49 protein-coding genes, 2 tRNA genes and 1 riboswitch (2 of these 52 only partly in view) are annotated in these 57671 nt (G+C 43.1%); of the genes, 38 read left to right on the top strand and 13 right to left on the bottom strand.

The window, feature by feature from the left end; translation table 11 throughout:
* A protein-coding gene (gene pilB, locus CIK80_RS06980) for a type IV-A pilus assembly ATPase PilB (RefSeq protein ID WP_095569366.1) crosses the window boundary here: on the bottom strand, positions 1 to 349 show its start. Its footprint begins 1358 nt before the window's first position; the window shows 349 of its 1707 coding nt (coding positions 1–349); the start codon lies at positions 347 to 349; the stop codon falls past the left edge of the window.
* A gap of 435 nt (positions 350 to 784) precedes the next feature.
* Between pilB and tpiA the strand changes: the two genes are divergently transcribed.
* The 14 genes from tpiA to pnp all read left to right on the top strand — a co-directional run bounded on the left by tpiA (position 785) and on the right by pnp (position 14712).
* On the top strand, positions 785 to 1591 hold the full coding sequence (tpiA, locus tag CIK80_RS06975; RefSeq protein ID WP_095569365.1) for a triose-phosphate isomerase: 807 nt from the start codon (positions 785 to 787) through the stop codon (positions 1589 to 1591).
* Positions 1592 to 1806: 215 nt separating this feature from the next.
* The gene (secG, locus tag CIK80_RS06970; RefSeq protein ID WP_095569364.1) at positions 1807 to 2115 is read left to right on the top strand and encodes a preprotein translocase subunit SecG; all 309 of its coding nucleotides are present in this window, start codon (positions 1807 to 1809) and stop codon (positions 2113 to 2115) included.
* Between the two features lie 145 nt (positions 2116 to 2260).
* Positions 2261 to 2345, top strand: a tRNA-Leu gene (locus tag CIK80_RS06965).
* A gap of 125 nt (positions 2346 to 2470) precedes the next feature.
* Positions 2471 to 2547: transfer RNA gene (locus CIK80_RS06960), tRNA-Met, on the top strand.
* Positions 2548 to 2970: 423 nt separating this feature from the next.
* Positions 2971 to 3471 (top strand): ribosome maturation factor RimP, encoded by a 501-nt coding sequence (gene rimP, locus CIK80_RS06955; protein WP_062843521.1) that lies wholly within the window; start codon positions 2971 to 2973, stop codon positions 3469 to 3471.
* Positions 3472 to 3658: 187 nt separating this feature from the next.
* A complete protein-coding gene (gene nusA / locus CIK80_RS06950) occupies positions 3659 to 5143 on the top strand; it encodes a transcription termination factor NusA (protein ID WP_062843522.1) in 1485 nt (494 codons plus the stop codon).
* Between the two features lie 146 nt (positions 5144 to 5289).
* On the top strand, positions 5290 to 8016 hold the full coding sequence (gene infB / locus CIK80_RS06945; protein WP_095569363.1) for a translation initiation factor IF-2: 2727 nt from the start codon (positions 5290 to 5292) through the stop codon (positions 8014 to 8016).
* A gap of 221 nt (positions 8017 to 8237) precedes the next feature.
* Entirely contained in the window at positions 8238 to 8627 is a 390-nt protein-coding gene (locus tag CIK80_RS06940; protein WP_062843524.1) for a ribosome-binding factor A, read from the top strand.
* Positions 8628 to 8636: 9 nt separating this feature from the next.
* Entirely contained in the window at positions 8637 to 9659 is a 1023-nt protein-coding gene (gene truB / locus CIK80_RS06935) for a tRNA pseudouridine(55) synthase TruB (protein ID WP_095569362.1), read from the top strand.
* Positions 9660 to 10092: 433 nt separating this feature from the next.
* Positions 10093 to 10617 (top strand): type 1 glutamine amidotransferase domain-containing protein, encoded by a 525-nt coding sequence (locus CIK80_RS06930; RefSeq protein ID WP_062843526.1) that lies wholly within the window; start codon positions 10093 to 10095, stop codon positions 10615 to 10617.
* A gap of 66 nt (positions 10618 to 10683) precedes the next feature.
* Complete coding sequence (locus CIK80_RS15325; protein WP_179288333.1) at positions 10684 to 10845, top strand: hypothetical protein; 162 nt, start codon at positions 10684 to 10686, stop codon at positions 10843 to 10845.
* 230 nt (positions 10846 to 11075) lie between these two features.
* Entirely contained in the window at positions 11076 to 11249 is a 174-nt protein-coding gene (locus tag CIK80_RS15320; RefSeq protein ID WP_179288332.1) for a hypothetical protein, read from the top strand.
* Positions 11250 to 11611: 362 nt separating this feature from the next.
* On the top strand, positions 11612 to 11878 hold the full coding sequence (rpsO, locus tag CIK80_RS06925; RefSeq protein WP_095569361.1) for a 30S ribosomal protein S15: 267 nt from the start codon (positions 11612 to 11614) through the stop codon (positions 11876 to 11878).
* Between the two features lie 731 nt (positions 11879 to 12609).
* The gene (gene pnp, locus CIK80_RS06920) at positions 12610 to 14712 is read left to right on the top strand and encodes a polyribonucleotide nucleotidyltransferase (RefSeq protein WP_095569360.1); all 2103 of its coding nucleotides are present in this window, start codon (positions 12610 to 12612) and stop codon (positions 14710 to 14712) included.
* A gap of 257 nt (positions 14713 to 14969) precedes the next feature.
* Here the strand turns inward: pnp and CIK80_RS06915 are convergent, their stop codons facing one another.
* The 4 genes from CIK80_RS06915 to CIK80_RS06900 all read right to left on the bottom strand — a co-directional run bounded on the left by CIK80_RS06915 (position 14970) and on the right by CIK80_RS06900 (position 18705).
* Positions 14970 to 15533: a hypothetical protein gene (locus CIK80_RS06915; RefSeq protein ID WP_095569359.1), complete on the bottom strand. Its 564-nt coding sequence runs from the start codon at positions 15531 to 15533 to the stop codon at positions 14970 to 14972.
* 35 nt (positions 15534 to 15568) lie between these two features.
* Positions 15569 to 16081, bottom strand: coding sequence for a hypothetical protein (locus CIK80_RS06910; RefSeq protein WP_095569358.1), 513 nt, complete (start codon positions 16079 to 16081; stop codon positions 15569 to 15571).
* A gap of 143 nt (positions 16082 to 16224) precedes the next feature.
* Positions 16225 to 16482 (bottom strand): YheV family putative metal-binding protein, encoded by a 258-nt coding sequence (locus CIK80_RS06905; protein WP_062843530.1) that lies wholly within the window; start codon positions 16480 to 16482, stop codon positions 16225 to 16227.
* Positions 16483 to 18705 (bottom strand): M3 family metallopeptidase, encoded by a 2223-nt coding sequence (locus CIK80_RS06900; RefSeq protein WP_095569357.1) that lies wholly within the window; start codon positions 18703 to 18705, stop codon positions 16483 to 16485.
* 477 nt (positions 18706 to 19182) lie between these two features.
* Between CIK80_RS06900 and CIK80_RS06895 the strand changes: the two genes are divergently transcribed.
* The 3 genes from CIK80_RS06895 (at position 19183) to CIK80_RS06885 (ending at position 22740) form a co-directional block, all read left to right on the top strand.
* Positions 19183 to 20295, top strand: coding sequence for a hypothetical protein (locus CIK80_RS06895; protein ID WP_095569356.1), 1113 nt, complete (start codon positions 19183 to 19185; stop codon positions 20293 to 20295).
* Positions 20296 to 20914: 619 nt separating this feature from the next.
* On the top strand, positions 20915 to 21670 hold the full coding sequence (locus tag CIK80_RS06890; protein ID WP_095569559.1) for an endonuclease/exonuclease/phosphatase family protein: 756 nt from the start codon (positions 20915 to 20917) through the stop codon (positions 21668 to 21670).
* A 74-nt stretch (positions 21671 to 21744) separates the two neighbouring features.
* Complete coding sequence (locus CIK80_RS06885) at positions 21745 to 22740, top strand: NADP-dependent oxidoreductase (RefSeq protein ID WP_095569355.1); 996 nt, start codon at positions 21745 to 21747, stop codon at positions 22738 to 22740.
* Here the strand turns inward: CIK80_RS06885 and CIK80_RS06880 are convergent.
* Positions 22737 to 23354 (bottom strand): alpha-ketoglutarate-dependent dioxygenase AlkB, encoded by a 618-nt coding sequence (locus tag CIK80_RS06880; RefSeq protein WP_095569354.1) that lies wholly within the window; start codon positions 23352 to 23354, stop codon positions 22737 to 22739. The two genes, CIK80_RS06885 and CIK80_RS06880, sit on opposite strands and share 4 nt — an antisense overlap.
* Before the next feature lie 225 nt (positions 23355 to 23579).
* Positions 23580 to 25484: an ABC transporter ATP-binding protein gene (locus CIK80_RS06875; RefSeq protein ID WP_095569353.1), complete on the bottom strand. Its 1905-nt coding sequence runs from the start codon at positions 25482 to 25484 to the stop codon at positions 23580 to 23582.
* A 378-nt stretch (positions 25485 to 25862) separates the two neighbouring features.
* Here CIK80_RS06875 and CIK80_RS06870 point away from each other — a divergent pair, with 378 nt between their 5' ends.
* From CIK80_RS06870 to CIK80_RS06860, 3 genes are all read left to right on the top strand, one after another.
* Entirely contained in the window at positions 25863 to 26711 is an 849-nt protein-coding gene (locus CIK80_RS06870; RefSeq protein WP_095569352.1) for a DMT family transporter, read from the top strand.
* 160 nt (positions 26712 to 26871) lie between these two features.
* On the top strand, positions 26872 to 27762 hold the full coding sequence (locus tag CIK80_RS06865; RefSeq protein WP_095569351.1) for a fructose bisphosphate aldolase: 891 nt from the start codon (positions 26872 to 26874) through the stop codon (positions 27760 to 27762).
* A gap of 192 nt (positions 27763 to 27954) precedes the next feature.
* Positions 27955 to 28986, top strand: a complete 1032-nt coding sequence (locus CIK80_RS06860; protein ID WP_143516786.1) for a hypothetical protein — start codon at positions 27955 to 27957, stop codon at positions 28984 to 28986.
* Between the two features lie 36 nt (positions 28987 to 29022).
* Here CIK80_RS06860 and thiC read toward each other — a convergent pair whose 3' ends face one another.
* On the bottom strand, positions 29023 to 31161 hold the full coding sequence (gene thiC, locus CIK80_RS06855) for a phosphomethylpyrimidine synthase ThiC (protein WP_257011698.1): 2139 nt from the start codon (positions 31159 to 31161) through the stop codon (positions 29023 to 29025).
* Between the two features lie 235 nt (positions 31162 to 31396).
* Positions 31397 to 31541: riboswitch (TPP riboswitch) on the bottom strand.
* A 254-nt stretch (positions 31542 to 31795) separates the two neighbouring features.
* Here thiC and pstS point away from each other — a divergent pair.
* The 5 genes from pstS to phoU all read left to right on the top strand — a co-directional run bounded on the left by pstS (position 31796) and on the right by phoU (position 37043).
* Complete coding sequence (gene pstS, locus CIK80_RS06850; RefSeq protein ID WP_095569349.1) at positions 31796 to 32974, top strand: phosphate ABC transporter substrate-binding protein PstS; 1179 nt, start codon at positions 31796 to 31798, stop codon at positions 32972 to 32974.
* Positions 32975 to 33191: 217 nt separating this feature from the next.
* Positions 33192 to 34145, top strand: a complete 954-nt coding sequence (gene pstC / locus CIK80_RS06845) for a phosphate ABC transporter permease subunit PstC (protein ID WP_095569348.1) — start codon at positions 33192 to 33194, stop codon at positions 34143 to 34145.
* A 73-nt stretch (positions 34146 to 34218) separates the two neighbouring features.
* On the top strand, positions 34219 to 35124 hold the full coding sequence (gene pstA / locus CIK80_RS06840; RefSeq protein WP_095569557.1) for a phosphate ABC transporter permease PstA: 906 nt from the start codon (positions 34219 to 34221) through the stop codon (positions 35122 to 35124).
* A gap of 261 nt (positions 35125 to 35385) precedes the next feature.
* Positions 35386 to 36144 (top strand): phosphate ABC transporter ATP-binding protein PstB, encoded by a 759-nt coding sequence (gene pstB, locus CIK80_RS06835; protein WP_218778329.1) that lies wholly within the window; start codon positions 35386 to 35388, stop codon positions 36142 to 36144.
* Positions 36145 to 36251: 107 nt separating this feature from the next.
* Positions 36252 to 37043 carry a phosphate signaling complex protein PhoU gene (gene phoU / locus CIK80_RS06830; RefSeq protein WP_095569346.1) on the top strand — a complete coding sequence of 264 codons (792 nt, stop codon included), beginning with the start codon at positions 36252 to 36254 and terminating at the stop codon, positions 37041 to 37043.
* Positions 37044 to 37166: 123 nt separating this feature from the next.
* Here the strand turns inward: phoU and CIK80_RS06825 are convergent, their stop codons facing one another.
* Positions 37167 to 37457 (bottom strand): oxidative damage protection protein, encoded by a 291-nt coding sequence (locus tag CIK80_RS06825; RefSeq protein WP_062843543.1) that lies wholly within the window; start codon positions 37455 to 37457, stop codon positions 37167 to 37169.
* Between the two features lie 330 nt (positions 37458 to 37787).
* Positions 37788 to 39161: an argininosuccinate lyase gene (gene argH / locus CIK80_RS06820; RefSeq protein ID WP_095569556.1), complete on the bottom strand. Its 1374-nt coding sequence runs from the start codon at positions 39159 to 39161 to the stop codon at positions 37788 to 37790.
* A 113-nt stretch (positions 39162 to 39274) separates the two neighbouring features.
* Here argH and CIK80_RS06815 point away from each other — a divergent pair, with 113 nt between their 5' ends.
* The 6 genes from CIK80_RS06815 (at position 39275) to CIK80_RS06790 (ending at position 45296) form a co-directional block, all read left to right on the top strand.
* Complete coding sequence (locus CIK80_RS06815; protein ID WP_095569345.1) at positions 39275 to 40426, top strand: sensor histidine kinase; 1152 nt, start codon at positions 39275 to 39277, stop codon at positions 40424 to 40426.
* 224 nt (positions 40427 to 40650) lie between these two features.
* Entirely contained in the window at positions 40651 to 41388 is a 738-nt protein-coding gene (locus CIK80_RS06810; RefSeq protein WP_095569344.1) for a LytTR family DNA-binding domain-containing protein, read from the top strand.
* Positions 41389 to 41610: 222 nt separating this feature from the next.
* Complete coding sequence (gene hemC, locus CIK80_RS06805) at positions 41611 to 42645, top strand: hydroxymethylbilane synthase (RefSeq protein WP_095569343.1); 1035 nt, start codon at positions 41611 to 41613, stop codon at positions 42643 to 42645.
* An 84-nt stretch (positions 42646 to 42729) separates the two neighbouring features.
* Positions 42730 to 43689, top strand: a complete 960-nt coding sequence (locus tag CIK80_RS06800) for a uroporphyrinogen-III synthase (RefSeq protein ID WP_095569342.1) — start codon at positions 42730 to 42732, stop codon at positions 43687 to 43689.
* Between the two features lie 64 nt (positions 43690 to 43753).
* On the top strand, positions 43754 to 44755 hold the full coding sequence (locus tag CIK80_RS06795) for a hypothetical protein (RefSeq protein ID WP_095569341.1): 1002 nt from the start codon (positions 43754 to 43756) through the stop codon (positions 44753 to 44755).
* 49 nt (positions 44756 to 44804) lie between these two features.
* Positions 44805 to 45296 (top strand): acyl-CoA thioesterase, encoded by a 492-nt coding sequence (locus CIK80_RS06790; RefSeq protein ID WP_095569340.1) that lies wholly within the window; start codon positions 44805 to 44807, stop codon positions 45294 to 45296.
* A gap of 127 nt (positions 45297 to 45423) precedes the next feature.
* On the opposite strand, the gene ribBA is transcribed toward CIK80_RS06790, so the two are convergent.
* A complete protein-coding gene (gene ribBA, locus CIK80_RS06785) occupies positions 45424 to 46536 on the bottom strand; it encodes a bifunctional 3,4-dihydroxy-2-butanone-4-phosphate synthase/GTP cyclohydrolase II (protein ID WP_062843551.1) in 1113 nt (370 codons plus the stop codon).
* Between the two features lie 356 nt (positions 46537 to 46892).
* Entirely contained in the window at positions 46893 to 48143 is a 1251-nt protein-coding gene (locus CIK80_RS06780; RefSeq protein ID WP_179288353.1) for a replication-associated recombination protein A, read from the bottom strand.
* Positions 48144 to 48619: 476 nt separating this feature from the next.
* On the opposite strand from CIK80_RS06780, the gene CIK80_RS06775 reads away from it, so the two are divergent.
* Both CIK80_RS06775 and CIK80_RS06770 read left to right on the top strand, forming a co-directional pair.
* Positions 48620 to 49132 carry a type IV secretion protein Rhs gene (locus CIK80_RS06775; protein ID WP_257011697.1) on the top strand — a complete coding sequence of 171 codons (513 nt, stop codon included), beginning with the start codon at positions 48620 to 48622 and terminating at the stop codon, positions 49130 to 49132.
* Positions 49133 to 49198: 66 nt separating this feature from the next.
* The gene (locus tag CIK80_RS06770; RefSeq protein ID WP_095569554.1) at positions 49199 to 50158 is read left to right on the top strand and encodes a hypothetical protein; all 960 of its coding nucleotides are present in this window, start codon (positions 49199 to 49201) and stop codon (positions 50156 to 50158) included.
* 121 nt (positions 50159 to 50279) lie between these two features.
* Here the strand turns inward: CIK80_RS06770 and gltA are convergent, their stop codons facing one another.
* Positions 50280 to 51566 carry a citrate synthase gene (gene gltA, locus CIK80_RS06765; RefSeq protein WP_095569338.1) on the bottom strand — a complete coding sequence of 429 codons (1287 nt, stop codon included), beginning with the start codon at positions 51564 to 51566 and terminating at the stop codon, positions 50280 to 50282.
* 1024 nt (positions 51567 to 52590) lie between these two features.
* On the opposite strand from gltA, the gene sdhC reads away from it, so the two are divergent.
* The 5 genes from sdhC to CIK80_RS06740 all read left to right on the top strand — a co-directional run.
* Positions 52591 to 52977 carry a succinate dehydrogenase, cytochrome b556 subunit gene (gene sdhC / locus CIK80_RS06760; protein WP_084387208.1) on the top strand — a complete coding sequence of 129 codons (387 nt, stop codon included), beginning with the start codon at positions 52591 to 52593 and terminating at the stop codon, positions 52975 to 52977.
* Positions 52978 to 52979: 2 nt separating this feature from the next.
* A complete protein-coding gene (gene sdhD, locus CIK80_RS06755) occupies positions 52980 to 53384 on the top strand; it encodes a succinate dehydrogenase, hydrophobic membrane anchor protein (protein ID WP_095569553.1) in 405 nt (134 codons plus the stop codon).
* A 358-nt stretch (positions 53385 to 53742) separates the two neighbouring features.
* A complete protein-coding gene (gene sdhA / locus CIK80_RS06750) occupies positions 53743 to 55593 on the top strand; it encodes a succinate dehydrogenase flavoprotein subunit (protein WP_062843555.1) in 1851 nt (616 codons plus the stop codon).
* 210 nt (positions 55594 to 55803) lie between these two features.
* Entirely contained in the window at positions 55804 to 56514 is a 711-nt protein-coding gene (locus CIK80_RS06745) for a succinate dehydrogenase iron-sulfur subunit (RefSeq protein ID WP_062843556.1), read from the top strand.
* A gap of 930 nt (positions 56515 to 57444) precedes the next feature.
* Positions 57445 to 57671, top strand: partial view of a 2-oxoglutarate dehydrogenase E1 component gene (locus tag CIK80_RS06740; RefSeq protein ID WP_095569337.1) — the 5' portion only. The gene runs 2659 nt beyond the window's last position; only the first 227 of its 2886 coding nucleotides appear in the window; its start codon is at positions 57445 to 57447; its stop codon lies off the right edge, out of view.

The following is a 57671-nucleotide window of genomic DNA, read 5'->3' as shown; positions in this document are numbered from 1 at the left end:
CAATCGCATCGACACGGGTTGGGTCACTTAATGCAATAAATAAACGTTGTCCTCGCTTAAAGAGTGGCAAGGCATTAAATTTACGGACGATTTTTTCGTCCACTAAATTTCTTGGAATGACATCAAGATTGAGCGCATCTAAATCGAATAAAGGATCGCCAAAGGCCTGTGACAGCATCTGAGCAAGGTGGGACGCGTCGGCCAGTTTGTTGTCTACCAGATACGGCACTAATCCTATTTGCTGCTGCTGAGATTCGGTTTGTGCCGTTTTCATATTCGCTTCGCTAACGACACCTTCACTGATTAGCTGCTGCGCCAACCCGCCATATTTATTCGTTGTGACAGACATTACGACTTCTCCTTGATACCAAGTACTCAGCATACTTATCCAAAATTCACAGACTATTTATAGTGGCTTTAGGTATCTTTTATGAGTCAGCAAAACATTACTTTCGCAAAAGATCTCGCTATCCTTACCTTTTATTAATAGTCTATATTTTTGGTCGTGCACGCTATAAGCATTTCAATGAATTAAGTTTTTGATAATATTGCGTTATTTATGAATGTTATACTATTAAAGATTTGCTTCAATTTAAAGGCTTTATATACACTATATAACCTGTCGCACGCAAAAAATCCTTACGGGTATCAGGTTGGTTGAATCGGTACTTCAAGTGTCTTCCCATTTCTGGCGATGGCATACTATAGCACTTGTTAATTATTTGTTATACTGGCGCGCATATTAGCCGAATTGGCATGAATACATGAGACAAGGTAGATGAGTATGCAAGCTTGGGTAATTGGCAACTGGAAACAAAATCCAGCAACGAACCACGATGTGAATGCACTGTTGAACGACTTACTGGCTGTGACCGATGCACAAGCTGATACGACGCCAGTGACAAGTCGTTGCCAATTGATGGTGGCACCAAGCTGTATTCATTTGGCGGCCGTTAGTGCGCGTTTGAAAGGCAGTACCATACAATGTGCTGCGCAAGATATTAGCCAACATAGTGCGAGTACAGGCGCATACACAGGCGATTGTTCAGCGCAACAAGTGGCAGATGCTGGGGCAACTTGGACAATACTGGGTCACTCTGAGCGCCGTCAATACCATAAAGAATCTCACGATACCTTAATCAAAAAGCTGACTCATGCCTTTGCAAAAAACCTAGGCGTGGTTTTCTGTATTGGTGAGACTCAAACTCAGTATGATGATCAGCAAACCTTAAACGTCATCAATGATCAGTTGTCAGTGCTCAAAGATTTACTTACCCAGCAGCCAGAACTCCTCTTATCGTTGTCTGAGCGCTTAATTGTCGCTTATGAGCCAGTATGGGCAATTGGTACTGGAAAAGTGCCAACGGTAGAAGAAGTCAGCAAAACGCATCAGTATATAAAACAAACGATTGCCAGTTTTGCCAAAACAGTAGACAACATGACCGTGTTGTATGGCGGTAGCGTAAATGCCAGCAACGCTGATAGCTTCGCTGCTGATGCTATGATTGATGGCGCATTGGTTGGTGGTGCTTCTTTAAAAGCTGAGAGTTTTTTAGCCATTGCTAATGCTTTTAGCCATACCCACACATAATACTCTGAACAAAGCTTGGCGCAGGCATTGCTAACTTGCCCAAAAAGTATCTTTTTCAGTTGAAAAAAGTAGGTTTAACAGTGCCCTTGCAATCGTGTACAATGCGCCTTATTTATAAAAATGATTTGGCATCAACATATATTGATCGCTATCCCTATTAAAGTTAAGATTTATTTTCCGTTATTAGTCGTCATCACACGGCAAAAGAGGACACCATGTTTACGTTTATATTAGCCCTGCACATCATCGTGGCCATTGCCATGATCGGCTTGATTTTGATACAGCATGGTAAAGGGGCAGATGCTGGAGCTTCTTTTGGTGCTGGCTCATCGGGTACCGTATTTGGTGCAGCGGGAACGGCCAACTTTTTGACTCGTGCAACCGCCGTGCTTACCATCATCTTTTTCATCACCAGTATGACCTTAGCTGTCCATGCTCGTAAACAGGCGGAAGATCAGTTTCGTTTAGATGCACCAGTTTCAGCGCCACAAACACCGCGCCCGTTGACACAAAATCCGCAATAAAAGGATTTTAAACAAGCAGCCCTTGCTATTTTGCTACGTTAGATTTACAATGCTTTTCTGTTTTTACAGGTCCTTTTCTATCAACGCCTACCTTAAGCGTTATTGATGATAGGTTTGAGACTAAAAACAGAGTAATGAGAAAGATGCGATTGTGGTGGAATTGGTAGACACGCCATCTTGAGGGGGTGGTGGCGCAAGCTGTGGGGGTTCAAGTCCCCCCAATCGCACCAAGTTTTTATTACGCAGCACAGCGTAAGGTTGTTTTTATAAATAGTCATTTGGTTCATTTAAATTTATTTTAAAATAAACATTGACACTTCTATAAAACCTCCCTATAATGTGCGTTCTAGATTGATGCGGGGTGGAGCAGTCTGGTAGCTCGTCGGGCTCATAACCCGAAGGTCGTTGGTTCAAATCCAGCCCCCGCTACCACTTTTTATACTGATGTTTTGTACACTAAATTTGTCAGTAACGATTAGCCCACCATTATGTTTGTGGGTTTTTTTGTATCTGATGGTCAGTGTTATCGCGGTATCTATCCTACTTGTGCTAAGCTCTAGGTCTATAGAGTAAAATACTCTTCGTCACTTACCGCTACTAACGCGATTTTTCTTAAGCGACACTATCTACTATTCCTTACTCTTTTATCGATAGTATTGCTTTATGAATCATAAAAGCATTGTCTGACTGAGCTTGATGTTTTCTGTGCTCGTCCCTATATAAATGCATAGCATACGAAGATTATGGTTTAAAATGCAGTATCAATTATGGTGCTGACGAGTAAGAAATACATTAAAATTTTGAGACGGTTTATCAAGTACGATAGATGAGTGAATAGGAAAATACAAAGAGATTATGAAGCTTTCGACCAAAGTTGCAGAACTGACCAATATTATTGCTCCAGCAGTAGCCGCTTGTGATGTGGCACTATGGGGTATAGAATTCGCGCCACAAGGCCGTCGTTCTTTGTTGCGTATTTATATTGAGGCATTGCCCGAAGAGCAAGCTCAAGATAAGCATGTCACGATTGAAGATTGTGCTGCGGTAAACCACCAAGTGAGCGGTATTCTTGAGGTTCATGATCCTATTGCTGGTGAATACATTTTAGAAGTATCATCGCCAGGATTTGACCGTGCGTTTTTCTCCGACGAACAAATGCATGCGTATGTTGGTCAAAAAGTAAGCCTACGTCTGATTCAGGCTATTGGTGAAGGCGATCAAAAACGCCGTAAAGCAACAGGTACTTTAGATAGTATCGATGCAAACGTTTTGACACTCACATCAAATGATGGTGAGCAGTTTGAAATTGCCCTAAGTAACATTGATAAAGCCAATTTGATCTATGAAGATGCATAATCTATTGAGAGGTTTCATTTAGTAGCATTCTTAAATGAATACAATAGGCTATATAGTTTACGAGAAATAAGAAGGTTATTCTCCAAACACATATCTTTAAGTAAATAATAGCTTGCGGTAAAACCATACTATTGATACACAAATTATAAAATTTAAGTCAATTAAAAAATGATAGGACAGGTATAGCATGAGTCGTGAAATCTTAACGGTAGTAGAAACTGTCAGTAATGAAAAGGGCTTAAATCCTGAAGATATCTTCGAAGCCATAGAAGACGCTTTGGTGGTATCGACTAAAAAGAAAGTCTACACCGAACAGCCAGAAGTGGCTGTACGCGTTGCTATTGACCGTGCAACAGGTGACTATGATACGTATCGTTACTGGACAGTGGTTGCAGATGAAGACCATGAAATGCCTGCCTGCCAGTTAGCTATCAGCGACCTTGATGAAAATGAATGGTCAATCGGTGATGTTAAAGAAGAGCAGATTGAATCCATTGAATTTGGTCGTATTGCTGCGACTCAAGCCAAACAGGTCATCATCCAAAAAATTCGTGAAGCTGAGCGTGCGTTAGTAGCCGATGCCTTTGAACCACGTGTGGGTGAAATGATGTATGGCGAGGTCAAAAAACAGACACGCGATGGTTACATCATTGATTTGGGTGACAATGCAGAAGGCTATTTGTCACGTGATCAGATGTTGCCACGCGAACAGCTACGTGCAAAATCTCGTATCAATGCGATTTTGTACCATGTAAACCGCGAAAATCGCGGTGCACAGCTATTGCTTTCTCGTACACATCCAGAAATGCTTTCAGCATTGATGCAAAAAGAAGTACCTGAGATTGCAGAACAAATTATCGAAATTCGTCATGTTGCGCGCTTGCCAGGTACACGTGCCAAGATCGCAGTTAAAACAAACGATCATCGTATTGATCCAGTTGGCGCTTGTATTGGTATGCGTGGTACGCGTATCCAAGCAGTACAACAAGAACTTGACGGTGAGCGTATTGATGTGGTCGTTTGGTCAGATGATCCTGCTCAATTTATCATCAGCGCTTTAGAGCCAGCTGACGTTAGCAGTATTATCCTGGATGAAGACACTCAAACAGCTGACATTATCTTTAGCACCAATGATCAGTTGGCGCGTGCGATTGGCTCACAAGGTCAGAATGTACGTTTGGCTTCTGAGTTGACAGGCTATAAGCTAAATATGATGCTAGAAGAAGAGTATCAGCAGCGTCAAGAAAATGAATCAAAAGCCTTTATCGAATTGTTCTATGAGCGTTTAGAAGTCGATAAAGACTTGGCACAAGCGCTTGTGGATATTGGTTTTACCAGTATCGAAGAAGTGGCTTACGTACCTGTTGAGACTTTCTATGATATAGAAGGCCTAGACGATGAAGCGATTGAGATGATTCAAGAGCGTGCGAAAGAAGTGGTCATCGCTGATGAGCTGGTCAAACAACAAAACATGAAAGAGCCAAGTCAAGAACTTCAAGATCTTGAAGGTATGACTGTCAGCTTAGCCTATAAAATGGCACAAAAAGACATTCTTACCGTTGATGACTTGGCAGAACAAGCCGTCTTCGATCTAGAAGATATCGAAGGTTTAGATTCTGAAACCGCAGGAAAACTCATTATGAAGGCTCGGGAATCTTGGTTCAATGAATAAGCGGTAACTGCATATCGCTGTCTTTTAGTGATATGCTATCGAAATAAAGCGTTGGTATGTAATATAAATACTGGCCTTACCCCAATCATTTGTAGCCAACAACTGAATTGAACATATAGCAAATAATAGACAGTAGGTGATAATAAATGGCAGATAAGACCGTCAAAGAACTGGCAGATATGGTAGGCAAAACGCCAAGCGCTGTAAAACAGCAATTGGTAGATGCTGGACTGCCTGCTCGTGCAGAAAGTGACCTAGTCACTGAGCTTGAGCAAGAGAAGTTGGTGACGTATTTAAAGCAAAGTCATGGTCAGCAAGAAAAGCGTCGTATCAGTCTGAAGTCTAAGACGACTAGCACTGCGCGTGTGACCGGCTCTTCAGGAAAATCTAAGAGCGTCAATGTTGAAGTGCGTAAAAAGAAAGTTTTCGAAAAGCCTGATCCAGAAAAAATGGCTGAAGAATTGGCTGCGCGTGAGCAAGCGATGATTGAGTCGCAAGAACGTGCCGCTAAAGAAGCTGAAGAACGTGCGGCTACTAAGAAAAAAGCTGAAGAACGTCAAGCAGCAACCTTAGCAGCAATGCGTGCAAGTTTGGGCTCTAGCAAAAAGTCAGATGATAAGAATGACGATATCTCGACGTCAGTGGTCGTGAAAAAAGGCGGTAAGGCTACGGTAGAAGTTAAGCCAAAAGACCAACCGAAGAAAAAAGTTGCTGCCACAAAACCTAAAGTTGAAACAGCCACTGAGCGTAAAGCGCGCGAAGCACGTGAGAAAGAGGAAGCTCGTCTGCGTGAAATCGAGACTGAAACACGCCGCGTTCAAGCCGAAGAAGCACAAAAACGTACGCTTGAGCAGATGCGTAAAATGGCTGGCAAATATACAGATCAACCAGCTTCTGAAGTTCGTAAAGACGAACCATTAGCAGAAGGTTTGGTAGGCGATGCTTTAGAAGAATCGTTTGAAAAAGAACGCCGCGAAATCAAGCGTGGCACCAGTAGTACTAGTGCACGTGGTCGTGGTCGTCGTAAGAATCAAGACGAGCGCGAGATCAAAAACCGCAAAAATGGTTTGCGTTCAACACAAGCATCACAGCATAAGTTTGAAAAACCAGTCGAAAAAATTGTCTATGATGTTGAGATTAGCGAGCACATTACCGTTGCCGATCTTGCTCAACGTATGGCAGTGAAAGCTCGTGAAGTAACCAAATTGCTTATGAAAATGGGTGAAATGGCTCGTGAATCAGATATGATTGACCAGGCCACAGCAAGTTTGCTTGTTGAAGAAATGGGTCACAATCCAGTACCTGTCAGTGATACGAAGGTGGAAGACGATCTGCAAGACGCAGTTGATGAGCGTAGCAGTAACGTACAAACACGTCCGCCAGTCGTGACTATTATGGGTCACGTTGATCATGGTAAAACATCATTACTAGACAAAATCCGCGAAACGAAAGTGGCAACGGGCGAAGCAGGTGGTATTACCCAGCATATTGGTGCTTACCATGTAAAAACTGATCGTGGCGTTATTACTTTCCTTGATACGCCAGGTCACGCAGCTTTTAGTGCGATGCGTTCACGTGGTGCTCAAGCGACTGATATCGTTGTATTGGTCGTTGCAGCTGACGATGGCATGATGCCGCAAACCGCAGAAGCCATTGATCATGCACGTGCTGCTGGTACACCAATCATTGTCGCTATTAACAAAATGGATAAGCCAAGTGCCGATCCTGACCGTGTTCTTAATGAGTTGACCACAAAAGAAGTGGTTTCAGAGGAATGGGGCGGTGACACACCAATGGCTCGTATCTCTGCCAAAACTGGTGAAGGTATTGATGAGTTGCTAGAATTCATTAGCTTGCAAGCTGAGCTTATGGAGCTAGAAGCCCCACTAGATGGTGCTGCTCAAGGTGTTGTTATTGAGTCAAGACTTGAGAAAGGTCGTGGTCCAGTGGTTAGTGTCCTTGTTAAGAAAGGCACACTGAAGCAAGGCGATTTGGTGCTAGCGGGTGAGCATTATGGTAAAGTCCGTGCAATGACGGATGAGAATGGTCAACGTATCAAATCTGCGGGTCCTTCTATTCCTGTTGAGATCTTAGGTTTGCCTGAAACGCCAGCTGCTGGTAGCGAATTCCTAGTAGTGACAGATGAGAAAAAAGCACGTGAAGTGGCTGACTTTAGAACCAATCGTGAGCGTGAGCGTCAACTTGAACGTCAGAATGCGATGCGTTTAGAAAGTATGTTTGACCAGATGGGTCAAGGCGATGTGTCTTTCTTAAATATCGTATTGAAAACAGATGTACGTGGCTCACTCGAAGCATTACTGTCAGCATTGAACGAGCTGTCAACTGATGAGGTCAAGGTCAGAGTCATCAGTTCAGGGGTCGGTCCTATTTCTGAGTCTGATGTTACATTGGCAGAGTCTAGTGAAGCGGTTCTATTGGGCTTCAACGTTCGTGCAGACGCAACCGCACGCCGTAAAGCAGATTCGGCTAACATGGATATTCGCTACTATAGTGTTATCTATGGCTTGATTGATGATGTCAAAGCCGCGATGAGTGGTATGCTTGCTCCTGAACATCGTGAGAAGATTCTTGGCGTTGCAGACGTTCGTGAAGTCTTCCGTTCTAGTAAGTTTGGTGCGGCTGCTGGTTGTATGGTGGTTGAAGGTACAATCTATCGCAACAAACCAATTCGTGTATTGCGCGATGACCAAGTTATCTTTACGGGTCAATTGCAATCATTACGTCGCTATAAAGAAGACGTTAATGAAGTACGTACCGGTATGGAATGTGGTCTGGCTGTTCGTGGTTATGACGTCGAAGCGGGTGATAAGATCGAAGTATTTGAAATCCAAGAGTTCGCTCGTACGATATAAAGCGATGGATTGATAGTAGGATATCTAGCCATACGATACGCCATATCGGCTAAGTATGTAGATATCCTCTTAACCTCTAGCTGTACTTAGGCCTAACAGGTACACCCTGCTAGGCCTTTTTTAGCAATATAGTTATTATCAAACGATTAATCAGCATCACACTATCAATCAGTAAATGTACTCACAAATAAAATGAGCCATATTAGAGACAAGGTAAAAACATGAACCAACGTTTACAACGCTTAGCCGATCAAATTCAGCGTGAGCTTGCTGTACTTATCCGTGACGAAGTCAATGACCCTCGTCTAACGGGTTTTGTCACTATTTCTAGCGTTAAAGTTAGCCCAGATTTAGGCTACGCTGATATCTACGTCACCATCATGGAGCCTGAGCTTAACGATGCCATGACGAAGACCAATCATGAAGAGAGTATCAAAGTATTAAATAAAGCAGCAGGATTTTTGCGTACTGAGCTAAGCCATAGCCTAAAAACACGCACCACACCGCGCTTACGTTTTCATTATGATGAAGTCACTGCCCGTGGTAATTACATGATGGATCTAATCAACAAAGCCGTCACTAAGACAGAACAAAATGAGAATGACGAGTAAATAACCATTATGTCCATACCGATCAAGCAAGCCGATAAAATAAGAGTCTCTGGAGTTGTCTTAGTAGATAAACCTCAAGGGATGACTTCTCAGCAAGTCGTGTCAAAGGTGAAGTATCTGTTTAAGTCGCCAAGCCATGACAGTAAAAAAGCGGGACATACGGGCACGCTTGATCCAATGGCAACCGGTCTATTGCCTATTTGTATGGGCGAGGCTACTAAGTTTAGTCATTATCAATTGGATGCTGACAAGTCTTATCAAGCCACCATCTTACTTGGTCGTCAGACTGGCACTGGTGACGCCGATGGTCAAATCATTGAACAATCACCTGTACCAACATTTGATGATGTGTTATTGAATAAAGTTGCTCAGCAGTTTTTGGGCGCTCAGCAGCAGATACCACCGATGTATTCTGCTTTGAAAAAAGATGGCAAAAAGCTATACGAGTATGCTCGCGCGGGCATTGAGGTAGAGCGACCGCCAAGAGACATCATTATCAAAGCCATTGAGATAAAAAAGATTGATAATGAGCAGATTCAACTGACGGTAACCTGTACCAAAGGTACTTATGTACGTGTATTGGGCGAGGATATTGCCAAAGCAATGGGGACGTTAGGTCATCTGACGACGCTTCGGCGTACGCAGGTTGGAAAGTTTACCATTGATGATGCGATTACGTTATCAGCGTTAGAAGCCATGACACTGGCTAATCGAGAAGAGCGATTGATGCCAGTTGATGCTTGCATCGATATCGATGCCACTTTGCTACTAACATCTGAGCAATGTACGCGTATACATATGGGTCAACGATTAAACGTGTTTGAACAGCTTACAGATGATCTTAAAGGATACATATCAGAGACAGTCAATAAGCAGCTTTTGAGAGATAAAGATGAGGCTCACAAAGAGCAGCAGATTGAGCACGAAATACCCATCGATGTCCGTTTGATCAATGAGGAAGGCGAGTTTCTTGGGTTGGGATCGATCAGTCTAAATGGTCGGTTACAACCCAAAAAGCTGATTCAACGTTGATGGTAGCTTTTGACAGCGCCTTGAGATTAAACCGATTTACTAACAGTTTACACTAATCACATATCGTCACATTTCATTGCAGGTTTCGCCTATAGCGAAACCTGTTTTTTTTGTACATTAGTTACACCAGCTAGGGAGAGCGGATAAAGACAAAAAAATAATAATGAAAAATTATAACGACAATAAATGGAATAATAAGAAACATCAGACGTCACTAAGCAATGAAAAATAACTAAAACGATTGTCGACTATGAAGATGACCAAAGTAGAGAAAAACGAAAATATAAAATAAAAAATATGGATACCTACACACAGGACGTTTTTTATAAAAAGAAGAAGTAAAGCTTCCTATATATAATAACTAGAAATAATAAAATAGCCAGACAGACAACTTGTTGACTAACCATTCACTAATAGAAAAAGAAGAGATATTATGAAAACGATTGCCTTTTTACTCCATAGTAACTTTGAACAAGCAGAGTATGAAGACGTCAATAACCAGTTGAAAGACAAAGGTTATAAGACAGTTCTTATTACTACTAATAAAGAAAAAGAAGTTCAAGCAATGAACCAAGATGTCGATAAAGGCGATACCTTTACTGCCGATATCTTTGCAAGTGAAGCAAATGTAGATGATTATGATGCCTTGGTTCTACCAGGTGGTACAGTAAACGCTGACACCATTCGTGGTAACGAAGAAGCTCACAAAATTATCAATGCGATTAATGATGCTGGTAAAACACTGGCTGCTATTTGCCATGCACCTTGGGCACTTATTAATACAGGCATTGCTAAAGGTAAGACGCTTACCGCTTACCAATCGCTCCAAACAGATTTAGAGAACGCTGGTGCTAACTTTGTAGACAAAACAGTACAAGTAGATGGCAACCTGATTACTTCACGTAATCCAGATGATATCGACAATTTTGTCGAAGCGATTGACAAAGCGCTTTCTTAATTCGATATTTTATAATGCATGACATAACGTAAAAAACCAATCATAACTAAAACTAAGGATATCCTCATGTCAAACCCTAATCCAAATGATACTGCTTTTGAACAAGAACGTTCTGAATCTGCAATTGCCGCTCTTAAGAGCCAGACTGAAGACAATCACACAGAAGATTCTGAAGGTGCAGCAGATCGCATCGCTGAAAATTTAAACAGTGCGAAAGAAGACAAATAATTGACTTATTGCCCTATAACTCCAACGGTTGTAGGGCATTTATTATTGAACTGATAGAAGTAAATTATTGAGCTTATAGAAGTAAATAGTCAAAAAAAGGGATAGCCTTTCCTCTTTGACAACTAGTACCTGAAAAAGTAACCACTGAATACATGACATCTATACGAATATACGAACCATAGTTAAAAATGTAAAAGGGATATTTTACTAATAATAATTTAGGAGCCAAAATGAGTAACGCATCCAACGAATTAGATGAACAAGAGCAAGAGATTCAAAAACTTGCAACAGACATTAACCCTAGTGAAGAAACCACGCCTGATAGTCTAGCAGAAGCGACTACTGCGCCTCTTGCAGACGATGATCTGGGCGATAACGCGACCAATGATAAGGCTAAAAAATAAGTAGATGCATCTAAGATAAGAGACTGCATACTTATTATGTTAGTAAAACTATTATGAAAAACTGCTGCTAGTTCAGCAGTTTTTTGTTATAATTGCCCGCACATTTAAATTGAGTTTTAGATAACGCGTTGTTCTTAATCTTGCTGCTTTAAATAGTGAGCTAAGTTTTATATTATTTCGTGTTGATTTACTTCTATTTTAAATGATGGTTACAATAATTGAGCTTATCGTACACTAGGTCAACTCTAGTAATGCAGGGTTGTCCTGAATGGCGTATGAGTTACTTTATTTATTATTTTACTGTTTTTATGAAGACTCAATTTGAGTCTGTCTGAGAACTTTTAGCATTGCCGGAGATATTTATGCTAACTAATACCGATCGTGAACAAATCATTGCACAATACCAGCGCGGCGAAAACGACACTGGTTCACCAGAAGTTCAAGTAGCTCTATTGAGTGCTCGTATCAACGATTTGCAGAACCATTTCAAATCACACAAAGCTGACCATCACAGCCGTCGCGGTCTTATCCGTATGGTTAACACCCGTCGTAAACTGCTTGATTACCTAAAAGGTAAAGATCTTGGTCGCTATACCACCCTTATTAGCCAGTTAGGTCTACGTCGTTAATTTAGCGACAAAAGTGCAAGTGGTTGCTGAAATAAAAAGCACCATCAGATGGTATCTTTTTAAGATTTTTGCTAAACCGCTTAGAACTTACTTGCTGATATTGCTACAATAGATTTTTCTAAAAACGGTGTGGAATAGTTTCACGCCGTTTTTTTATGCGTATTGGAATGGGTTTTGATGTATAGACTATTTACGCTACTATAACGGTCTGATATCAGTTTGCGAAGATAGTAAAAAACCCAGATTCACCGTAGCATGAGCAGACTAAGATTACAGTGATCAGAGCTATCAAAAATGAGTAGATGCTCAGTTTTGCAATTCATTGGTCAATGCCTATAAATCACTGTAAAATAATGTATTGTGAGTTTTACCCATGACCGTTGTTCATACAGCAAGTAGTGATAGTTGATGGTCAATTAAAGAAAGTGATGAACGATAAAGTAGAAATGATACTTGCAAGGGCTTATCGAAACTAAAGAATATCTTGTGGGTTTCATTTTTACCATTTGACAGTATTTATAATAATATCGATATCAAATGATGAGAGACATATGATAGTGCCATGACTATCGTAGATATACAGATAATTAAATCACAGTATGAATCCTAGTTTATATGGCTTTTCATGAAAAGCATATCGATTAGCGGTTATATACAACGCATTTTAATGACAGATATCAGCTTGTTAATATGCTGATATTATTTTTGTCAGTCAACATTAGGAATATTATATGACAATGTTTAATACCATTAAGCGTGAATTCCAGTATGGCAACCAGCAGGTTGTTATCGAAACTGGTCGAGTTGCACGTCAGGCCAATTCTATTTTGGTACACATGGGCGGTGTGACGGTACTAGTCGCAGCGGTTGTAAAATCAGAAGCCAAAGAAGGACAAAACTTCTTTCCACTTACCGTAAACTATCAAGAAAAAATGTATGCGGCAGGTAAAATCCCAGGTGCTTATGGCAAACGTGAAGGCCGTGCTAGCGAATTTGAAACGCTAACCTCACGCTTGATTGATCGTCCGATTCGTCCACTATTTCCAGAAGGTTATGTAAACGAAATCCAGATTACAGCTACCGTTGTATCATCAGATAAGACTCAGTCTGCAGATATCGCTGCATTGATTGGTGCTTCAGCGGCATTGGCTATTTCTGATGCGCCATTCAACGGCCCTGTTGCTGCTGCGCGTGTTGGTTTCATCAATGGTGAATACGTTCTTAACCCAACCCTTGAACAGCTTAAAGAAAGTGATCTTGACTTGGTTGTCGCTGGTACCAAATCTGCGGTATTGATGGTTGAATCTGAAGCGGCAGAGCTGTCTGAAGATCAGATGTTAGGCGCTGTATTGTACGGTCATGAGCAGCAGCAAATCGTTATTGACAATATTGCCTCAATGGCAGAAGAAGTGGGTACGGCTAAGCAGCAGTATTCTGCGCCTGAGCGTGATAAAGCCTTAGAAACCAGCATGAAAGAGCAGTTTGGCGAGCAAGTAGCTGACGCTTACACCATTACTGATAAGCAAGAGCGCTATACCAAACTTGACGACATTAAGCAGTCAGTTATTGATGCGCTTGCTGGTGATGCTGAATCAGAAAACTATGCTGAGACCGTATCTGAACTAAAAGAAATCTATAACGACCTTAAATATCGTACGGTTCGTGACAATATCTTGTCAGGTAAGCCACGTATCGATGGCCGTGATCTTGAAACCGTTCGTGCGCTTGATGTACAAGTTGGTGTACTCCCTTATACGCATGGTTCAGCACTATTTACTCGCGGTGAGACGCAAGCATTGGTTACGACCACGCTTGGTAACAGCCGTGACGTTAACATGATTGATTCACTAGGTGGTACGATTCGTGATCATTTCATGTTGCATTATAACTTCCCACATTTCTCTGTTGGTGAGACAGGTCGTGAAGGTATTCCAAAACGTCGTGAAATCGGTCATGGTCGTCTAGCGCGCCGCGGTGTAGAAGCGATGCTACCAGATAGCGAACGCTTCCCATATGTTATTCGTGTGGTGTCAGAGATTACTGAATCAAACGGTTCATCTTCTATGGCGTCTGTTTGTGGCGCAAGTTTGGCGTTGATGGATGCAGGTGTACCATTAAAAGCCCCTGTTGCTGGTATCGCAATGGGTCTGGTTAAAGAAGGCGAGCGTTTTGCTGTCTTATCAGATATCTTAGGTGATGAAGATCATCTGGGCGATATGGATTTTAAAGTGGCAGGTTCTAAAAATGGTATCACTGCGCTACAGATGGATATCAAGATTGAAGGCATCACGCCTGATATCATGGAACAGGCGCTTAAACAAGCCCATGCTGGTCGTATCCATATCTTGGACGCCATGAACAAAGTATTGCCAGAAAGCCGTACTGAAATCAATGCCCATGCGCCTAACTATGCTGTTATCGAAATCAACCCAGATAAGATTCGTGACGTCATCGGTAAAGGCGGCGCAATGATTCGTCAGCTAACTGAAGAGACTGGTGCGGTTATCGACATCGATGATGGTGGCACGATTCGTATCTTTGGTGAAAACAAAGCAGCAACCAAAGCGGCTATCGGTAGAATCGAAGCATTGACGGCAGAAGTTGAAGTTGGTAAAACGTATGAAGGTACGGTTGCTCGTATCGTCGACTTTGGTGCGTTTGTCAATGTTCTACCAAATACAGATGGTTTGGTTCATATCTCACAAATCGCAGAAGAGCGCGTAGAAAATGTATCAGACTACCTAAAAGAAGGTCAGGTTGTTAAAGTCTTTGTACAAGACGTTGATAATCGTGGTCGTATCAAGTTAACGATGAAAGGTATCGAGCAAAACTAATTTTTAACCATTAGTTTGGTCTAGATATTTAAAAACCGTTTTGAAAGACTTTTTATGAGTCCTCAAGGCGGTTTTTTTTATGTGTTAGAGGTATGGTCAATCCAAAGTAAAAGTGGTAAATACGGTCATCATGTTCTACTGATATAAATTTCACTCACTGGCTGTTCGCAAGCGTGACAGATGCTTCGTAAAATTTACTCCAGTAGAACCGTACTCTTTTTAAGACGGGTCGACTATAGTCAAAGGTTGTGATGGATTTATATGGTAATGTTTTTAGGAAGATGAATATCAATGCGAAGTTTGGGCAGGTCTTGTAGCTGCTGAGTCAATAACGGCAACGTATCGTGGTGCCAATCTAAAGGCAGTATATTAACTGAGCCGGACGAATCAGTCTTATGGTCTCGCGGGTTATCATACACCAGTGGGCGGGCAAGTAGAGCTACTCTACGGATGCCTTGGTAACGAATCAGCGATAAAAGCTGCTGTTGTAAATCGAGTAAAGCCGCATCAAGCCAACTTGTGCGTGCTGGATGATAAGGATGATCAGATACGACAAGGTTGGCAATATAGCTGGGCTGATTACCACTACTGCTGGCACCTAGACCTGTTTTCTCAAGTGCGCGCTTAATCAACAAGCAGCTACCAACATTTAGATTACCATCACGACACGCTTGGTAGTAAGACTGATAATTATCAGAAAATAAGGTTTTGGTTCGTGCCAGCACAGGATCTAAAAGAATGCCTGCTGTGTTCACTGGCAAGATAAGTAGCTGTGCACTGCTATTTAAAATAGGGGCATGCGTTAATTGTATGTTCGCCATTTTTTGCCTTTAGCCCCTTGATAAATACAGTGATTCTATTCTACAGCTGTCTCATTCGCTTCAAGCTCAGCAATTTGTTGTTCTAGTAACGCGATTTGTTCTGCTTTCATTTCAGTCAGTTTTTTGTTCATGGCCAATTGCTCAGCTGCCAGCTTTTCCTGCTCAGCCATGCGTTGACGCTCATCTTCTAAGCGATCAATCTCTTCTTTGGCAAGACTGTTTGTTTTTGGTAGGGGTGCATCTAATATAAGTTTGGGATCAATAGGTTGATTGGTTGAGTTATTATCAAAGTCTGAGTCCTCACTTACTATTTCATTATTTAACGGCGTACGTTCATTTAGCTCTGGATCATTTGGTTGCCCAGTTACTGAGCTAGAAGCGATTGGTTTGGCATCAGTTTGTTCTACTGTTGAGGGTGCAGTCGCGTCAACAGGCGCAGTATCCGATGAAACACTTCTCCAAACCAAATAACCAATCAATAGTGCTACCAATACAACTAGTAGCCACCATTTTTGAGGGAACTTAGTAGAGGTTTTTTTACGGTTCATACGATGGTCAAATTTAAGTTAAAAATATAGGTAGGTATAATATAACAAACTCAAAATAAAAAGCCTATCTATCAATAGATAGGCTTAAGTCAGTATTAAATAGTGGGTTGTTTAGGCGGTAGTCTAGAAACAATACTGGATAACTAGGGTTTGAACTTGACTGTACCACTGGTTCCCGTAACCATTGCATCGCGAGCAAGCTGATCCTCAAGATTGTTTTTGGCACTAATGGCATCAGGGTCAGGGCGATGCTCAGTATGACCACACTGGGTGCATTCGATGTACTCATCGGGCGTCGGCGTGACGATATTCACTTGTACGACAGCATCCATCGTCTGGCACTTGGGACAGCGCACCCCTGCCAAAAATTGACGCTTTGGACGTGATGACTGATAACGCATTTAAATCACCTCGCGCGTCGTTTGAGTATTATCAGCATTAGCGGCAGCGGCAGCGTTGGCGTTGGCGTTGGCAAAGCCACTATGACGCAACAAGGCGTCGATACTGGCACTACGCCCACGGAAGTTCTCAAAATTGGTCTTGGCTGGGAAACTGCCACCAACTGACAAAATCGTATCGCGGAACGCTTTGCCGGTGTTTGGATTAAAAATACCGTCTTCTTCAAACTTACTGAACGCATCTGCCGAGAGCAGCTCAGCCCATTTATAAGAATAATAACCTGCGGCGTAGCCTCCAGCAAAAATATGACTAAAACCATTGGCAAAACGATTATAGTCAGGTGTTTGCATGATAGCGATATCGCTTCGAACAGCGTTCAAATTGGCGAGAATACCCTCATAATCGAGTGCTGGCGTGTGGGCATGAATCAATAAATCAAACAGCGCAAATTCGATTTGACGCAATGTTTGTAATCCACTTTGAAAATTCTTGACCGCCAGTAACGCGTCTAACTTATCTTTAGGTAAGGCGTCGCCTGTCTCGACATGGCTACTAATCAGCGCAATGCCTTCAGCATCCCATGCCCAGTTTTCCATAAACTGGCTGGGTAGCTCGACTGCGTCCCATTCCACGCCATTGACCCCAGCGACATCGCCTACAGTCACTTGCGTCAGTAAATGATGCAAACCATGACCGAATTCATGGAATAAGGTCAGTACTTCATCATGCGTCAATAAGCTTGGTTTGCCATCCAGTGCAGGCGTAAAGTTACCAACCATAAAGCAAACAGGCAGCTGTTGATGCCCTTGTTCTTCGTAACTATAACGCGCTTGGAAACCATTCATCCATGCGCCGCTACGTTTGCCACTACGAGCAAACAAATCGAAGTAAAACCCACCGATCAGCTGATTATCTGCATCGAATAATTGATAAAAACGTACGTCACCATGCCAGCGAGAGACTGATTGGTCAGTCGTATTTTCTATACTTTCAATAGGCTGTTCTTTGACTGTGATGCCGTATAAACGTTCCACAATAGCAAACAGGCCACTAATAACTTTTGGTAATGGGAAGTAAGGACGGATTTCTTCTTGTGACAAGCTAAACTCGGTTTGTTTTACTTTTTCAGCAATGTACGCGCTGTCCCAAGGTTGCAGCTCGTCAATGCCATAGTCATGGGCATACTGTTGCAATTGAGCCAAATCTTGCTTGGCGGCTGGCGTTGCTTGTGCTGCCAAATCTCTTAAAAACGTCTCAACTTCTGCCACGCTATCGGCCATTTTGGTCGATAGCGACACATCTGCATAATGCTCAAAACCCAGTAATTTGGCTTTTTGTTCTCGCAATTGCAAAATTTCACTCATGATAGCTGCATTATTGAGGGAGTCACTTTTTGCATCGGTATGCTCGTCAAACTCAGAGGCGCGGGTGACATAGGCTCGATATAGCGTTTCACGCAGACCACGGTCATCTGCATGAGTCATGACAGCCAGATAAACAGGGATGTTTAGGCTGGCAACATAATAAGGCGTTGGTAATGCCGCCACTTCTTCTTGAGTCAGTGTACCGCTGGCAAGCAGCTTTGCTTTGTGCTGCTCGCCTGCATCAGCCAGTAGCGCCAGACCGCTTTCTGTCAATCCAGCCAATTGCTCATCATTGAGCACCAAAGCATACGCTTGAGTTGCATCCAAAACATGATCAGAAAAAGTTGCTGATAGCGTTGAGAGCTTGCTTTGAATAGCGGCGAACTGCTCTTGTTTGTCTGTTGGCAAAGCGACCCCCGATAGCTTGAAGCTCTGTAGCGCAAGCTCAATAGCGCGCGCACGGGCAGGTTCAAGTGTCGCAAAAAACGCCGTATCGTTCACGATCGTTTGATAGCGACTGAATAAAGGCTGATGCTGTCCCACGCGCGTACCGTAAGCGGATAGGGTAGGCAGTAGCTCATGATGGACATGACGAACGTCATCAGTACTTGTCACGCTATTTAGGTGCGACAAAACACCCCAGCTGCGATCCAATGCCAGATTAATATGGTCAAATGCCATGACATCCATCAATGCTTGTTCGGCGCTGATATCGGCATCATGGTCAGTCTCTGACGCCGCTGTCATATCGTCCAAAAAGGTATTGGCCTTATCAATAGCGCTAATGACTTCGTCGTGTAATGTATTTGGTGCGACATTAGCAAAATCAATGAGATGCAAGTCGGTAAAAGTAGCGTTCATAAAGGTATCCGATATCAATGAGTGAAGTATAAAAGGATCAAATGCATGTTATAAATAGTCGTATGCTGCCGCCATCATGGACGGTATAGAATCGTTCTAATTTTTTATACAGGTTATATAAAAGATGGGTTCATTTACCAAAAATGCAACCTAGCCACCTATATAGTTGATTGACTTTGAAAACGGGCAAAAGAAAACCATTCAAAATAGATAGAAGGTGTTTTTAACAATACTGATTGTTCTACTTACAAAGCATCATCATTTGCTTGCAAATTCATCCTATAGTGGTTGATATCCAACTGTTAGCATCAGGGTGATGGAATAAAAAATAACTATTAAAACAAACCAGAAGCGTTCAACAGTCTAAATCCTAATATTAAGAAAAGTGATCGTATTAGGGTTAGATAATAAGTAAAAAATGCTTAATAAATGAAAATAACCGTCGAACATAAATGATAATAAAACAAGGAGTCATACATGAAAGCCACCCTTAAAAGCTTACGTCAGACCAAAGCCAACCCTGCGGTCAGTATCTTTGTAAAAACGCATCGCGCGCATCCTGCCAACGATCAAGACCCGATTGCCTTAAAAAATCAATTAAAAGTAGTCGAAGATCGCTTGACCAACGAGTATGACAAGCGCACGGCTACCACTATTTTAGAAAATATCCATGCTAAGACGGATGAGCTGAACCACAATTATAATCTCGATACCTTAGCGATATTTGCCAGCACAGACGATGTACAAATCATCCGTATGCCAATTGATACCCAAGAGCGCGTGGTTATCTCCAACCGCTTTGCCACTCGTGACTTGGTACGCGATATGGCAAGTGCGGTTCATTATTACACGGTCGTGCTGACGCGTGACCATGCACGTCTGATCGAAGCGTCCAATGATCGCGTCGTTAAAGAATTCGATAAAGATGATAATGCGCAAAACAATATGGAAAATATCCGATTCCCTGTTGAAAACAATGGCCTATATACTACAGGCGATGCTGGTTCGGATCGCTCAGCAAACAATGAAAGCAGTTATTTAAAAGAGTTCTTTAACCAAGTGGATAAAAGTGTACAAGAGCTGTGGGGCGAGCATAAGATGCCATTGGTTGTTGTTGGTGATGCGAAAAACATCGCCTACTATAAAGAGGTCTGTGATCGTCCGGACAATATTATCGCCACAGTCTCGAACGCGACTCACCTAGATGACGGTAGCGCTCAGCATATTGTCGATAGTGTACAAGAAGCGGTAGAAGAATATCGTGCTTCGCTGCATCAAGCGGCCTTAGGTGAAATTGATAAAGCACGTGGCGCCAATATGTTGCAAACAGACTTGCAAGAAGTGTATCGCAGTGCTTTCCAAGGCGCAGGCGAAACCCTTTATGTGCGTCGTGGTTATATCCAATCAGCTAAAATTGACGAGAAAGCGCAAACGTTGAGCGTGACAAATGATCCTGCTGCAGAAGGCGTCACCGATGATGCCATTGGTGAAGTGATTGAGCATGTGATTCATAATGGTGGTAAAGCCGTGTTTATGCCACAAGATATTATGAGCGAAGATCAACCGATTGCTTTGGTGACCCGTTACTAGTTTGGCAAAACTGATTTTATAAAACTGTCGATTGATATTATTGGCAAATTTAGAATCTAGTGGTACAAGCGCGCTATCTTTTAAAAGCATTGGCTTAACATAAGCCAATGCTTTTTTTATGGACGGTCTCATATCTGTTCTATCCCAAAAACGGTGTCATTTATTATATGTGTCAGCAGCACTGATGCATATAAGGTCAGTGCTTTTTTGTGGTTAATGCTTATTTTGCCACATATATTTGGGTTTTATCCGTTGACGAGGTGGTGCAGAATATGGCGCTATTCATCACTGTGGTGCACGATATACTACGATAGTGCGCTCGGCAATTTATTGGTATTGCCCTAAATAAATATCTGTACTGTGGTCAAGTGGCATGACGATAGGAGTTTTTGGCTGGCATAGGGATTGCACCATTGTTATAAATCACACAAGGCAACGGTTGTGTATCGCCGCGATGGTTTATAAAAAGTGAGTCATAATAAATATGCGTTATAGGTCAGACTCGCTTAGCAATACTACAACGCGTTATCTCTGATTAACTACTGTTGATGAATCAGACTGCTGTTATACTCAATAGCGTATTCATCTGCTTATCGACCTTTTTATGACGACTGAATTTATGACTACTCCCTCTTTTGTTTTGACCAGCTACAATATTCACAAAGGCATGTCACCACTAAATCGCCAAGTAAAATTACAAGGCATTGCCAAAGCGCTTGAGATCATTGGCTCTGACGTGCTGTGCCTACAAGAAGTGCAAGGCCAAAACCTAAAGCGCAATATGCAATATAATGAATACCCCGACCAATCGCAGCACGAATGGTTTGGTGAGTATTTGCAGCTGCAAAATAGTTATGGTAAAAATTCTGAATATGACAATGGTCACCATGGTAATGCGGTGCTTAGCCGCTTCCCTTTAGACCCAAAACATAATGTCAATATCACGGTCAACAAGCTTGAACAACGCGGTGTACTTCATTGCGAAGTACAACCAGCTGGGTGGGAGACGCCTGTAGTGGTACTGTGTGCTCATTTAAATCTGCTTGAGCGAGATCGTATCAAACAGTATCAAGCAATTAGCGATTATGTGCGCAATGAGATCGCCCATGACCAACCGCTGATCTTGGCAGGCGACTTCAATGATTGGAAAAAAATGTCTTGTGACAAGCTAGCTACCAGCTTAGGAATGACTGAGGCCTTTAAGCATTGCCATGGCAAACTGTCATCGACCTTCCCAGCCAAACTGCCCGTGCTCAGCTTGGATCGAATCTACACCCGTAATCTGGGCGTCAAAGATGCGTGGGTACATACTGGCAAACCGTGGTCGACATTGTCAGACCATCTGCCAATCAGTGCAGAGCTGGTATTATTGTGATAGGGTGCTAAAGCAGGCAAAACTGAGATGTAGTGCAAAAATAAAATAATAGCAACTTATAAGGATATAAAACGATGTCTAACAATCAATTACCAACCACCCAACACGCCGTGCTCATCCGTGAGTTTGGCGAACCAGAAGTCATGAAATATCAAGACGGCGTTGCCATTCCTGAATTGGCAGACAATCAAGTATTGGTCAAAATCGCTTATGCGGGCATCAATCCAGTTGATTACAAAACCCGCCAAGGCAAGGGCTGGGGCGCCGATAATATTCGTAAAGAAAAATTTGATAATGATCAGCCTGCTATTTTAGGCTTTGATATGGCAGGGGAAGTAGTTAAAAGCAATAGCGATCAGTTTAGTGAAGGTGAGCAAGTCGCTGCACTGTCATTCAATGGCGGCTGTTATGCTGAGTATGTGGCCATCGATGCCAAGCTGTTGGCCAAAGTACCAACCTCTGTCACGCTAGAGCAGGCAGGCGCGTTACCTTGTATCGGGCAAACGGCACTACAATTTGTAGAGTTTGCCGATATAAAAGCAGGCGAGCATGTGGTCATTAATGCACCCGCAGGCGGCGTTGGTCACTTGTTGATTCAGCTATTAGTAGAAAAAATTGCCAAAGAGAATATCAAAGTCACTGTCATTTGCTCACCAGAAAAATATGCCAAACTTGAACAATTAATAGATACCAGCAAGCTGACAGGCTGGATCGATTATACCAAGGATGAAGCGTTTCCTGATCTACAAGCCGATATGCTATTGGACTTGGTTGGCGGTGAAGCAGGGGTTCGCGCACTGAGTGTGCTCAGATCTGGCGCACGAGTGAACGTATTACCCACCATTTGGGTTGATAAGCTCAAAGAAGCGGGTCAGCAGAAAAACTTAGATGTGGCGGGTTATAAAGCACAGCGTAGTGGAGAAGACATGGCGCGCGTTTTACAACTGGTCGCGGATGGCAAGTTGACCTTAATCATTCAGCAAGTGTATCCATTGTCAGAAGTTGTTACGGCCCATCATGCGCTTCAAAAAGGCGATGCGTTTGGTAAAATAGTTTTGAAAGTTGACTAGACATTATGCATTCGTCGAAACGTTAAACTAATACGCCCCGCTGAAACCTTTTTGGTCTTGGTAATGGTGTGTTTCCAAAATGTTTGGGTGTCACCGTGCATGACGATGAGCTGACCGGACTCAAGACCAAGCGTCACTTTGTCTTGAGTTTTTTTATGCTTAAAAACAAATTTGCGCGTGGCTCCTAACGACAGTGAGGCAATGATTGGCTGATCACCCAATTCTTTTTCGTCGTCAGCATGATAGCCCATACCGTCAGTACCCGACGGATAATAATTGAGTAGGCACGAGTTAAAATCTGCCGTAATGCCTATGTTACTTAATAGTTGTTCAATATGCTGTTTCACGTGGAACACTGAATCTGACCATGGAATGGCTCGCCGTGCATGCCCTGAATAATGATACATCACATCTTCTGCACCTATCCAAACAATCTGACGAGTCGTCACATGGGTTTTTCCAAACAGCGTTACAATATCAGACTGCCAAGGCAGCTCTGCTAATAAGGTGTCATACAGCGTACCAGCATCGTCAATGACAATACCCAAGTCATTTACTTGGCCGTCATAGGGCAATAGATTTTCTGTGGGCGCAGGCGCGAAGAGGTCGGTCATGGTTATGCCTATTCATCGTGGGGATAATGATTAATGAGAAATTGAGAAGCTGGAAAGTAATGACAGGCAGTAAGAGGTGCTTGGTTTTTAAATAAATGCTACGTTTTTGGGCGATGACTAAACTAAGTGACTACTAAGTTGAGTGCATATTAAATAGCGAGTCTAAAATAAGAATCGACACGTCCTTGTGTCAGATTTTTAGTGACAGTTTTTAAATTATAGCGATTAGCTGTCTTCGCCCAAGAAGCCGCCGCTTTGACGATGCCACAAGCGCGCATACACACCTTGCAACGCCAATAGCTCATCATGACTACCTTGCTCAATGATCTGACCTTTGTCCATCACCACTAGTCGATCTAATGCTGCAATGGTTGAGAGACGATGCGCGATCGCAATCACTGTCTTGCCAGTCATGATGTCGTTTAGACTCTCAGTAATGGCAAACTCAATCTCAGAATCAAGCGCACTTGTTGCTTCATCTAACAATAAAATGGGCGCATTTTTGAGCATGACTCGTGAGATAGCGATACGCTGACGCTGACCGCCAGAGAGTTTGACACCGCGCTCGCCCACTTGCGTATTCAGCCCCGTGTTGCCTTTATCATCATATAAGTCTTTGATAAAGTCCCATGCTTGCGCTTGCTTCGCAGCTGTTATGATCTCTTCGTCAGTTGCATCAGGACGACCGTAAGCGATGTTTTCTCGTACCGTACGATGCAGCAGTGAAGTATCTTGCGTGACCATGCCGATCTGTTGACGCAATGACTCTTGAGTGACGTCATCGATAGCCTGTCCATCGATTAAGATTTTGCCTTTATCCACATCAAAGAAGCGCAGTAACAGATTAACCAACGTAGACTTACCAGCACCTGAACGTCCAACCAAGCCAATCTTTTCGCCCGGTTTGATATCTAGATAAAAGTTATCAAGAAGTTTGGTCGTCTTGGTCGCTGAGGCATTGACTTCGTCTATATGCTCACCTTCTATATCAGTGTTATCATCATGCTCATAACTGAAATCAACATGATCGAATACGATACGACCATCGGTGACTTTGACCGTCGGCGCATTTGGTTTATCGACGATGGTTTGCGGCGCAGATAATGTGCGCATGCCATCTTGTACCGTACCAATGCTCTCAAATAGGCTGGCAGTTTGCCACATAATCCAGCGTGTCAAACCGTTTAGGCGTAGTGCCATTGCTGTCGCGGCTGCAATAGCCCCCACACCGACGGCACCTTGTTGCCATAAATAAATACCAATACCCGCTGTACCACTGACCAAAATCACACTGATCATATGTGTGGACACTTCTAAATAGCTGACCCAGCGCATTTGTGCGTGTACAGTACCCAAAAACTGACCCATGGCGTTTTTGGCATAGCTCAACTCACGGCGCGAATGACTAAACAGCTTAACGGTCATGATATTGGCATAAGCATCCGTGATACGCCCTGTCATCAGCGCACGGGCATCGGCTTGTACAATGGCGGTAAGCTTTAACTTAGGAATAAAATACCAGATGCACAAAGCGACCAAGACAAACCAGACGATAAAAGGAATCAGCAGTAGGCTGTCTAGATTAAAGAGAATGACACCTGAGGTGATAAAGTAGACGGCAACATACATGAACATGTCGGTGACCGTCATAACGGTATCACGTACAGCCAAAGCCGTTTGCATCACCTTGGCTGACACGCGTCCTGAAAATTCATCTTGATAAAACTGCATCGATTGCCCGAGCATGCGTTGATGAAAGCGCCAGCGCATCTGCATGGGGAACACTCCTTGCAAGGTCTGGAAATGCACCAACGATGACAAGGTAATCCAGATGGGGCTCACTATCATGACGGCAAGCATCAAGAGTAGCATATCACCTTTTTCGGCCCACAGGTTTTGCGGGGTATAGACACCCAGCCAATCAACGATGTTACCAATCCAAGCAAACAGCATGGCCTCATAGATACCGATACCTGCTGACAAGACCATAAATAGCAAAAGCCAGCCGCGTAGACCATTGGTACACGCCCACAAAAATTTAAGCATGCCATCACGAGGTGAGGGCAGTGGCATGGGCGTTTCAGGAAAGGCAGGTAGGCGGTTTTCAAAAAATCGAAATAGAGCATTCATAGGCAGTCATAAAGCATCAATAGCAGTACGCCAAAATCAACGATATCACTCGTTATTTTGAATCGTTACTGTTGTTATTAGGGATATGGGCTATTTTAACAAATTTCATAATTAGACCTGCAGGCGAATTGTAATTTGCACCCTTTATACTGTCTTTACCATTCATCAATTCATGTATAAATGCATTGCTGTAATAGAAATACTTTGTTACCTTCCATAGGTTTAAAAAACCTGAGAATCTTTATTCTAGGCTCATAAAATTTATACCAGCAGCATATGGCTGTCGATGTATCGATCTCATTTCTAAATCACGATATAAATGACTCAATATATAAATAGTCATCATACAAAAATGGCGGCTTGAAAAGGTAGAAGTAAATGATGTATTTAACGATGGCGGTACTCTGTAGTGTCGCTGTGTCAGTGTTGCTAAAAATATTACGGCAAAAACAGATAGACATTCGTCAAACCATTGTTGCTGGTTATCCAGTAGCCTTTTTGCTGACTTGGGTTTTATTAAAACCAGATCTTAGCGCAATGAGTACACTTGGTAATGCATGGGTCGTCATTATTGCACTTGGTGTCATATTGCCGACTGTGTTCATCTTACTTGGACGTGTTATTGAAGCCGTCGGCATGGTGGCAACCGATGCTGCGCAGCGTTTATCTTTGATCATTCCGATTGTGGCCGCTTTTTTATTATTTGGTGAAGTATTGACGGGTACACATGTTTTCGGATTGGCCTTGGGGTTCTTAGCACTCGGCGCTTTGGTATATCGCCCGCAGTCTGGCAGTATCAATAAAGTAGCCAAAAATACGCCACTCTGGCTGTTGGGCGTATGGCTCGGCTATGGGATCGTCGATATTTTATTCAAGCAAGTTGCCAAGCATGGAACGGCTTTTCCACTCACGCTGTTTGTCAGTTTTGGTTTGGCAGGACTACTATTGTTTATTTATCTACTGTTCACTCGCGTACGCTGGCAGGGAGAGGCACTTGCGGCAGGGCTGCTATTAGGCGTACTTAACATGGGAAATATTTATGCCTATGTTCGCGCCCATCAAGTATTGTCCGAATCACCAAGTATTGTCTTTACAGGTATGAACGTTGGTGTCATTGCGGTCGCTACCCTGATTGGTGTTGGTGTATTTAAAGAGACGCTCAATCGCGTTAACATCGTCGGTCTATTGCTTGCGGTTTGTTGTGTGGGTGTTTTGTTTTTGGCCTAAAAATAGAATTCAGTTTTATAAAAGCGTTAACGTATCGTATATAGGCATGCAGAGTGTCCTATGCTAAGGTTAGCTAAAAATAGTGAGGCTTATAGCACTAATAATAAGCCAATCATTTGTGACCTTTGACTTTAATAGATAAAAATAGGATGCACTCTCAATGGAATACGAAAAACAATTACAACGTATCAAAAACGGTTCAGGTTTTATTGCAGCACTCGATCAAAGTGGCGGTAGCACCCCAAAGGCACTAGAAAACTATGGTGTCAATGGCGATGATTATGATAGTGACGAAGCGATGTTTGATTTGGTACATGAGATGCGCGCGCGTATCATAACCTGTGATGCTTTTGACAATGAGCGTGTGCTTGGTGCGATTTTATTTGAAGACACGATGGAGCGCGAGGTCAACGGCAAATCGACTGCCAACTATCTTTGGGAAGACAAAAATATCGTCCCATTTTTGAAGGTAGATAAAGGGTTGGCTGAGCAAATGAATGGGGTGCAAGTCATGCGTCCCATGCCAGAGTTAGATCAATTGTTGGACAAGGCCAAAAATTATCCAGTATTTGGCACCAAAATGCGTTCTGTTATTTATGAGCCAAGCGTTGATGGTATCGAGCTGGTCGTACAGCAACAATTCGATGTAGCAAAGCAAATACTCTCAAAAGGCTTGATGCCGATTGTTGAGCCAGAAGTGGACATTAATAGTGACAAAAAACATGAGAGTGAGCTGATACTTAAAACCAGTATTTTGCATAATCTAGAGCGTTTGAATGACGATCATCAAGTGATGCTCAAACTGACGTTACCGGAAGAAGCAGGATTTTATCAAGAGTTGATTGATCATCCAAAAGTACTCAAAGTGGTCGCATTATCTGGTGGTTATAGTCGTAGCGAGGCGTGCGCCAAGCTCAAGCAAAACCCCGGTATGATTGCCAGCTTCTCACGTGCTTTCACTGAAGGATTGAGCAAACAGCAAAGTGATGAAGCCTTTGCTAATACGATTGATACTTCAATCCAAGAGATTTATGAGGCATCGAAGGTTTAATCAATAGCCATTCAATAAGAATTAAGATCCCAGTTAACTTTGAGTTTGCTGGGATTTTTTATGGTGATCGTAGTATTTTCTAACTTACTATATTAAACTTATGTTCGTAATATAATATTGAGATTTATTGTGCTACGTTATTTAATTCTAGGGTTATTATCACTCAGTATCAGCATTTTTAGCTATGCCAATATGGCGTCACCTATTGACGAAGGTACTACTGTCAGTACGGCATATTCAAGCAAAGATATTGATATACTCTCTGAAACCATAGATATCAATATTGATAAAGGTTTTAATCAGGCTGACTATAATGTCACCTACGAGATTTATAGCGCTAAAGAAGGCTATCGAATACCCTTAGTTTTTGAAGTGTTTGATCTTATAGGTAATGATGCAGACAAAAGCTTTCTAGTCGAAGTTGATGGGCAAGCGGTACCAGTACTTATAAATTATGACTATAAAAGTCAGTCAAAATCATTGCCCGCTTATTATGATCCGGAAACGGATACCGCTGTACAGTTCTATAGTAGTGCTAAATATTTCGAGGTAAACCTAAGCGAAGGCAAACATGTCATTACTGTTCAATATTCTGCCTATCCAACAATAGATCGTAGTTATTGGACCAATCAGTATATTTATCAATATTCATTAAAGCCTGCCAAAAGTTGGAAAAGTTTTGGTGACCTAACTATTAATTTAAAGATTAACGATGAACTAAAATATTTAGAGACCAATCTTGGTAAGCCTGTAGGCGGGAAGATAACAACAGATTCCAAGTGGTATTTTGATCGCATCCCTAATGATGTATTAGAAATATCTTATCACCCATTACCAAGCTTTTGGATACAAGGGTTAATTAATGTAGATGGTAGAGTAGTATTCCTAGGGTTGATCGTATTATTTGGCTTCATTCACTACAGGTTGTTGCGCAGTAGTCGTGAAAAGCGGTCTAAAAAAGCGAACGTAATTCTTTGGTTAGGCATAGTCATTGTGCCTTTCTTAGCCTTGATGATAACTATGTTTAGGATAGAGTTTATAGACTGGTTGTTAGGAGAGCATGCAAGTAAATATCATGGTTATATTGTATTTATTGTTATTTTTGGCTATCCGCTGGCGCTACCTGTCTACTTAGTTATTATTATATTGTGCAACAGTCACATCAAGCGTTTATTTCCTAATGGTTCGATAGTCGATGCAAAAAAGCTCGAACCTAACAACTAGGTTCGAGCTTTTTTAATATTTTTATACTAGCGTCTGTTAAACCTCTTTATACAACTGACGACCTTCGTTATTATATTTTCCCATCATCTCCGCCATACCTTGGCGGACTTCCTCAGCACTGGCTTCACCCACTTGTCCCACAAGTTCAGTATTTACCTCTTTAATCATATGATCTGCATCGGCTAAGTTGCCTGATTGCGGCGTGACTTTTTCGTTAGCTACTTTTTTGTCAGTGGCCTTTGTATTTAATCCTGCTGCATACTCACGCACATTTTGCGTGATTTTCATCGAGCAAAATTTTGGTCCACACATGGAGCAAAAGTGTGCGGATTTATGAGCGTCTTTTGGCAAGGTTTCGTCATGAAATTCACGAGCCGTATCAGGATCAAGCGCCAGATTGAATTGATCGTCCCAGCGAAATTCAAAACGCGCTTTGGATAAGGCATTATCTCGCGCCTGCGCACCGGGGTGGCCTTTTGCAAGGTCGGCTGCGTGAGCTGCAATTTTGTAAGTGATGATACCGTCTTTGACATCTTTTTTATTGGGCAGACCCAAGTGCTCTTTTGGCGTGACATAACAAAGCATTGCTGTGCCAAACCAGCCAATCATCGCCGCGCCAATGGCACTGGTAATATGGTCATAACCAGGTGCAATATCGGTCGTTAAAGGCCCCAAGGTATAAAACGGCGCATCCGCACACAGCTCAAGCTGTAAGTCCATATTTTCTTTAATACGGTTCATCGCTACGTGCCCAGGCCCTTCGATCATCACCTGTACATCATGCTTCCATGCCACTTGCGTCAACTCGCCAAGGGTCTGTAGCTCACCAAACTGTGCCTCATCGTTGGCATCTTGCAAGCAGCCAGGACGTAGGCCATCGCCCAAACTAAACGCCACATCATACTGCTTCATAATCTCGCAAATGTCTTCAAAATGCGTGTATAAGAAGCTCTCTTTATGATGAGCCAAGCACCACTGTGCCATGATAGAACCGCCACGTGACACAATACCCGTCAAGCGCTTGGCGGTCAGTGGGACGTAGCGAAGCAGGACGCCTGCGTGAATGGTAAAGTAATCTACCCCTTGCTCAGCTTGTTCGATCAAGGTGTCGCGAAAAATCTCCCAGGTCAAATCTTCTGCCACGCCATCGACTTTTTCTAAGGCTTGATAGATGGGTACCGTCCCAATGGGCACAGGCGAGTTACGAATCAGCCATTCGCGCGTTTCATGAATATGATTGCCCGTTGATAAATCCATGATGGTATCTGCGCCCCAGCGCGTCGCCCATGTCATCTTTGATACTTCTTCGTCGATTGAGGAGCCAAGCGCTGAGTTGCCAATATTGGCATTGATTTTTACCAAAAAATTGCGCCCGATAATCATCGGCTCGGACTCAGGGTGATTGATGTTGTTTGGGATAATAGCGCGTCCTGCTGCCACTTCACTGCGCACAAATTCAGGTGTGATGATTTTGGGTGTATTGGCCCCAAAATTTTCCCCTTCATGTTGGCGTGTATCCGTCAGCTCGTGTTGCTTCTGCGTTTCGCGAATGGCGATGTATTCCATCTCAGGGGTGATGATGCCGCGGCGCGCGTAATACATTTGCGTGACATTGCCTGACAAGCCGTTGCCTGTTTTGGCACGGCGCGGCTTATCAATATGAGCAAATCTTAAGTTGGCGGTACTAATATCACGTGCGCGCGCTTGTCCGTATGAGCTGGATAAACTGTTGAGCTGTTCGGTATCGCCGCGCTCTGCAATCCAGTGTTCGCGCAGTTTTGGTAAGCCACGTGTGAGGTCAATATCGACATTGGGGTCGGTATAAACGCCGGAGGTGTCATAGACATAAAATGGTGGGTTTTTTTCCCAATTCGCCTCATCCGTGCCTTGAATAGGGGTTGGATCAAGAGAAATTTCGCGCATCGGTACTTGAATATCAGGACGCGAGCCTTCGATATAGACTTTACGAGAGGCGGGGAGAATGCGATGAAGGTCACGGGCGTCTTCTTCAAAACGCGCATCACTTGCCGTACGGTGAGCAGGGGTTTTTAGCGCCTCAGATTTTTTATCGGATTTGCTGCTGGTCTCATCTATAGTTGTCGGCTTAACAAGCGCGTCACTATTTGGAGTATGGATTTGAGGGTTTGTCGTTGTCTGAATATTTGAAGGTTTCATATGCTGTCCTAGCGTGTTGGTTTTTGAATAAAATCAACACCGCCAGTAGCTGCGGGGTAAAGCCATGTGATACGAACAAATACAATCAAAAAGCAAACGTACACCCGGAACGAGACGTAGTGAGTCACTAAAAGGTTGATGGACACAAATTATTAGCGCCATACATCGGCAAAAAACCGCTGTTAAACATTGGCAATAATAAAAAGGCATTTCTGCGCGCCCTTTGTACATATAGAACATAGGCTTAAGACTTCCCTGCGTCGGTACTAACCGCATCAGGTTCGGCGGGTGATCTCTCAGCGAATGTATAAAGGCAATTGTTTTAGTAAAGCAAGTTTAATAAAACAGGCCAATATGACACCGCACCCCGAGTCTGTCAGTGTTGTAAATCAACTTCATACTAGCAAAATTCTGTTCTAACGGCTAATGGTATTTGGAGAAAACCTTGGGCTCGAAAAACCATTGCCTTATGTACTGAGCTTATAAAGGCAGATAGAAGGGAACAATGCGCTGTTATGGCCCAAACTAAAAGATTAAAGTCATTGTCATTAAACTGTCATAAAAACTTGTCACTATAGCTCGCATGTCACAAACAATGTTTTTTTGTATCGTTGTCAAACTTTAGGAGTCTTACATGCGTTATTCGTTATTAGCAGTGGCCGTCAGCTGTACCTTAGTACTTACGGCGTGTAACAAATCGACCGATACGACAGAGCCGGCTGCTGATACTAGCAGTAGCGCTGCCGCAACGACTGAAACAACTGGCAATGCAACCACTAGCACAGCATCTGCTGCTACTTCAGGGTTCAAGTCTGCTGAAAACATTGCCATGAACATCACTGGCGCAGGTGCTTCTTTCCCGCAGCCTATCTATGCCAAATGGTCTGCTGACTACAATGCTGATACTGGTGGTCAGGTCAACTACCAATCAATCGGTTCTTCTGGTGGTATCAAACAAATTCAGTCAAAAACAGTCGATTTTGGTGCCTCTGATGCGCCAATGACGCCTGAAGAGCTTGAAGAGTCTGGTCTTATCCAGTTCCCAACCGTTATTGGCGGCGTTGTACCAATTGTCAACATCGATGGTGTTGAGCCAGGCGCGCTAAAATTGGATGGTCAGACATTGGCTGATATTTATCTAGGCAAAATCAGCAAATGGAATGACCCAGCTATTGTAGCCATGAACCCAGATTTGACCCTACCTGATGCGGCCATTACTACTGTTTTCCGTTCAGACGGGTCAGGTACGACTTTTAACTTCACAGATTATCTCGCCAAAGTGTCACCGGATTGGAACGATACCGTTGGTGTTGATAAAACGGTTAAATGGCCAACCTCTGCGACAGGTGCTGGTGGTAAAGGTAACGAAGGCGTTTCAAGTTACGTTAACCGTATGAAAAACTCTATCGGCTACGTTGAGTATGCTTACGCTAAGCAAAACAACATGTCACATACAGCTCTTAAAAATGCTGCCGGTAACTTTGTACAGCCTTCTGCAGAAACGTTTGCAGCGGCAGGTGACATCGATTGGTCAAAGCAAGAAGGCTTTTATAAAGTCATCACCAATTCTGAGACCGCTCAAGCATGGCCAATCGCTGCCGCTACCTTCATCTTGGTACACAAGCAACCAGAGAATCCTCAGCAAGTGGCTGGTGTGTTGAACTTCTTTGATTGGGCATATACCCAAGGCGATGATGATGCCATGGCGTTAGATTACGTTCCTTTCTCTGATACTGCTGTCGCACTATTCAAAGAAAAATGGAATGAAGTGAAAGGTAGTGATGGACAGCCTGTTTATAAGCCTGCTCAGTAATTGACCTACTTTAGAGACTGTTTCATCAATCTCTAAACGCCCTCTCAAACCACTATTCTCCGGTAGCGGTTTGAGAGGTTTTATCACAGTGAGTTTAAGAACGATGTTGGTGGGTTTTCTTTATAGACAGTCCTCACCTATGTTTAAGTTTACTGTGATAAAACCTGCGTAACCTTTCTAACATTTTGACTTGATCCTATTTAACGCTGAGACACTTATGAATGACTTAAGGTCCCAATTGGCCAAACAAAAACGTTACGATACGCTGTTTGTCAATGCAACCAAGGCTTTTGCCATACTGGTACTCCTCTCTTTAGGCGGCATTTTGGTCTCCTTAATTGTCGGCGCATGGCCGAGCATTCAAGAGTTTGGACTTGGTTTTTATACCAGCAATAATTGGGACACGGTTGCCAATGAGTATGGGGCATTAGCACCCATTTACGGCACCTTAGTGACGTCATTTGTGGCGATTATGATTGCCGTACCAGTCAGTTTTGGTATTGCGATATTTTTGACTGAAATGTGTCCAAAGTTCTTAAAAAAGCCTTTGGGTATCGCGATTGAGCTTTTGGCCGGTATTCCTTCTATCATTTATGGTATGTGGGGATTGTTTGTGTTTGCACCGTTTTTTGGCGATCACATCCAGCCATGGTTTATTGAGCATGTGGGTCCACTACCCATCATCGGTAAGCTGTTTACGGGAGCGCCAATGGGACTTGGGTTGTTTACCGCGTCCTTGGTGCTTGCCATCATGATTATTCCTTTTATCGCGGCTACCATGCGTGATGTTTTTTCGGTAGTGCCAGACTTACTCAAAGAGTCGGCTTATGGTATGGGTGCCACGACGTGGGAAGTCATGTTTAAAATTATTTTGCCTTACACCAAAGCAGGCGTGGTTGGCGGCGTTATTTTGGGATTGGGCCGTGCCTTGGGCGAAACCATGGCAGTGACTTTCTTAATTGGCAATGCCTTTAATATCAGTCCAAGCCTATTTACCTCTGGCGTCACGATCACTTCTGCCTTGGCCAATGAATTCGCTGAAGCGTCAAGTGAGCTGCATTTGGCTTCGTTACTCCATTTAGGCTTAATCCTCTTTGTCATTACTTTCATCGTCTTGTCCCTTGCAAAGCTGATGCTGATGCGTATGGACAGCAAAGCGGGCAATCGGTAGATATATAGGTATTTGCTTGTCTTAAGAAGTTTTGATGACTATTGGTATGGATAAAAAACGGGACACAAAATATATGCTTTCTAATAACACAGTCGATGCGCCACTACCCGTAAATACAGGCTTTGCAGGTCGCTATGACCGAAGCTTGTATAACAAGCGCCGCTGGGCCAATAAGCTGGGTTTGGGCTTTGCTATGTCGGCCATGGTGTTTGGTTTGTTTTGGTTATTTTGGATTTTGTTCACGCTTTTTATCGAAGGTTTTCAAGGCATTGTGCAACTGCCTGTATTTACCGCTGACACACCGCCGCCCATGAGTCCTGGTGGTTTACGTAATGCCATTGTCGGTTCGGTCATGTTGGCATTTTCTGGATTGTTAATCGGCGCTCCAATTGGCCTGATGACGGGTATTTATTTATCTGAATTCTCTCAAGGCAGTATGCTTGGCAAAGTGACACGTTTTTTGAATGATATTTTATTGTCTGCCCCCTCTATCGTGATTGGTCTGTTTATTTATGCGCTCATGGTAAAAGGTCAAAATTTCTCTGGTTGGGCAGGTGCGTTGGCATTGGCGCTGATTGTCATTCCTGTGGTTGTACGTACCACCGAAAATATGCTCAATCTGGTGCCCAATAGTATTCGTGAAGCCGCTTATGCACTTGGAACACCCAAGTGGAAAATGGTGACGCAAGTAACCATCAAAGCCGCCAAAGCGGGTCTTACTACAGGGGTGTTACTAGCCTTTGCGAGAATCACAGGTGAAACGGCTCCTTTGCTATTTACCGCGCTGAACAATCAATATTTCAGTACCGATATGAGCCAACCACTGGCTAACTTACCCAACACCATTTATCAGTTTGCGATGAGTCCCTATGAGAACTGGCATACGTTGGCATGGGCAGCGGCACTTCTCATCACCGCTTCGGTCTTGGTATTGAACGTGACAGCCAGATTCATCGGCGCTAGAGGTCAGGTAAAATAAAACCTGACCACAGCTTACTGACAATAGATAGTAAGCATTACTTGAACTTATATGAATTTTAATTGAGCTAGGTTGGATAAGACTATGAATGACGTCATAAGCAAAGTTCGCAAAAATAAGACGGCTGATCGCTTCAATGAGGCAACAGACACTAAGACAACCGGCAACCTATTGAATAGAACCAAGTCTACTAGCGGACAAAAAGAGCAACCAGATGTCGCCAGTCTGACCAAGCAAACGCTTCATGACATTCCTAAGAATATGCCACCTGCCAAACTGCAGATTCGTGACTTAAATTTTTATTATGGTGATTTTAAAGCCCTAAAAAATATCAATATCGACATCCCAGATAAAAAAGTGACGGCCTTTATCGGTCCTTCAGGGTGTGGCAAATCGACGCTATTACGTACCTTTAACCGCATGTATGATCTGTACCCAGGGATGCGTGCAGAAGGCAATATCAATCTCGATGGCAAAAATATCTTAGACAAAGACATCGATGTGAACTTGCTGCGCGCTCAAGTTGGCATGGTGTTTCAAAAACCAACGCCATTCCCGATGTCGATCTATGACAATGTTGCGTTTGGCGTGCGCTTGTATGAAAAATTGAGCAAAGCGGAGCTGGATAATCGTGTGGAGTGGGCACTCAGAAAATCGGCATTGTGGCCGGAAGTAAAAGACAAGCTAAAGGCATCTGGATTGTCGCTATCAGGTGGTCAGCAGCAGCGTCTATGTATCGCCCGCAGTGTCGCCACCAAACCTGAAGTATTGTTACTTGATGAGCCTACATCAGCGCTAGATCCTATCTCGACGGGCGCTATTGAGGATTTGATCGAAGACTTAAAAAACGACTATACCATTGCTATCGTGACCCATAACATGCAACAGGCCGCACGGGTATCGGATTATACGGTTTACATGTATTTGGGCGATATGATTGAGATGGGTGAGACTGATCAGATATTTACCAAACCCAATCAAAAAGCGACGGAAGACTATATTACGGGTCGTTATGGTTAAGGACAAGGTTTGAGCAGGCAGGGGTGTTCGGCACGCTTTATGAACTGATGGGTTCGGCTCAAAAGCACCTTCGCTATTAAAAGTATAGATTTTAGGGAATTCTTCTGATGCAAAGTGAAAAGCATATCTCAAAAAGTTTCGACCAAGATCTCGATGAAGCCATCCGTCTGTTTTTATACATGGGTGATAGCGCGGCCAACCAAGTTGCCAAAGCCATCCACGCGCTGATTGATAAAGATGAGACACTGGCACAAGAAGTCATTGATATGGACTTCGACATCAATCGTATGGAAGTGGATTTGGATGAGCATATTTTGCTATTGGTTGCCAAACGCCAGCCTGCTGCCAGTGATTTACGTTTAGTGATGTCTATCAGTAAAGGGGTGGTTGATTTAGAGCGCATCGGGGATGAAGCTGTCAAAATTGCTCAAATGGCCAAAAAAATCGCCGCACAAGGTAAATCCTCTTATGGTTATGCTGAGGTTCAGCACCTGAGCAACCAAGTTCGTCTTATGCTGCACAATGCGTTAGAAGCTTTTGGTCAGTCAAATGCTGAGCAAGCGTTTGAAGTCATGCGCAATGATGACGTGGTCAATGATGAGTATCAATCAGCCATTCGTGCCTTGATGACGTATATCATGGAAGATTCGCGTCATGTATCAAAAGTGATTAATATCATGTGGGTCTTGCGTGCGCTTGAACGAATCGGCGATCATGCACAAAACGTGGCTGAGCTCGTCATCAACTATATCAGCGGTCAAGATGTGCGTCATTCCGACTACACCAAAGTCGAAAAAGCTGTCCAAGCTGCCAATGATCGAATGGCAGCGCGTCAAGTAGGCACTGTGTCAGCCATGTCGTTGACGGATATTGATACATCAGACCGTGACGAGGAATAAAAGTTCGCTTGCCAATGTTTTTGGTAGCATTATTTTTCGCAGCGTTATATTTAGCTCATAAAAAAACGCGCTATCAATGAGTGTATAGCGCGTTTTTTATGAAATGTAATCAACGAGTACCCATTAGCTTTCTGGCGTCCAGCCTTGGGCGCGCTCATAGTCTTCGTTATCTAAAAACTTATCACGTTGTTCTGTTAAGAATTTTTTGGCTTCAGGATCCATCATGCTCAAGTGATTTTCGTTAATCAGCATGGTCTGATGCTCAAGCCATTCTTTCCACGCCTTGTCAGATACCGTCTCTTGTAGCTCCTGACCTTTTTTATTAGGGAAAGGCGGATGCGGCATTTTTGGTAATTCTTGCTTATATTTACGGCAAAACACGGTATTGGCTTGCGGATTAAATGTCTCAGTCATAAGGCGTTCCTTATTTATTATAGTAAATGGTCAAATCAGATAAATTCATTGGTCTATGATAACGGTCTTGGCAGATTTAGCAAAGGGTATCTGGTGTATACAGCCAATCTTAAACAAAATAAATAAACCCATGACAACGTACTTTTGGAATAATTCTTACTTGCCGCACGTACGCAAGTAGAGGCTGCGAGAACTTATTCCAATATTAGCAACACGGTGTTTTTATGATGAATTGACTATAGTTTGCAGGCGGTATGACACATAAAAAACACCCGCTATTGAGACGGGTGTTTTTTATATTAAGATACAGCAGACTGTGTTATCGATATATTAAGCAAACGCTTTTAAACGCGCACGGCCATTGACTACGGCTTGCTTTACTTGGTTAGGCGCGGTGCCGCCCAAATGATCACGAGCTGCCAATGAGCCTTCTAACGTTAGGTAATCAAAAACATCATCACCAATGGCATCGCTGAACTGTTTGAGCTGTGCCAAAGACAAGTCGCTCAAATCGACGCCCTCGGCGATACCTAAAGCGACGGCATTACCAACCACTTCGTGTGCATCACGGAACGCCACACCATTACGTACCAGATAATCTGCTAGATCAGTGGCAGTTGCATAACCTTTCATAGTAGCAGCACGCATATTTTCCTTATTCGGTGTGATATTCGGCAGCATATCAGCAAAGGCAAGTAGCGAACCCGTTAACGTATCTACGCAATCAAAAAGAGGTTCTTTGTCTTCTTGGTTGTCTTTATTATAAGCAAGTGGCTGGCTTTTCATTAGGCTCAGTAAGGTCATGAGTTGACCGAACACACGCGCGGCTTTACCACGTACTAACTCAGGTACATCCGGGTTTTTCTTTTGCGGCATGATAGAGGAGCCAGTGCAGAAGCGATCTGGTATTTGTACAAAGTTAAATTGCGCTGACATCCAAAGAATGATTTCTTCGCTCATGCGCGACATATGCATCATGAGAATAGAAGCCGCTGAGGTAAACTCAATGGCAAAATCACGATCTGAGACGGCATCAAGCGAATTTTGGCAAATGCCTTCAAAGCCTAATAACTCAGCCGTAATGGTACGATCGATAGGGAAGGTCGTACCAGCAAGGGCAGCGCTGCCAAGTGGCATCTGGTTGATACGGCGACGTGCATCGACGAGGCGTTCGGTATCGCGATATAGCATCTCAAACCATGCCATGACATGATGACCGAAGCTAACAGGCTGCGCGGTTTGTAGATGGGTGAAGCCTGGCATGATGGTGTTGGTGTGTTGTTCCGCCAGATCAAGCAGCCCGCTTTGCAGACGTACCAATAGTGCAATGATGTTGTCTGTCTCTTCACGTAACCAAAGACGGATATCAGTGGCGACTTGATCATTACGGCTACGTCCAGTGTGTAGCTTTTTGCCGACTGAACCGATAATGTCTGTTAAGCGTGATTCAACGTTCATGTGTACGTCTTCGAGCGCGATTGACCAGTTGAAGTCGCCCGCTTCAATCTCACGCAACACTTGCTGGAGACCCTCGATAATGGTCGCCACTTCCTCAGCAGTTAAAATGTCACACTCTTTAAGCATGGTCGCGTGAGCAATTGAGCCTTGGATATCGTGACGTGCAAAGCGTTGATCAAAACCAACAGAGGCGGTAAAAGCGGCCACAAAACTGTCAGTTGCTTCACTAAATCGGCCACCCCACATCTGCTGGCCCTGACTGCCTGCAGTGGTGCTTTGCGAAGCAGTATTGGTTATAGAAGCTTCTGTGCTAGAATCAGGAGCAGAAACGTTTACATTTGATTCAGGATTACTATGGTTTGAAGAATTGGCATTCATATCGGTACAGGACAAGTCAAGAGAATAAGAACTCAAGTATAGCAAAGGATGAGGTTGCCTTACTAGCGGAGCGCTTAGAGTTTTTTATTCCCAAGCTTATGGAAATCATGAGACCTTGGCAGTGGCTACTGTACATCTTTTTTTGGTCATTGTTCGTGACCGTGATGGAACGCCATGGCTTAGCCACTTGGTCAGATTTTCTGATCAAATTTTTTTGTAGGTTTGTTCAAAATGTTTTAATCGTCATGCCTTCACTCTATCTGGTTGACTACCTTCGACCCATTTTTAAAAACGCCAGTATTTCAAGCGTGACTATACGTGTCGTTTTACTAATGATGCTGGCTTCTGTCATATCCATGACTTTAGTGATGCTGGTTATGGTAAATATGGGCTGGGAAAAATACGATTTACAAGCGTTTGTCTTCAGTGTGCTGTTTGATACGTTGTTCACAGGCGGCTTCACCTTAGTGTTTTTACTCTACTTTTTGCGTATTCATCGTGAGCTTAATGCGCTCAAGTCATCGTTCGAGTATAAGTTGGCCACACAAAACGACATAATAAAAGCCCGTATCGCCCCCCATTTTTTCTTTAATACGCTCAACACCCTCACTTCGCTCATAGAATCTCACCCAGCAAGAGCTTCTCTATTATTACAACACGTTTCTGCGCTGTTCCGAGCCAGTTTTACAGGCGCACATGAAGTCAGTTTTGAAGAAGAAATCGCCCTTTGTGAGCATTACTTAGCCATTGAATCCAGTCGTTTGGCAGATAAGCTTGAAGTAAGCTGGCAACTGCCTGACGAGGACATCATGTATGATATGGTTATCACGGCGCTCACGTTACAAAGTGTGCTAGAGAAAATGCTGATTAATGTGGTCGAAATGACCACTGAGACCATATACATAGATATCAAAGTGACATGGGAGCAGCATCGAGTTGTCACGATTATCAGTGTTGATCTACCCAAAAAGACATTGATTGTGAATCATAATTTGCGTCAACATATGGATTTTCATATTCAAACGGAGCGCTTACGTGCCTATTTTGGTCACAGCTCAGATATTAAAAGTATTATTACCAGTACCCAAATCATCACTGTCATGGACTATCCTTTACATGACGTCAGTTTATGACCCTTTTACATCATAAAGTTCCTTCTTTGTTTGCGCCAAAAACGCGCATGGCACACTTATTGCATTCCTTATAATAAACTTACTAGTAATAGAAACATATTGACTATACCAAGGATGAGTACATTCGGGCCCTCCGTATTCAAGGATTGAGCTTTTGCCTCAGATAATAGTTAGTAATTGCTAGTAGAGACACATATTAAGTCTGCCCGAAGATAGGAGTTTACATGCGTATCGTAGTTTGTGATGATGAGCCGCTAGCGCGTGAGCGTTTGGTCAGAATTGTCCAAGAATCAGGCCATGAGGTCGTTGCTCAGGCAACAACAGGAGCAGAAGCCATTATTGCTGTCAAAAGCAAGCAGCCAGATATTATCTTATTAGACATTCGTATGCCTGAAATGGACGGTGTACACTGTGCGCAAGAGCTTGCGAAACTTGAACATCCGCCAGCGATTATATTTGTTACCGCTTATGACCATTATGCGATAGCAGCGCTCAAGGCCAGTGCGATTGGTTATTTATTAAAGCCTGCCAATAAAGATGAGTTATTAGAAGCGTTGAATAAAGCCAAAAATCTAAACGCTGCTCAGTTAAATGAGATCCGTAAGCTTGAAAACCCAGCGGCCCGACCAGTACGTGAACACATTGCTGCTCGTACTCATCGAGGGGTTGAGCTGATTAAATTTAAAGACATCTATTATTTTACGGCCGATCAAAAGTATGTCAAAGTACGTCACAAGGGTGGGGGGGTACTGATCGACGAAACATTAAAAGAGCTAGAGCAAGAGTTTGGTGATCGACTTTTCCGCGTGCATCGTAATGCGATTATCAATCTCAGTTTTTTAGATTTTTTAGAGACGCTGGATGCAGGGCAGTATCAGATACGCTTTAAAGGAATCGCTGAGACATTGGCAGTTAGCCGTCGTCACCTGCCTGCGCTGCGCGATAAAATCCAAAGCATGTAACCTTTGATACCCATATCGACATCATCATCCCATATCATCAAACCCTTATTTATGCTTAAATAGGGGTATTTTTTTGTGTCAGTATTTACAGTGAGTGACGGATATTGCCCATGAACTGTGGCAATTATCCATATTTCTAAGTATTGAAATTTTTAAGTGCTGATATTTAAATATTGGTATCTACGTACTGACATTATAGTATCAAATTTATCGAGGTCCTTTATGAGCAACCCGCAGCAATCTGCTTTGACTACCTTAACGATTGCCACCCGTCAGAGTCCATTGGCATTATGGCAAGCTGAGCATATTCGTGCTCGTCTGCTCGAGATGTACCCTGAATTGACAATTCAATTACTAAAAATTGTCACTAAGGGTGACAAGATTTTGGACACACCTTTGGCCAAAATTGGCGGAAAAGGTTTATTTGTCAAAGAGCTTGAACAAGCTTTGTATGATAAACAGGCAGACATTGCCGTGCATTCATTAAAAGATGTGCCGATGCAGTTACCAAAAGGCCTAACATTGGGTGTCTACTGTAAGCGTGCGTCACCCACCGATGCTTTTGTCTCAAATACTTATGAGAGTATTAATGAGTTGCCACAAGGTGCCGTTGTTGGAACATCAAGCTTGCGCCGCCAGTGTCAAATCAAAGCCTATCGTCCGGATTTACAGATAAAAACGTTGCGCGGTAATGTGGGTACTCGTTTGGGCAAATTAGATGCAGGCGAGTATGATGCCATTATTTTAGCGACCAGCGGGTTACAGCGTATTGAGTTGGATGAGCGTATACGTGGTGAGCTTGATATCGATGCTTGCTTACCTGCCGTTGGGCAAGGTGCCTTGGCGATTGAATGCCGTGAAGGCGATGATGAGGTATTAAAGCTATTAGCACCGTTAAATGATGATAAAGCTCGCATTCGACTCATTGCAGAGCGTGCACTAAACCGTCATTTAGACGGCGGTTGTCAGGTTCCCATTGCCGCCTATGCGGTGCTCCAAATGGCTGATGAAACCGATGCCAACAATGATCACAATGGTGACAACGGTAATAATGACGGTGGTAATGTGCTATGGCTACGTGGCCGAGTGGGAGCAGCAGACGGTAGTCAGCTGTTAAAAGCAGAGAAGAGGGTGACATTGGTTGGCACACAGGCTGATTTAGAAGTACAGGCCAATCAGTTGGGTATCGACGTTGCCAAGAAGCTACTTGCTGATGGTGCAGGTGATATTTTATCAGCGATTTATCACCCTGAATAAGATGCGAGCCATCTGGTCATAAACCGTTATACATATCGGCCTGTGAGTGAACCGATTTTATCAGTCTTTTATCATGGTACTCGTATGTTATCGTCCACCGATCTTAAATCCATAGACGCCTGCCAGTCCATCAGCCAAGCACTATCTGCGCCGCAATTGGTCATCAATACACGACCAGTAGAGCGTGCGGCGCCATTGACACAGTGCTTACAAGCCGCAGGGTTGACCGTGATTGACATGCCGATGTTGACATTACAGTCACGGGCCATGACCGATGGCGATATGATGACGATGCGTCAATGGTTAGGAGGCGCGTACAAGGCACTTGTGGTTGTCAGTCCCACTGCTGCCGCATCAGGTTTGGCAGCTTGGCAAGCGCTTAAGTGTGAAGCACAAGACGATAGCGAGCAGCAGGTAGACAAGGTGGCATGTGAGACTTTAGCTGTACCAAGTCCTCTTATTGCTGTTGGTGACGCCACTGCTGCGGTTTTGAAGCGTGCCAAATTAAACACGACAAACTACCAAGTACGTCAACCCAAAATTGCGAACAACGAAGGCATGCTGGCCATGCCTGAAATTGAGCGTCTGCAAGCGGGAGACAAGTTACTGATATGGCGCGGTCTTGGTGGACGACGATTGTTAGTCGATACGTTACAAGCGCGCGGTGTCCATATCGATAGTATTGCTTGGTATGAGCGTGTCATGCCAATTGAGGCAACAGCGCAGTATCAGCAGTGGCTACAAGAGTACATACAGCATAATGTTTCGAGTCATCATACGCCGCAAAATATTACGTCATCCAGCCAGCCCAAGCCTATTGTTATTGTCAGTAGCGGTACTGCTTTTGAACATTGGACGACTGTGGTTAATGAAACCGCAAAGAACGCTGTGATACCAAATATGGCACTGACATTGTCAGACTTCTACTATGTTGTACTAGGTGAGCGTTTGACGCATTGGGTAGCAAAACAGCAATTAACGCATTGGCGTGTGGATGATTTGTCACCCGAAACCATTTTGACTGCTATAGTTTCAAACACTTAATACTTAATATTTTTTATTTACTTGCGATAAATATGTTCACATTTATCCATAACGGTACTGCCTTATGCCCATGAATTCTGAATCGTTATCTAAGGAACCTTCTGCTGTACAACAGCGCCGGCAAGCGACTATGTTTTTGCTGAGATTGCAGTGGGTGGTCATTTTATTACTGATTGCTGCATTATTGGCGCTATATATTAGCCAACAGCGTTTTCAGAAAAACATCAATGAGCGCTTGCAAAGCAATGAACACGTCGTTGGGCGTCTCAATGAGATGGATGATCGAATATTTGCAATGAGTCAGCAAACATTGCCAGAGCCAAGTACGGTGGCCAGTAGCCAAGCTCAGAACCAGTTGGATTTATTGCGTATTCAAACCAAAGCGGCGGATCGGTTGCTGGTGGACAATAATAGCAGTGCGGCGATAGATTTGCTGCGAGGCCTACATTGGCAGCTTTCTCAAAGCAATAATGAGATTGCACCAGCTCTCACCGTTGTCATCAAGCAAAGCTTGATAAAAGACATTGAGCGCTTGCAAGCAAAAAGCGCTCAGCCCAGCCCTTGGCAACTACAAAACCTTGCTATCCAGAATATGCAAGATTTTTTGCATGATTATGAGCGGACCATGACCGCCAATGCGCTGAGTCGAAGTGCTGACAATAAAATGAGCCTAACGCGTCAGCAACTGGTGATCCACGAAGTTATTATGACCTTGAACTTGGCGATTCAGGCGAGCAACATGCGCGAACGAGAGCAGTTGATTGTCTATTTGAGTCAAGCGCGTAATCAACTACAAACCTTGGTGTCTCAAGATTTGCTGTCGCGAAGCACCGTGCCGCAAATGTCAGCGCCAGCGTCAAAAGCCAAAGATGCCACTACCAATGGCGATTCAAAAAATTCTGATTTGGACGTTGAGACCGAAGTATCTGACGAAGGTCGTTTACAAATAAAATCGTCTCCTACAGATATTCCAGAAGTGATAGATGGTTTGGACCAGTTGATTGCCAATGCCCCGAAAACAACCCCATTATTGACCACCCAGATTTTAGAAAAGCCACAACGTTGATCGCCAATGCGCTAGCGCTATATTGATGAAAAATAAGAGACAGGACATTATGGATCGTTTTGAACAAACTGCAAATCTCACCTCTGACATTTTAGATAGCGATTATCCTAAAGAGTTGGCACATTATCCCATCATGCATCAACAGCCTATACATTGGGGTGAGATGGATGCCTTTAACCACTTAAACAATGTGGTCTACTATCGCTATGCTGAATCTGCACGGATTGGCTATTTGCAAGCGTTAGGGATGTTTGACGGTAGCATGGTCACGGTGCTCGCGCAATCAAGTTGCCAATACTTGCGCCCAGTCACTTACCCAGATACCTTATTGTTGGGGGTGCGTTGCCAGCGTTTGGGCACTACCAGTATCGTGATGGAGTACAGCTATTATAGCACCGCACAAAAAGCCGTTGTAGCGACAGCCGAAGCGGTCATAGTACGTTTAGAAAGTAATGGTAAAGACAAACTGCCTTGGACAAAAGCAGAGCGTGAGCGATTGTTCGCATTAGAGGAAAAGGTTGGTCATGTACCTACCACTTAAAATAAGAAGAATTTTGATCAGTTAAAATATATCTTAAACAGTAAACGTATTGAATAAAAAAAGGCACGCCAACTTTGATGGGCGTGCCTTATTTATATTTACTTGTCACTTAATTATGCAAAATCGATCAGTCTTGATTTGGTGAATGAACAAAATCCACCACATTCAGCTCAAAGCCTGATAAGGCATAAAACTTCATGGGCGATGACAATAGACGCATGTCACGAACCCCAAGATGACGCAATATCTGCGCGCCCACACCAATGCTACGATACGGCTGCTTGGTAATGGTCGATGAGGGCTGGTTGCTTGAAGCATTGTCTAGTGCCTCTCCCAAATCAACGGGCTGATGACTACCGACCCAAACCAAAACCCCACGATCTGACGCACTGATTTCTTGTAGCGCTGATTGCACACTCCAACCACCGCGACCAGTGGTGTCATTTTTGGCAGCGAACAAATCACGCAATGGATGGAAACCATGTACACGTACCGTGCTGACGCCTTCGCTCACATCTCCTTTAACCAAAGCCAAATGCGTTTCATCAGCGCCAAACTCGCGGAAACGATGCAATGTAAAGGTGCCATATTCGGTCTCAAAAGGATAGGTTTCAACTTCTTCTACCGTTTGCTCATTGGCGATACGGTAGTTAATAAGGTCAGCAATCGTCCCTATCTTGATGTCATGTTCTTTTGCAAATATTTCAAGATCATCACGGCGTGCCATCGTACCATCAGCATTGATGATCTCTACAATCACGGCGGCTGGCTCAAGACCTGCCAATCGTGCCAAATCACACCCAGCTTCAGTGTGACCAGCACGATGAAGGACGCCGCCATTTTGTGCCATGATCGGAAAAATATGTCCAGGCTGAACGATGTCTTCTGGTTTTGCTGAAGAAGAAACGGCCGCTTGAATGGTGCGCGCGCGATCAGCGGCAGAGATGCCAGTCGTGACCCCTTCCGCCGCTTCAATAGACACCGTAAAGTTGGTACTAAATTTGGCTTCGTTGCGATCAGACATCAGTGGCAACGCCAATTGTTGGCAGCGGGCTTGCGATAAGGTCAGACAGACCAAGCCACGAGCATGGGTAATCATAAAGTTAATGTCGTCAGGACGCACATGGGTCGCTGCCATGATGATATCGCCTTCATTCTCGCGGTCTTCGTCATCCATCAAGATGACCATTTTACCAGCACGAATGTCTTCGATAATCTCAGGAATCGTATGTAAACTCATAGTAAATCTCAATATTTTATTATTTATAAATCAGTGTGATTTGGAATATAAAAAGCTATCTGCCTATTGTAGCAGCAGATGGCAAAAAGCACTGTTATGGTTAAGCAAAATACGTTGTGGTTCGCGCAAGTAACTCTCGATATACATCAATCATTACTTGTCTCTACCACTATGGGGACATTTTAACGTTTTTTATCCTAGCGTGCTGCGTCATCTCTGAACTATATTGACTAGACTCTAAAAAATAGCCATCAGTTTTATCAATGATCATGGCGCTTGTTATTGATTGACTGTTATTAAATGACTATGTTGACTGTAGCAGCTTTCACTTATTGACCATGAGCAGCCCTTGCCATTTAGGTATCATTGCTGGCGGCTTGGTTTTTTAGCCAATCCATAAATTGTTTGCTGTGTTGCTCTCGTTGATTGTCCCCAAACTCATAAAAGCGGGTGCCCACTAAATTTTCAGGCAAGTAGCTTTGGGGATAATAATGGTTGGGATAATCGTGAGGGTAGATATAGCCTTGACCGTATCCTTGATTGCGCATTAGTTTGGTCACACCATTACGCAGAGGTAAGGGAACGGGCGAGGCGTCTTTTTCTGCCAAAGCCATCGCGGCATTAATGGCCTTATATGTGCTGTTACTTTTGGCGCTGGTGGCAAGATAAACCACCACTTGTCCCAAAACAATACGCGCCTCTGGCATACCGATGGATTGCACGCTGCGTAAGGCAGTATCGGCGAGGAGCAAGGCATTGGGATTGGCATTACCAATGTCTTCACTGGCCAAAATCACCAGACGCCGTGCAATAAAATCGGCAGGCTCACCGCCAACCAACATCCGAGCCATCCAATATAATGCCGCATCAGGATCAGAGCCGCGTACAGACTTTATCATCGCCGAAACGATATCGTAGTGCTGCTCACCATCTTTGTCATAACGCACCAAGGCAGTTTGTGCGACGCGGCTGACCAGTTCATCATGAATCACAAGCGGGGTTTGGCTGGTGTCCGCCGTTTGGATAGCAAGCTCTAATACGTTCAAGGCTTTTCTTGCATCACCATGTGCCAATTGACTGATGGTCTCTTGGGCTTGCAGGTCAATGCTCATTTTTTGGAGTATGTTGTCTTCCGATAGTGCTCGCTGTAATACGGCGGTGATTTGCTCAGGTGTCAGTGGTTCTAAACGATAGACTTGGCAGCGTGACAACAGCGCATTATTGACACTAAAAGAAGGGTTTTCTGTGGTGGCACCTATCAAGGTTATATCGCCTGATTCTACCGCGCCCAATAGCGCATCTTGCTGGGCCTTATTAAAACGGTGAATCTCATCAATGAAAACCACAAGTGACTCAAAGCTGAGTGAGTCTTTGGTCTCCAATACTTCACGCAACTGTTTGACGCCCGTATTTAAAGCAGACAACGCATGAAATGGTCTACCAACTGCATCTGCCAATAGCATGGCAATGGTGGTTTTACCAATGCCCGCTTCACCATGCAAAATAATGGAGGGTAAATGACCTTGCTCGACCAAACGTCGTAGCGGCGCACCGTCTGCCAATAAGTGCTCTTGACCGATAATGGCGTCAAGGCTAATTGGGCGCATACGCTGGGCAAGGGGAGTGTCAGCATGAAAATTAGACAATATAGAGCTCTCTATGAAGGTGATAAAATATATAAAAATTATAAGGTCAGTGTGTAAGCGATAAATGGCATACAACGATGCGACAGTAATAGTTTTGGACACGAATCGTAAAAATGCGCTAACTTAGACGTATAAATTGATTGCTATTATATATGGTCAATCCTGAATAAAAAGAATACGGAGATTACAATGTGCTACGGTTATAAATGTCTCCCAGTCGCACTGTATTTATTTTATAGTGGATCGACAATAGGAATAGGCTAACGCATATTTACGTTAAGAAAAGTCAATCAAATGTACAGCTTATGTCCCCAACGCTTTATTTTTCCTATTTTTACCCTTATTAAAGGTGCATCGATACGCATGACTTTAATTAATTCACCCTCTTACTGAAACTATTAACTGTAAATGCATATAAAAAATAAGGTACGACGTCAATGAGGCTTCAACCAATGCTTAAGCGCTTATCGGATCGCCATTTACCTATCAAGATCAGGAGGCAGCACACGCGCTTGTTAACGGCTGGCGAAATAGCACTGGCGCGCTCGGTGTTTGGTGACAGTATTTGCCTAGATGCGGTTCAGCTAAAGACGGCTTGGTGGGTGCTAAGACACTATGCGGTCAGTCCTAATGGCAATATTTACTTTCATCCTGCCGATTGGATCGAAGATTTTAGCCGTGCTTCCCTCAGCAAACAGAGCTGGCTGATACATGAGTTGACTCATGTGTGGCAATTGCAGCGCGGTTTAAAGGTGGTACGGGGTGCTGTTATTAATCGACGTTATGATTATGTACTGGTCACAGGTAAGTCATTTTTTAAATATGGTATCGAGCAGCAAGCACGTATGGTACAGGATTATTTTACTCGCCGTCAGCGTGGACAGGACTGTCGAGATTTAGAAGCTTGTATTCCCTTTTTAACGGTTCAGTCAATGAATAAAACCACGTAGCTTAAGCAGCAATAACGATGACAATGTTAGTTTTTAATATTTGCCTTCATAAGGAAAAAGATGCTCATGTTTAAATTTTTGCCAGCAATGTCTGCAATTGATGAAAGCCAGAGGGTTGATGCAGGTATGGTTTATAACGATCAGCAAGCGAATGCTTCTTCATGGCAATCACCCACTTTACTCATGGCGGCATTGGCGGGCACACTGTTTTTAACGGGATGTCAGCAATCTGACACACAGCCTGTGCCAGAAAATACTCAGCCTACTGAAAAAACCGCTGCTGAAGACAGCAAACCTATGAAAAAGAGCGATTCGGCAGCCGCGCGCATAGAGCAATTCCAACCAATATATGTTGTACAAGCGCAAAACTTACAGCGTCGCCTGCAAGCAGAGTATGAATCACTGCAAGCGGCGGATACTTCCGACAGTGAAAATTCGCTGTTGACGGACCCTGCTGCTGCCAGCAATGGCGCTGCTAATGATGCAGAAATGAATGCGAATACAAACAATAATATTGAACCTAGTGTGGCGCCAAATACTGCCATAGACAGCGAAACGGGATTGGCTACTGAAGAAGATATTAATACCAGTACAGAAGTCGGTGAGCGTGATTTAACTGTCTTAAAACGCATCAGTCTTGAACCGCGCAAACCCACCATGCTAACCGAAGATCAAATCATTGACCGCTATCAGCAAGTGATGGACGCGCTTTATCAGCCAGTGACCACGCCATTGACGGCGGAAGAAATAGACACGTTGATTGATGTAGCAACTTTGGTGCCGCAATTGTTTGAGCATGCTGAAATTGCTGGGCGCGTTAGCGCAAAAAGCCCTGCGTTGGCACGACTCATTATTCAGCATCAAGTTTGGGAGCAAATACAAGCTCAGCAAATCGTAGATATGCAGCAAATGAAGGTGGATCAACAAAAAGAGTTTGAAACGCTCATGAACAAATTTAATGATACAATTCAAGGATATGATGAGCAAATCGCTAAATATGAGCAGACCTTGAGACAATTTCAATAATCGATCAAGTTAAAGAAGTGATGGCCATGCTGCTTATCCTTAAATAAAATCCATGACGTTTAAATGATAAAAGCAAAGCAAAAAAATCCCGCTCAGTGGCGGGATTTTTTATTGATAAAAATTATTTTTGCTTACGGTCTTCAACTTTCACAAAATCGCGACGCGTTTCACCCGTGTATAACTGACGTGGGCGACCGATTTTGAATGGTGCGCTGTGCATCTCTAACCAATGGCTGATCCAACCAGAGGTACGGGCTAGTGAGAAGATAACCGTGAACATTGACGTTGGGATACCGATGGCTTTTAGGATGATGCCAGAGTAAAAATCAACGTTTGGATATAGGTTACGCTCAACAAAGAACGGATCTTCTAAAGCGATCTTCTCAAGTGCCATGGCAAGCTCAAGCTTAGGATCGTTGATACCAAGGGCACCAAGGACTTCGTCACAAGTTTCTTTCATGACTTGTGCGCGTGGGTCAAAGTTTTTGTAAACACGGTGACCAAAGCCCATCAATTTCACTTCACGACTTTTCACTTTTTCCATGAATTCAGGTACGTTTTCTACTGAACCGATTTCATCTAACATTTCAAGAACGGCTTCATTTGCACCACCATGTGATGGTCCCCACAATGCTGCGATACCAGCAGCGATACAAGCGTAAGGGTTGGCACCCGTAGAGCCGGCCAAACGTACAGTAGACGTTGACGCATTTTGCTCATGGTCAGCATGCAAAGTAAAGATCTTGTCCATGGCGCGGGTGATGACATCATTAGGTTTGTAATCTACGTCACCAGGCGTTGCAAACATCATGTACAAGAAGTTTTCTGCATAGTTGAAGTCGTTACGTGGATACATGAACGGTTCGCCTCGTGAGTATTTATAACTCATCGCAGCAAGCGTTGGCATTTTTGCAATCAGACGAATCGCAGTGATTTCACGATGCTCTTCGTTGCTTACGTCTAAATGCTCATGATAGAACGCTGATAATGCACCAACGACACCAACCATAATAGCCATTGGATGTGCATCACGGCGGAAGCCTTCAAAGAACTTACGCAGTTGATCATGAACACCCGTATGTTCGCGGATTTTTTGGAAGAAATCGGCTTTTTGCTCACTGTTAGGAAGATCACCATGGATCAACGCATAAGCCACTTCTAGATATTCTGCATTGTTTGCTAGCTGATCGATAGGGTAGCCACGATGTAATAGCTCGCCTTTACCACCATCAATGAAGGTAATTTTTGATTCGACAGGCGCTGTCGCCATAAAACCTGGATCATAAGTCCAGTAGCCAGCTTTTTGGAAGGCAGCAACCTCAATTACCGACGGGCCTAAAGTACCTTCAATAATAGGAAGTTGGTAATCCTTACCATCTACAGTCAATGTGGCTTGATTATCAGCCATAATTTAATCTCCATTTTTTTTAGCTTGTTAGAATAAAATTATCTCAGACGCATACCCTCGCGTCGTCATTAGTCAAACAAGTAATTTGAACTTAGCTCATTTGATACGCAAGGTATATTAGCAGCAATTCTTTATGATTTGAAAAGACTTTTACCAACAGTACCCCTAATTGGCGCGGTGTAGACGTGTTTATTCACTGTAATTTTTGTATCAAAATATGTCTGCTTAGTTATTTTGCTTAAAAACTTCTTTTTTGGGACAGTAACTAAGACCCTATTATTATGGCAATTTTTAGACTTTCTCAACGACAAAATAAGTAATTCTCAATAATTTTAAGAGTCAAAAACAGACGGGGTATGAATAGCAGGTAAGTCAAATTGAAACCCAGTTTTGATAAAATGAGGCAGTTCTCTATATTTGGTATTACTAATCCCTGTTTATTTGTTAACCCAATGTTCTTCTTTGACTATTTAGGGGATAAATTTGTAATTATTGCTCAGTCATTTTATAATTAGAGGAATTTAACTGGCACTAGCTTTGTGCGAATTGATAAGTGGTCATGATATAATATCGTTTAGAGTCTTCTCTATTGATACTTGGTTACGACTCAATGATGTCTTGATAGACAAGAATCGCCATTTGCGGTTCAAGCGTTCTTGTTAACTGTTCTATTTTTAAGTACTTATTTTAACTGCTTAGCACAAGGTTTGTATTGGTACAAGTAACAGAGCAGCGTTATTTTTATCGATATAAACAGTAAAAATAGACTAGTTAATCGATCTCACGTGTGTTTATTTCCATTGTCCTATATTAGATGGGTTGTTTTATAAATCTGTCAGTTTGACGAGCGATTTTAAACCGTTTATCAATACCTTATACCAAATGATCGTCTCTTCATATTTAGCATAAACTAAACGAAGTCAGCTAGCTCTTCCTTACTTTATTCGTCTCGTGTGTTGCTCAGTGTTTAATACCATTTATGTTAAGCATGGATAGCATATACAGGAGTATAACCGCAAAAAGGATGCCCGCTGTGAAAAGCAACCGACCTATTGATCTGCCTTTAAGCCAAGTGATTAGTGTTAATCGCTCACCGATTGCAATCGCCTCAATTTTGCATCGTATCTCTGGCATTATTTTATTTTTACTGATTCCTGTCATGCTGTGGTTACTACAGAATTCTTTGGCGTCGCCTGAGAGTTTTGAGACCGTATTTGATAACGTACTTGTACGCTTTATCGCGTGGATTTTTGTGGCCTCAATTGCTTATCACTTTGTGATGGGTATCAAGCATTTAATTGCTGATATGGGCAAGACTGAAGAGCTAAAATCTGGCCGTACTGCTGCGATGGTCAGTTTTGTGATTTCAGCGATTCTAATTGTCGCGTCATTTGTATGGGTGATGTTCTAATGATAAAAAATAACTCAGGAATCAAAAGTGCGACTGGTCTGACAGGATCAGGTTCTCGTGATTGGATAGTACAACGTATTAGTGCTGTCGTTTTGGCTGTTTATAGTGTGGTATTACTAGGATTCTTTTTGACTCATGGTAATGTCACTTTCATTGAATGGTCGTCATTTATGACAAGCCTTCCTATGCGCTTATTTAGCTTGGTGGCTGTACTGGCTTTAGCTGGTCACGCTTGGGTTGGCATGTGGACGGTATTCACCGATTACATTACGTCTGGCAAAATGGGCGAAAGCGCACCGAAACTACGTTTGGTATTACAGACTTTAATGATTATCGCCATCTTAGTGTTTCTATTTTGGGGCATCATGATTTTTTGGGGTACAGGCTTTAGCGCTGTTGCAGTGTAATTGCTCCGTTATTACCTTTTAATATCTATACATCATAACGAACGTCTGTCGCAAAATTACTTGCTGCTAGTACACTAAAAAGTCGTTCGTTATTAGCCAAAAATAGTCATAGCATTGGGCTGATGCTGGTTTGATCCATGATTTAGATGATGAAAGCTAAGTCGATATGGGGTTAAGCAAACATAGCCTAATATAACGATAGATATGCGAATTAAGTGGTCAAAGGTTGTTTGTAACATCCGCTTGAATAATGACATGTATTGACCAAGTATGAAGATAATTAGTTTGGTAATTACATGATGTTCAAAATAGCCTTTTTATTTACTTTTAAGCATTAACAGGCATTAGGAAAACCGTAATGGCAACTAGACAAGATAACACCATTAGTAATATCAAGACTCTAAACTATGATGCAGTCATCGTTGGTGGTGGCGGCTCAGGTATGCGTGCTTCGCTACACTTGGCGGAAGCAGGCATGAAGGTTGCGGTCCTGACCAAAGTATTCCCAACTCGCTCACATACAGTCGCAGCACAGGGTGGTATTGGTGCAAGTTTGGGCAACATGAGCAATGACAACTGGCACTTTCACTTCTACGATACCGTCAAGGGATCAGATTGGTTGGGTGACCAAGACGCTATCGAATATATGTGTCGCGAAGCGCCAAAAGTGGTTTATGAGCTTGAGCACATGGGCATGCCTTTCGACCGTAACGAAGATGGTACGATTTATCAGCGTCCGTTTGGTGGTCATACCTCAAACTATGGTGAAAAAGCCGTTCAACGTGCGTGCGCCGCAGCTGACCGTACTGGTCACGCGTTACTACATACGCTGTATCAAAAAAACCTAGAGCAAGGCACTGAATTCTTCATTGAGTGGATCGCACTTGATCTGATCAAAGACGAAGCGGGCAATATCAACGGCGTTGTGGCAATCGAGCAAGAGACAGGTACTGTGGCGGTCTTCCAGTCACCTATTACTGTCTTAGCAACAGGCGGTGCAGGTCGTATCTTTGCCGCGTCTACCAATGCTTACATCAATACTGGTGACGGTATTGGTATGGCAGTTCGCGCCGGTATTCCATTACAAGACATGGAGTTCTGGCAGTTCCATCCAACGGGCGTTCACGGTGCTGGCGTACTATTGACTGAAGGTTGTCGCGGTGAAGGCGCTATCTTGCGTAACAAAGATGGCGAAGCGTTCATGGAGCGTTATGCGCCAACCGTGAAAGACTTGGCACCGCGTGATCTAGTATCACGTTCTATGGACCAAGAGATTAAAGAAGGCCGTGGTTGTGGTCCAAATGCCGATCATATCGTAATGGATATGACGCATTTAGGGGTAGAAACCATCATGAAGCGTCTACCGTCAGTATTTGAGATTGGTAAAAACTTTGCGAACGTCGATATCACCAAAGAGCCAATTCCAGTTATTCCAACCATTCATTACATGATGGGCGGCATTCCGACCACCATTCATGGTCAAGTCATTATGCCAGATCTAGAAGCAGGCACTGATGAAGACGGCTTATATGCCAAAGGCAATGTGGTTAAAGGTCTTTATGCTATCGGCGAATGCGCTTGCGTGAGTGTTCATGGTGCTAACCGTTTGGGTACTAACTCGCTGCTAGATTTAGTAGTATTTGGTCGTGCGGCTGGTAAACACATTGTTGATGAATTCCATCATGCGGATCACAACTATAAGCCACTTGACCCTCGCGTTCTTGACTTTACAGTGCGTCGCCTAGACAAGCTACAACAGTCTACTGAAGGCTACAATGCACAAGACGTTGCTGATGAAATTCGTGCCATCATGCAAACACATGCGAGTGTATTCCGTACACAAGCTATGATGGATGAAGGTGTTGAGAAGATTTTGGCACTGGGTGATAAGATTGAAAAAATTCACTTGGGTGATAAATCACAAGTATTCAACACAGCACGTATTGAAGCGTTTGAAGTTGCGAACTTATATGAAGTGGCAAAAGCCACAATGATATCAGCTGCAAAGCGTCACGAAAGTCGCGGTGCGCATAGCGTATCTGATTATGATCGTCCAGAAGATGATGATTATGCACCAAATGGCCGTAATGACCATGAATGGATGAAGCATACTTTATGGTATTCTGAAGGCAATCGCGTTATTTATAAGCCAGTTCGCAAAGTACCATTAACGGTTGACTATATCGAACCAAAAGTTCGTGTCTATTAATTCTAGAACACACTTTTGACGTATTAGAACCGTATAAACGTTTTATCCTTTATTAATTTATTAAAAGGTGACCGCCAGCTACATGCTCATGCCAGCACTATCCTGTTATTAACCAGTGCTCATATCGATTATGAGTACTGATCGACAGTTAGCGCCATTATGTTGCAATCTTTGTATGCCCGCCATCACCTATGTGTGGAGTTTAGCATTATGAGCCGAGGTACTCGCACCATCGAAATCTATCGCTACGATCCTGATGTGGACGCAGCGCCGCGCATGCAAACATATACGATTGAATTACTTGATTCAGATCGTATGTTGCTTGACGTGTTATTACGCCTAAAAAAGGAAGATGAAACAATCACCTTCCGCCGCTCTTGCCGTGAAGGTATTTGTGGTTCTGATGGCGTTAACATCAATGGTAAAAATGGTCTTGCATGTCTAATCAACATGAATACGTTGCCAGAAAAAGTCACCGTTCGTCCATTACCTGGTCTACCAGTCGTTCGTGATCTGGTGGTAGATATGAACCAGTTCTATGAGCAATATGAAAAAGTACATCCGTACTTAATCAATGACCAGCCAGCACCACCGACGGAACGTCTACAGTCTCCTGAACAGCGTGAGAAATTAAACGGTCTATACGAATGTATTCTATGTGCTTGTTGTTCAACCAGCTGCCCATCGTTCTGGTGGAATCCTGACAAGTTCCTAGGTCCATCAGCACTATTGCATGCCTATCGTTTTGTGGCAGACAGTCGTGATGCGGATACCCAAGCGCGTCTAGCGCGTTTAGACGATCCGTTCAGTCTATTCCGTTGCCGCGGTATCATGAACTGCGTATCGGTTTGTCCAAAAGGCTTGAATCCAACTAAAGCGATTGGTCATCTACGCAGCATGCTTATTGATCAAGCAGGTTAATACTTTGTTGATACGACGTTTTTTATATTTATAGTAAAAAAACACCATCCAATCATTGGGTGGTGTTTTTTATTGGGTATATTCCAAAACCAGATATGGCATTAAGATAGATTATAGAAATGAAAATAACGTTAAGGTAGGTAGGTTAAGGTTGTACTTACAATACGTTGGTCGTATGTAAGAACACATGATATAAACGCGAGCAATCTATATAATTACTATGAGAAAAACGCATTCACTAAGAGATATTGGGTAAGTTAAATGTTAGAATAGTGCATAAGTTTGCTAGTCGACTGTTTAGACACGCATGATGCTATCTATTACGAATTGTCTCGTTTGTATAGACTATAAAAACGTAACAATACATGCTGATATACAAAGAGTGATACTAGGTATTCATTACCTAAATGTTTAGTATTGAACAAACAAACTATGGCTCAAATACCAAGCATGTTATGATATGCAGCAATGTATGTTTGCCCGATAATAATAAATATTTCAGAAACGTCAAAGAATATTCGCGTTATTAGCGAATTTTTTGTTGACTAAAACTGCCGAATATTCAGTCATACTTTGTTGTTAATACAGTTACTAACAAATTGGTTATGTCTGAAAAGAGTATATATAAATTAATGTTGTGGAACGAGCCAGATAAGAAAACTGAACGTTCACAAATAATTATTTTTTAATAGCAGTATTGAAATGATGACGGTCATTACTATTTAGCAGATCTTGTTATCATAAATAATGCCCTCAGATTTTTATGACGATAAGTAATTTTTATCGAATGGTACTATTTTATCGTGCGGTACGATTTTATCGAACGATATTAGATGGTATCTGACACAGTGTCAAACTGGTCAATATACGACAGATTTCACAAGAATAAGCACGATTCCATTCATTTATCTATCAAAATAGACGATTATTATGAATAGTATAACTAAAGAAGCAGTGAGTCTCGACCATACAGAACTGGCTGCTGATAACGCCAGCTATGTAGAAGCGCTTTATGAGCAATATCTCAATGATCCTAGTAGCGTAGATCAAGATTGGCAAACGTATTTTGAACAATACAGATCGCCAAACGATGCACCGCATAACGCTATCAAAGATCAATTTCTATTGCTTGCCCGCAATCAAACCGCAAACAAAGG

Source organism: Psychrobacter sp. JB193, from assembly GCF_002285555.1.
Lineage (GTDB): Bacteria > Pseudomonadota > Gammaproteobacteria > Pseudomonadales > Moraxellaceae > Psychrobacter > Psychrobacter alimentarius.
The sequence above is the reverse complement of the archived record's forward strand: the minus strand, read 5'-3'. Positions and strand labels throughout refer to the sequence as shown.

Coding starts and splice junctions, on each gene's coding strand:
- tpiA (WP_095569365.1), top strand. CDS start 785: ATGCAAGCTTGGGTAATTGGCAACTGGAAACAAAATCCAGCAACGAAC.
- secG (WP_095569364.1), top strand. CDS start 1,807: ATGTTTACGTTTATATTAGCCCTGCACATCATCGTGGCCATTGCCATG.
- rimP (WP_062843521.1), top strand. CDS start 2,971: ATGAAGCTTTCGACCAAAGTTGCAGAACTGACCAATATTATTGCTCCA.
- nusA (WP_062843522.1), top strand. CDS start 3,659: ATGAGTCGTGAAATCTTAACGGTAGTAGAAACTGTCAGTAATGAAAAG.
- infB (WP_095569363.1), top strand. CDS start 5,290: ATGGCAGATAAGACCGTCAAAGAACTGGCAGATATGGTAGGCAAAACG.
- CIK80_RS06940 (WP_062843524.1), top strand. CDS start 8,238: ATGAACCAACGTTTACAACGCTTAGCCGATCAAATTCAGCGTGAGCTT.
- truB (WP_095569362.1), top strand. CDS start 8,637: ATGTCCATACCGATCAAGCAAGCCGATAAAATAAGAGTCTCTGGAGTT.
- CIK80_RS06930 (WP_062843526.1), top strand. CDS start 10,093: ATGAAAACGATTGCCTTTTTACTCCATAGTAACTTTGAACAAGCAGAG.
- CIK80_RS15325 (WP_179288333.1), top strand. CDS start 10,684: ATGTCAAACCCTAATCCAAATGATACTGCTTTTGAACAAGAACGTTCT.
- CIK80_RS15320 (WP_179288332.1), top strand. CDS start 11,076: ATGAGTAACGCATCCAACGAATTAGATGAACAAGAGCAAGAGATTCAA.
- rpsO (WP_095569361.1), top strand. CDS start 11,612: ATGCTAACTAATACCGATCGTGAACAAATCATTGCACAATACCAGCGC.
- pnp (WP_095569360.1), top strand. CDS start 12,610: ATGACAATGTTTAATACCATTAAGCGTGAATTCCAGTATGGCAACCAG.
- CIK80_RS06915 (WP_095569359.1), bottom strand. CDS start 15,533: ATGGCGAACATACAATTAACGCATGCCCCTATTTTAAATAGCAGTGCA.
- CIK80_RS06910 (WP_095569358.1), bottom strand. CDS start 16,081: ATGAACCGTAAAAAAACCTCTACTAAGTTCCCTCAAAAATGGTGGCTA.
- CIK80_RS06905 (WP_062843530.1), bottom strand. CDS start 16,482: ATGCGTTATCAGTCATCACGTCCAAAGCGTCAATTTTTGGCAGGGGTG.
- CIK80_RS06900 (WP_095569357.1), bottom strand. CDS start 18,705: ATGAACGCTACTTTTACCGACTTGCATCTCATTGATTTTGCTAATGTC.
- CIK80_RS06895 (WP_095569356.1), top strand. CDS start 19,183: ATGAAAGCCACCCTTAAAAGCTTACGTCAGACCAAAGCCAACCCTGCG.
- CIK80_RS06890 (WP_095569559.1), top strand. CDS start 20,915: ATGACTACTCCCTCTTTTGTTTTGACCAGCTACAATATTCACAAAGGC.
- CIK80_RS06885 (WP_095569355.1), top strand. CDS start 21,745: ATGTCTAACAATCAATTACCAACCACCCAACACGCCGTGCTCATCCGT.
- CIK80_RS06880 (WP_095569354.1), bottom strand. CDS start 23,354: ATGACCGACCTCTTCGCGCCTGCGCCCACAGAAAATCTATTGCCCTAT.
- CIK80_RS06875 (WP_095569353.1), bottom strand. CDS start 25,484: ATGAATGCTCTATTTCGATTTTTTGAAAACCGCCTACCTGCCTTTCCT.
- CIK80_RS06870 (WP_095569352.1), top strand. CDS start 25,863: ATGATGTATTTAACGATGGCGGTACTCTGTAGTGTCGCTGTGTCAGTG.
- CIK80_RS06865 (WP_095569351.1), top strand. CDS start 26,872: ATGGAATACGAAAAACAATTACAACGTATCAAAAACGGTTCAGGTTTT.
- CIK80_RS06860 (WP_143516786.1), top strand. CDS start 27,955: ATGGCGTCACCTATTGACGAAGGTACTACTGTCAGTACGGCATATTCA.
- thiC (WP_257011698.1), bottom strand. CDS start 31,161: ATGAAACCTTCAAATATTCAGACAACGACAAACCCTCAAATCCATACT.
- pstS (WP_095569349.1), top strand. CDS start 31,796: ATGCGTTATTCGTTATTAGCAGTGGCCGTCAGCTGTACCTTAGTACTT.
- pstC (WP_095569348.1), top strand. CDS start 33,192: ATGAATGACTTAAGGTCCCAATTGGCCAAACAAAAACGTTACGATACG.
- pstA (WP_095569557.1), top strand. CDS start 34,219: ATGCTTTCTAATAACACAGTCGATGCGCCACTACCCGTAAATACAGGC.
- pstB (WP_218778329.1), top strand. CDS start 35,386: ATGCCACCTGCCAAACTGCAGATTCGTGACTTAAATTTTTATTATGGT.
- phoU (WP_095569346.1), top strand. CDS start 36,252: ATGCAAAGTGAAAAGCATATCTCAAAAAGTTTCGACCAAGATCTCGAT.
- CIK80_RS06825 (WP_062843543.1), bottom strand. CDS start 37,457: ATGACTGAGACATTTAATCCGCAAGCCAATACCGTGTTTTGCCGTAAA.
- argH (WP_095569556.1), bottom strand. CDS start 39,161: ATGTGGGGTGGCCGATTTAGTGAAGCAACTGACAGTTTTGTGGCCGCT.
- CIK80_RS06810 (WP_095569344.1), top strand. CDS start 40,651: ATGCGTATCGTAGTTTGTGATGATGAGCCGCTAGCGCGTGAGCGTTTG.
- hemC (WP_095569343.1), top strand. CDS start 41,611: ATGAGCAACCCGCAGCAATCTGCTTTGACTACCTTAACGATTGCCACC.
- CIK80_RS06800 (WP_095569342.1), top strand. CDS start 42,730: ATGTTATCGTCCACCGATCTTAAATCCATAGACGCCTGCCAGTCCATC.
- CIK80_RS06795 (WP_095569341.1), top strand. CDS start 43,754: ATGCCCATGAATTCTGAATCGTTATCTAAGGAACCTTCTGCTGTACAA.
- CIK80_RS06790 (WP_095569340.1), top strand. CDS start 44,805: ATGGATCGTTTTGAACAAACTGCAAATCTCACCTCTGACATTTTAGAT.
- ribBA (WP_062843551.1), bottom strand. CDS start 46,536: ATGAGTTTACATACGATTCCTGAGATTATCGAAGACATTCGTGCTGGT.
- CIK80_RS06780 (WP_179288353.1), bottom strand. CDS start 48,143: ATGCGCCCAATTAGCCTTGACGCCATTATCGGTCAAGAGCACTTATTG.
- CIK80_RS06775 (WP_257011697.1), top strand. CDS start 48,620: ATGAGGCTTCAACCAATGCTTAAGCGCTTATCGGATCGCCATTTACCT.
- CIK80_RS06770 (WP_095569554.1), top strand. CDS start 49,199: ATGTTTAAATTTTTGCCAGCAATGTCTGCAATTGATGAAAGCCAGAGG.
- gltA (WP_095569338.1), bottom strand. CDS start 51,566: ATGGCTGATAATCAAGCCACATTGACTGTAGATGGTAAGGATTACCAA.
- sdhC (WP_084387208.1), top strand. CDS start 52,591: ATGCCCGCTGTGAAAAGCAACCGACCTATTGATCTGCCTTTAAGCCAA.
- sdhA (WP_062843555.1), top strand. CDS start 53,743: ATGGCAACTAGACAAGATAACACCATTAGTAATATCAAGACTCTAAAC.
- CIK80_RS06745 (WP_062843556.1), top strand. CDS start 55,804: ATGAGCCGAGGTACTCGCACCATCGAAATCTATCGCTACGATCCTGAT.